This is a genomic window from Leisingera sp. F5 (assembly GCF_001593695.1).
The window spans coordinates 1-57,671 of the sequence record NZ_LUKH01000022.1; the positions used below are offsets into that span (position 1 = coordinate 1).

A 57,671-nucleotide genomic window follows, 5' to 3' on the forward strand; every position below is an offset into this window, starting at 1 on the left:
CGCCCTTGGTCTTAATCGTGATGTCTTCCCCATTGCTGATGGCAACATCCTTGATGACATAGGTTGAAAAGCCGCCATCATTCGACCCGCCGCCGTCTGAATCGGCATCCAGCCGGATTGCTTCGACCAGCTGACCATCCACTTTCAGCTTAACCGTGCTTTGGCCGTCGTTTTCATCCTGAACACGTATCTTTACGTCATAGACACCGGTTTTGCCCTCAAAGGTGGTGCACAGCGTGCCGTAGCAGCCTGCGTACGCCAGCTTGACAAGCTCGCCCCCGGACGCCTGGTTGCCGTCTACCGTCTTAAAGCCGCTCTTGTGCATATTTTCGGCTTCGATTGTGTAATCGCAACCGGGGATGGTGGTCACCTCCCCATTGATGCCGTCGCAATCCAAATCGCAGAAAACGGTGCCCGAAATGGATCCGGTTTCAATCTTGTCACCGGCGCCTAGGCATTTGTAATCAACCCAGTTGCCCTTGACTCCGCAGGTCTTGACCACAGTCAACTCAACCCCGGCCGGGGGAACATCATTATAGAAGGTGAAATAATCTTCGCCCTCACCCGGGGCGTCATGGCCTTCGATCTCGATTTCGATCAGGTAGTAGGTATTGCCGTCCGAGCCTTTCAGGACGTGATAGCTTTCGGCATACATCTTCCCGCCTGCCGGTTCGCCATCGACATAAGCGTTTTGGCCGTACCTGTCATCCGCGCGCTCGTTTCTGTAATGGTCACCTGACAAAAAATAATCGTTGTCTTTTGTAGACAGGCATACCGTGGCGCTTGCCGGCATGCTGAAGGTATCACCATACCCAAAGCTGGATCCATTTCCTCCTTGATCCAAAAGATCTGCTTCGGTGAATGCAGTCCATTCGTAATTCCGGTAATTGTAGGTCACTTTCACTTCCCCCGATCAGGCGCAACTCATTACAAACAAACGCCCCGGGGAAAGGTCCGATTCCCAGGCCGTTTAAACGCATTCCGCAACACAGAGAACCCGCAAAACCGGTTCGACAAAACCGGCTGCGGCCCTCACTGCGTAATGAAATTTGTTCATTTCGGCCAAGTACGGCTCGGTCTGTCCCCCGGCAGCGTGTTTTTCCAATTTTGAACCGTCTGAAACAACACCCCGTTTCAGACGGTCACCATACAAAACCTAAAGCTTATTTTTTTTTGTCAACTCCAGATCGTTTTCCGGCCAATAAGCGGCGCGAAAATCCAGCCGGTTTGAGCGCACCGGCGCCTTGGCCTGCCTGGATCAGTTGGAAGCCCGTTTCCGGAATGCTCTTTGAGGTATATTGCCCGGCTTTGCGCCTGGCGGCAGGTGTTTCCGCTACTCCTGAGGATGCAGGCATGAAGAGGCTGCCTGACGAGCAAGGCGCAGGTCAGGCGTTCTGAAACCCTGCGCCATACGGAGCGGTGACATTGCGCAGCTCGGGCAACACCGGCCTCCGGGCCGTGGAATTCACGCCTAACCGTGACGGCGCCAGGGGCCCGTTTTCTACACCGGAAACACATAGAGAAAACGGGCCCCGAAAGGGGCCCGTTTCCGTGAATTCATGCCTGCGCCAGCGGCGCAGTCAAAATCAGTTGGTGGTGGTGGTGGTGGTGGTGGTGCCGACTTCGTCGTCGTCGTTGGCAACCACGCCCAGCACGGCCAGGCCGGCCACGGCGCCAGCGATGGCGCCAGCGCTCAGGCCGCCGGCAGCACCGATGCCGCCGCCTGCGCCAGCGCCGCCGCCTGCGCCGGCTTCAGCGCCGTTCGGTGCGGGAGCGGTCTGGGCCGAAACGGCAGTGGCCGAGGCCAGGGCAGCCAGGGTCAGGGCGGTAAGAACGGTTTTCATTTTCAAACTCCTCTGGAGAACTGTGGAAACATGTGTTGAGGCGACCTTATGGGAGGCGGATTTTCTTTTCAACGTATGGAATAGCCGCAAAACTGTTGAAATCCGGTTTGCTCCGCGGATTTTTTCTGCCCGTTGCCGCAAAGCCGCGGGAAACAGGCGGTATCCGCGCGCCGGTCACAGCCGCAGCTGGCGGATCCGCACATATCCGGTCTCCGGTCCGGCCCATTGCCGCGACTGCCAGACCTGATTGCGGCCGGGGCGGGAATCAACCCAGTAATCATTGACCACCACGCCGCCGCTGCCCTCGCAGCGCTCCTGCAGGTGGCGGGCGGGATGGGTCACTTCGACAATCTCCACCGTTGCCGGGCCCAGATCCTGCAGGCTGCAGGCCATGCTGAGGCGGGCCTGGCCGTTGCCCTTGGCGCGCACCGTATAACGCCGCGCGCCGCCGCGCGCCGGGCCTGCCGCGCCGTCGGCAGCCGGCACCTGCGCCGACAACAGCCCGCCGCCAAGGCCGCGGGTGGCAATCACCATGCCGCTGCGCAAGGCCAGCGAGACATTGTCCTGGGTGCGCCAGACCTCGATCGTGCCGGGGCTGCTGTCGCGCCGCGTCAGGGCGCGGGTCAGATAGGCCTTGGCATCGCGGTTTTCGATGGTGACCTCGATATAGGCCTGGCTCTGCTTGTCCAGGAGCGCCCGGGTCAGCTGCACCGGCGGCGGTACGTTGCGGCGCCGGGTGAACTGCTCGCCTACCGCCTGCAGCACTTCCAGCTCCGCCGGGGTTTTCTCCGGACCTTTGGCGCAAGCCGCCAGCACCAGCGCCAGCCCGGCCAGGGCGGCAGTTTTCCTGATCATGCTCATTCCCAGAACCTCGCGCGCTGTTCTTCCAGGCTCTTGCGGTGGGCCTCGCGCACCGATCCATAGAGCCGGTCCGGCACCGCCACCCGCTGGCCGCCGTCGCGCTGGGTCGGGCGGATGGTCAGGCCAAAGCCCGACCGCGACGGTTTGCCCAAAAGCCAGTCGACGGGGATGCGGAAGCGGAAGCCCTTGTCAAAGGAGCCTTCGCCGAAATCCTCGGCCGAGACATTGGTCAGCGTAAAGAAGGCGCCGATCAGGAAGCCGTTGTTGAACTCGCGGTTGAGGCTGAAGGTGCCGCCGTAATCGCCCGCCAGGTAGCGGCCCGCGTCGACCTGCATCAGATAGCCCTTGCCCAGCTCCGCATAAGCCGAGGCATGGCCGGTGAAGACGCGGTAATCGCGGAACCCGAAGCGCTGGTCGAAATCGCGCTGCACCACGTAATTGCCTTCCACCCCCAGGCCGATGCGGCTGTTGACCGGTTTCCACAGCAGCTCGCCCGAGACACCGCCGTACATGCTCTCGAACAGGCCCGCGGTGGCGCGGGCATAAAGATTGCGGCCCGGCTTCCACAGGCGGCTGGCATAGAGGTTTTCCAGGGTGGTGCCGAACTGGGCATATTCGCGCTGGTCGGTGCGCACATGCGGCAGCACCGAATTGGAGGCGCGGCCGTTCTTCACATTGCCCGCCAGCCGCTGGCGGATGGTGCCGGCAATGCGCCAGCCCGGCGCCGGCGCATAAGAGGCGGCGAAATCAAGCCCGGCATCCAGCCGGAACGGCTGCGCCGGATCGAAATAAGCCGGTTTTGTATAGGGGCTGACCGAGGTGGCAAAGGCGGGATACAGCTCGCCCGAGAAAATCGCGTCGTCCGGCAGCGGCCCGGCATCGCGGACACCGGCGGCAGCACTCAGCGCATCCGATGCATCCGCATCGAATTCCAGCGCCTCCAGATCCGAGCGCCGCACCTCCAGCACCGCCAGGCCAAGGCCGCGGCGCACCGGCACCAGGCGGAAGGTCTCGACCGAGGGCGGCAGCGCCTGGGCCAGCGCGCGGGCAGCCCGGCCTGCGGCCTGCGCCGCCGACCGGTAGCGCGGGTTGCGGTAGCGCAGCTCGGCAGTGGTGCCGGTGAGGGTGATCGCCTCCAGCACCAGCCCGTCCGCTTTCAGCGTCTCGGCGGCCAGATCCCGGAACTGCCGTTTTTTGCTTTCGCTGGCCACCCAGCCCTGGTCCCAGTGGCTGGCTTCCGTAGCCCATTGCGTGCGCGGGATAATGGGGTGCGGCGCGGGCACCGCCATCGAGGTCGGCGGGTTGTTCGGGTTCAGCTGGATCTGCGCATTAAAGCCGATTTCCGAGCCGTAAAGGTAATAGGCGCCAAGCCGCAGCCGGTCGGAATACTGGTATTCCACCCCGTAGTTGACCGAGGATTTGCGCTCAAACACGTTTGAGACTTGGGTCTCGGTCACATAGGCGTCGGTGGAATATTCCGCCTTCAGGCTCCAGCGTTCATCCGGCTGCCATTCAAAGCCGCCAAAGGGCGCGAAATCGCCGCGGAACCACTGGTCGGTGGCCAGCTCGCCGCCGGTGCTGCCGCCCACGAAGGTCGGACGCACGCCGCCAATATTGCCAATGGCGCCGCTGCTGCCCAGCCGTCCCCAGCCCAGGCCCGCCGAAAGCTTCAGCCGCCCCGGCGTCTTGCCCCAGCCCAGGGCGGCGCCCTCAAACCGTTTGGTGGCGACAAAATACTCTGCCGCATAGACGCCGGTGCCGGCAAAATCCTGCAGCCCCATGGTGACTTCCGGCAGCCAGCCGCGCTCGCGCCACAGCCGGGCGCGCACGTCAAAGCCGCGGTCGTAATAGGTGTCAAAGCCAAACAGCCCCAGATTCTGGATGCCGTTGTAGCGGAACGAGGCGCTGAGCCAAGGCAGCGCCTGCACGGTGATGTTGTAGCGCGAGGTGCCGCCAAACCAGGAATAGGTGACCGCATACTGGCCGTCGGGCAGCATTTCGGAACTGGGCGTATCGATGATCCCCGGCGAGCCGTAAAAGTTGAGGCTCGGCGGCGGCAGCGGCTTCAGCCGCGGTGCGGCAGCTTCGGTTCCCGGGGCAGCCCCATGGCCTGCCCGGGTGATCTCCGGCCCCAGGGCCGAACCCGGCCCGGCCGCCAGGCACAGCAGCGCAGCCGGCGCGGCTCTGCACACAAGTGTCTTGATCGGGGTCACGGGAAAACCTGCCTTTTGGAACTGCCTCTGGCCGGGTCTCGCTGCCCGGGCTTGCCACCTGTTGCCCTGTTTAGAGCATGATTGGCAAGGCTCGATCAATTGCCGCAGCCCCGGCGGCGGCAGTTTCACCGCCACTGCAGCCCCAAGGCCGCACATGTGCCGCAGCTGCAGCGCATCCCCAGGCAGAATATGCGGGTCTGATACTGGGATTTTGTACTGGGATACTGCAGGATCAGGAGCTTTTGCGCTCCGGGGCCGGCGGCTGGCAATAGCCCTCGACCCAGCGCTTGATCACCTGCCGCGCCGCCACCTCGTCGCCGGAGGCCACCGCCTGGCGCAGGCTTCTGAGCAGCGCGGCCACTTCAATCTCCGACAGCACGGTTTCGCGGGCGCAGAAGATCTTCTGATGGCGGGTGTGGACCAGCTCCCCGGTCAGGGTCAGCTCTTCCTCCATCTTCTCGCCGGGGCGCATCCCGATGATCTCGATGGCGATATCGCCCTCCGGGTCGTCTGCGTCGCGCACCGAATGGCCGGCACTTTCGATCACCTGGCGGGCCAGCTGCAGGATCGGCACCGGCTCGCCCATGTCGAGCACAAACACCTCGCCGCCTTCGGCCATGTCACTGGCCTGCAAGACCAGCTGCACCGCCTCGCTGATGGTCATGAAGAAGCGGCGCACATTCGGGTCGGTGACAGTCACCGGACCGCCGCGGCTGATCTGCTCCTGAAACAGCGGCACCACCGAGCCGCTTGACCCCAGAACATTGCCGAAGCGCACCATGGTGAACACGGTTTTGCCGCCGAACCGGGTGGCCAGATCCTGCACAATCAGCTCTGCCATCCGTTTGGAGGCGCCCATCACATTGGCCGGGTTCACCGCCTTGTCCGAGGAGATCAGGATGAAGCGTTCGACCCCTGCGCGCGCGGCGGCGCGGGCCAGGGTCTGGGTGCCAAAGACATTGTTGGCCAGGCCCGGCAGCGGGTTCGCCTCGACCAGCGGCACATGTTTATAGGCCGCCGCATGCAGCAGCACCTGCACCGCATGGGCATTCAGCACCATCCGCACCTGGCGCGGATCGGTCACCGATCCCAGCACCGGCACCAGGTCGATGCCGGCAGCCTCCGCCAGCGGCCCAAGCTCCTGATGCACATTATAGAGCGCCAGTTCGCTGAGTTCGAACAGCACCAGCTTCGCAGGCCGGCAGGACAGCACCTGGCGGCACAGCTCCGATCCGATCGAGCCGCCCGCACCCGAGACCAGCACCGCCTTGCCCTGATAAGACCCTGCCGCCTCTTTCAGCGGCACGTTGCGGGCCGCGCGGCCCAGAAAGGCCTGCGGCGCCACCGGCGTCAGCTTGTCGACCAGGGCTTCCTCGCCGATCAGCTGGGCAAAAGAGGGCAGCGCCTGAACCTCCAGCCCCAGCTTCTGCAGCCGCTGGGTGATCTGCGCCTGGCGCGGCTGGCCCTGCGACGGCATCGCCAGCAGCACCCGGCGGATCCCCCGCGCCTGGACAATCTCGGCAATCCGCGACGGCGCAAACACCGGCAGCCCGACCAGGGTCAGCCCCTGCAGCGAGGAATTGTCATCGGCAAAGGCCACCGGATCGATGCCGTCATGGGCTTTCAGCGCCTGGGCCAGCTGGGTGCCGGTATTGCCGGCCCCGTAGATCAGCACCCGGCAGCGCGGCTGGGCGCGGCGGTAGACCATCAGCACCATCTGCAGCATCGCCGCGCGCGCCACCACCATGAACAGGAAATAGCAGATCGCAAACACCACATGGGTGCCGGGGCCAAGCGCCGGGCCAAAAGCGGCAGCCAGAAGCGCCAGCACCAGCGCGGTGCCGCCCGCCAACAGCGCGCTTTGCGCCGCAGCATGGCGTTCATAGGCGTTGAGCTGCACATGCGGCAGCCCCAGCCACAGCGCCAGCGCCGCCGCCGCGGACATCACATAAGGCAGCACCGGCAACAGCGACGCAAGCGTGGTAAGCGCCGGATCCGGCAGCGGCTGCACCTCCAGGGTGAACAGCAGCGCCAGCGGCAGCAGCGCCAGGTCAGCGGCCAGAAATACATAGGACTTCTGCCTGCGCGAAAGCGCACTGATCAGATTATACATGCCCGCCTGCCCTCAACTGCCATGTGCCAATGCCTGCACTTTATTATCCTGTTATCGCGGTAGTCCTGCCCCGGCGGCCGCTTGCGCAGCCGGGCAGCAGGGAAAATGGATTAATCAAAATAACGCTGCAGAACCACCTGCGGCGCGCGCTTTAAAACTCAAATCCTATCATAACCGGTTTTGCCTTTGATAACCGGTTTTGCTCAGCCGAAAAACCGCGGAACGGCGAAAAACCGCCGGTTTCTTCCTGCGATGACCCCTGTTCCGCCTCTGCCCTGCCCGAATCCCGGCGGTGCTGCCAAGCGGTCCCCGCCCGCAACGCCATCGCGGCACCCGGACAGGCAAGGCGGGAATCACCTGCGCTGCGCACTACCCCCGGCGGAAAATATTGCCAATGGTCTGAAACACCAGGTCGAAATCGTAGCACATGCTCTGATGGCGCTGGTAAATCAGGTCCAGCCGCGCCTTCATCGGCACGCAGGTCCGGGTATAGACCGCATCGGTGTCTTCAGCGCTGGTGCAGCGCGCCAGCAGCGCCGCCTCGTGGCGGTGATAGGTGATCGAGGCCAGGCCGGTGACGCCGGGGCGCGATTTCAGCACTTTGGCGTAAAGGCCGGGGTTTGCCTCGACATACTGGCGCAAGGGCGGCCGCGGCCCGACAAAGGAAATATCCCCCTTCAGAATGTTCCACAGCTGCGGGAACTCATCCAGCCGTTTCGAGCGCAGCCAGGCGCCGGTTCTGGTGATGCGGGCCGATTTGTCGCCGCCCGAGACCCCGGTGTCCGTCTCCACCACCGTCATCGTCCGCAGCTTCCATAAGGCAAAGGGCTGCCCCGGGCCCTTCATCCGCTCAGCCACATAAAACAAGGGCCGCCCTTCCTTCCACAGCAGCCAGGCCATCAAGAGCAGCAGGACAGGGCCCAGCAGCAGGATCAGCAGGCTGGCAAAGAAAAGGTCGAAAATCCGTTTGCGCCAGGTCATCGGCAGCTCTGCTCCTTGTTTGATATTCGGCTCTGATCAGGTGAAATACGGCTCTAAGGCGGCCCATTCCGCCGCCATCTGCGCCGGGTCCGCCGGGGCCAGGGCAAAAGGCAGCAGCGCCTGCAGCCGGGCGGTATCAAGGGCCACCTGCGCGATTGCAGCGGCCGGCGCGGGGCGGGTGCCAAAGGGCTTACCCGCCGCTTGCAGCAATGCCGCCATCTCCACCGCGCCGGGCTGCGCCGCATTCAGCACCGGGGGCAGGACGGGCTGCGCCAGCAGCGCCCCCAGCACCCGCGCCAGCGCCTGCACGCCGATATAGCTGCGCCGCGGGCTGCCCCCATCGGCGAAGCGGTCCAGGACAAACCCCTCCCGCCAGCCGCCAAGGATCGCGTCCAGCCCGGCGATATTGCCGATCCGCAAGGCGCAGACCGGCACCCCCAGGTCCGCCCCAAGCGCGGCACAGCGCCGCTCCATCTCTGCCTTGGCCGCGCCATAGGCATTGGCGGGCTGCAGCGGCGCCGCCTCATCCAAGAGACCGCCCTGGGCGCCGTAAACCGCCGCCGAGGAGGCCAGCAGCACCCGGCAGCCCGCCGCGGCGCCTGCCCGCACGGCGGCTTCACCCAGGCGGATGTGGTCTTCCATGTCTGCGGTTCCCCCCGCCGGCCCGCGTCCCGGGACCGGCCCCGCCAGGCACAGCAGCGCCTCCGCCCCTTCGGCCAGGCGGGCCAGCGCCTGCGGATCCGCCAGCGGATCCAGGCTATGCCAATCGCCGCCCGCCCGCACATGCCCGTCCTGCGGGCGCCGCGCCTGCAGGCGCAAATGCAACCCTTCAGGCGGGGCCAGCTGCATCAGCTGCCCGATCCGCCCTGTTGCGCCCAGAACCACTGCGGCGGGAATCCCCATGCTTGGCTGCCTGTTCCTGTTGACCCTCTCAACCAGCCCAGTATCCTTTGGCCGGACAAAAATCAAAGCGGTTCCCCCGGACACAGATCCGGGCGGCGCCCCGAGCGCTTCGAATGGCAGGCACCTCATGCTGAAACTTCTCCCCTGGCTGGCCGCTGCCGGCCTGATCCTTCTGCCCGCAGCCTGCAGCCGCCTGCCCGGCGGCGCCCCGGCCAGCGAGGAGATCCTGAAAGAATCGGGCGAGGTCGATGCCAATTTCGCGCTGTATCAGGTGAACCGGTCGCTGCTGCCCACGGTGGCGGCCTGGCCTTCGACCGGCAAGCAGGAACGGCTCAATTGGCTGCAGGGCCACCAGGGCGCCAAGACCCAGATCATCCAGCCCGGCGACCTGCTGTCCCTCAGCATCTGGGACAGCAACGACAATTCGCTGCTGACCGCCGCCGAGCAGAAGATGGTGCAGCTGCAGGGCATGAAAGTGGCCGCCAACGGCTCTATCTTCATGCCCTATGTGGGCGATGTGAACGTGCTGGGGCTGACCCCGGATCTGGCGCGCAAGAAGCTGCAAGAGGCGCTGGAGCCTGTTGTGCCTTCCGCCCAGGTGCAGCTGGCGATGGCCGAAGGGCGCAACAATTCGGTGGATCTGGTCTCCGGCGTGGCCCAGCCCGGCACCTTTCCGATGCCGGACCGCAACTACACGGTGATGGGGCTGATCTCGGCCGGCGGCGGCATCAGCGCCAATCTCAACAACCCTCAGATCCGTCTGGTGCGCGGCCGCAGCATCTATGGAACCTCGGTCGACAATCTGCTGAACAATCCGCGCCTCGATACCCTGTTGCGCGGCGGCGACCGGGTGTTTGTCGAGGAGGATGAGCGCTATTTCCTCTCCTTCGGCGCCACCGGCGAAGAAGACCTGCACATCTTCACCAAGGATGAGATGTCGGCAATGGATGCGATGTCCGTCGCGGGCGGCTTCCAGGACGGCAAGGCCGATCCCAAGGGCCTGCTGATCCTGCGCGAATACCCCGCCGGTGCAATTGCACCGGGCCAGCGCGGGCCGCGCCAGCAGCGGGTGGTGTTCTCGCTCGACCTCACCTCTGCCGACGGGCTGTTTTCGGCGCGCCAGTTCCGGGTCAATCCCGGCGATCTGGTGATGGCCACCGAATCCCCGATCAACGATGCGCTGACCATCTCCAACATCTTCGGCAACTTCTTCGGCGTCTTCAGCCGGGCCGGCGTGATCAACTGACCTCTGCGTCCGGGAGGGTGCAGACGCCTCCCGGACTTTTTCTGCGTGTTCCCATTTACGTTGTCTGCTCTTCTCTGCAGCCTGCGCTTGCATCCCGCCGCCTGGCCCGGCAAGCATGCACCCATGAAAATCCTGTTTGTGCATCAGAACATGCCCGGCCAGTACCGGGAGCTTGCGCCCTGGCTGGCGGCGCAAGGCGGCCATGAAATTGTGTTCCTCACCCAGCGCAAGGACGTGCAGTTGAAGGGGATCAGAACCGTCACCTACCAACCCTTCCGCAGCCCCGCCAAGGATGCCTTCGGCCTCTCCAAGGACTGGGAGGCGGCGGCCGGCGCAGGCCTGGGTGCGGCGCTGGCGGCGCGGCAGCTGAAAGAGGCGGGCTTCACCCCCGACATCATCCTTGGCCACACCGGCTGGGGCGAGCTTTTGTTCATCAAGGATGCCTATCCGGATGTGCCGGTGATCGGCTTTTTCGAGTATTTCTACCGCACCTCCGGCGGGCTGGTCGGGTTCGACCCGGAAAACCCGGCCAATGATCAGGCCTATTTCTTTGCCGAGGCGCGCAACACGGTGCCTTATGCCAGCATCGAACTGGTTGATCAGGGCCATGTGCCCACCGCCTGGCAGCGCGACCGCTTCCCGGCCAGTTTCCACGACCGCATGTATCTCTGCCATGACGGCATCCGCACCGACAAACTGGGGCCGGACCCGGAGGCCACGGTCGGGCTGGGCCGGCTCCCGCGCCCGCTCAGCCGCGAGGACGAGGTGGTGACCTATATTGCCCGCAACATGGAGCGCGCCCGCGGCTTTCACGTCATGATGCGCGCGCTGCCCCGGATCCAGGCGCAGCGGCCCAATGCGCGGGTGCTGATGATCGGCGGCAATGACACCTCTTATGGCGCTGAAAGCAAACACCCCGGCGGGCTGCGCGGCGAGATGGAGGATGAGCTGGGCGATAGCGTCGACTGGAGCCGGGTGCATTTCCTCGGCAAGGTGCCCTATGACGATCTTTGCCGGATCATCCAGATCAGCCGCTGCCATATCTATCTGACCATGCCCTTTGTGCTCAGCTGGTCGCTGCTGGAAGCGATGGCGATGCAGGCCACGGTGGTGGCGGCGGATGTGGCGCCGGTGCGCGAGGCGATTGCCCATAATGAGACCGGCCTGCTGGTGGATTTCTTCAGCCCGGAAAAACTCGCTGATCAGGTCGCCGACGTGCTGGCCAGCCCCGCGGATTACGCCCATATCGGCCCGGCGGCCCGCGCCCATGTGGTGGAGAAATACGACTTCCTGACCCGCTGCCTGCCGGAACATATCGCCCAAATCAATGCGCTCGTGCCGGAGGCACGGCAGATCAAACTGTAGCCGGAGGCACGGCAGATCAGGCTCTAACGCGGCCATTTCCGGACAGTTTGCTCACTCAAAGACTTTTGTGCGCCGTTTGAAACACCGGCCGGATGCGGCGGGCCCCGGCTCCGCCCGCATCCGGCAAGCGGCGTGATCCGGCCCCAAGGTCCTCAGGGGCCGGCACGCCTGTTGTGCACCGCAAGGCTGCCGTTGCCTTCTGCCGTCAGTGGCGGCGCAGATCCGGCGCTTGCGGCGGCAGCTGCTCGGAGGCCCAAAGCGCCGCCTGGGTGCGGTTCTTGGCGCCGATCTTGCGAAAGCAGGTGCGCAGATGCACTTTCACCGTGGCCTCGCAGATGCCCAGCTCATTGGCGATGCTCTTGTTGGTGGCGCCCTCGGTGAGCTTGGCCAGGATCAGCTGTTCGCGGTCCGACAGGCCATGCCCGTTATCAGACCCGTTCCGGTACCCGTTGCGCCGCGGCTGCACCGTCATCCGGGCGGCCGCCTCTCCCGCGGCTGCCCCGGGCAGCACAATCCGGTAGCCGTCCTGCACCACCTGCAGCGCCGCAATCAGCGCATCGGCCGATTTGCGTTCCGGGATCACCGCTTCGGCATATTGGCTCAGCTCCGCCTGGACCGCGGACGGGCATTGATCGCCGGTGATCAGGATCAGATAGGCCCCGCCCTTATGGGCCCGGAAGGCCCGCAGCTCCGCCTCCAGCGCCTCCCCGGCGCCATGGCTGTAGAACAGAACCAGGTCCTTTGCCGGCAGCGGCGGCAAATCCGCCAGGCTGCCGCAGCAGTGCCCGGTCTCATAGTCATGTGCTTCACAGATGGCCAGAAACATGTCCCTGAGAAGCCTGCTTTCCCCCACAATATGGACAGGCATCAATAAACTCCTTTACTCGTAACACCAGCCGGATCTTCATCCGGCCCCGTCCCTCCAGGCGCGCGCTGTTGCAGCCGCCTGCCCCGCAGACGGCCTTTATTGCAATGCGCTGCCGCTCCCTGGAACACAGTTCACCCGCCTGCCGCCGTCTTGGCCCCGGCAGCGCTGCGCACCGCCGTTTCCGGATCGTGATAAAAACAGAACATGCCCGGGAAAAACCTCTTGGGCCGGGCTGCGCAGACGGGCGTCCAAACACTTCTGATGCGCATTGCTGTGGATAAACCGTAGCGAATCCAGCCGATTTTGTTAAGAAACTTCCCCTCCCGGTGCAGTGCTTTCCGGCGGGCCTGCGCCGCTTGCGGGGGGCGCACACGCCTTACAGGTTTGTTTTTACACATGTTATGCAAAATCCGCCCTACGCCATTGGCAGTGTCCCCAATGGGGAAACGATGTGTTTCCAAGGTGGAATTCACAATTTAAAGAATTCTTTTTACACATTGAAACAACCCAGGATTATTTGATTCGATCTCCCCTGCGCCAAGCAGCTACCCCCTTGGTGGTATTCTGCAGCCGCCGCCCGGCCCTGCCCGCCATCGTTCCGGCCTTTGGCGTACCCCCTCTGCCCGGTTTGACACCGCGGCCGGCGTGCTACTTTCAAGACATTCATTATGTCATGCCGGGGGGCAACATGGTTATGTTGAGTGCGTCCGTTGCGCAAACGGGCAAGGTATTGTTTTCCAAGTCACTTCAAAGGCAAATCTCTTCTCTGGCACGGCTGGCCCTGGTGCAGCCGGGGCATCGCAGCGCCCCGGTTCTGACCAGCGCCGCAGGCCTGGGCGAGCCCTGCCCGGACACCGCTGCGGCGGCGCTGCGGCGCCAGCTGCAGCCGGGGGCCGCCAAAGACTTCCGGCCCCGGCGCGCAGCCGGACCCGCAGCACAGGCCCTGGCGGCGCGGCTGCCGGACCCGGAGCTGGCCGCAGATCTTGCCGCGGGCCGCGGCTGGACCCTGTTTTCCTGCCGTTTCGAGGACGGCAGCGAGGATCTGATCGCGCTGAAACTGGAAGGCGGCCCGCATGATGCCCATTGCGGCGACATCCTGCAGGCGATCTGGCCGGTGCTGCGCGAGGACAGTTTGCGCGAACTGGCGGGCGAAACCCAGGCGGCGGTGACCAGCGCGCTCTTGTGGACCATTTCCAAGAAAACCGACAGTGCGGTGCTGGTGCTGGACGGCGAGGGCACGCTGCTGCATTGCAATGAATCGGGGCGCGACATGCTGGATGGCGGCGCGCTGCTCAGCGACGGCGGCGGCCGCCTCAGCTGCGCCAGCCCGGGCGAGACCGCGGGGTTTTATGCGGCGGTGGCCGAATGCGCCCGCAGCCGCCGCGGCGGCGGGCCCGGGCGGCCGCTCGAACTGATCCTGTTCCTGGAGGAGCGCGACAGCGGCATGCGGCTGCCGGTGTCGCTGACCCGCTACCGCTGCGCCGGCGCCGGCATGCCGCTGGTGGTGGCGATCCTGCCGCGCCAGCCCGACCGCACCCGGATCGAAATGCTGGCCCAGAAAATGGGGCTGTCGCCCTCCGAGGCGCGGGTCGCGGCGCTGATCCAGCTGGGGCTCAGCAACCGCGAGGCGGCGCATATCGCAGGCCTTAAGGAGCAGACCTTCAACACCTATGCCAAGCGGGTGCTGGCCAAGCTGCAATCGGCGGGCCGCGCCGAGATGGCGCAGCGGCTGACCTGGCAGGCCTCATTGGGGAGAGCGTCATGAACAAGCTGACGCTGGATGCGCCGGTGCAGGGCCCGCCCGCCCCGGCCGGCAGCCCGCAGCCGGCGGCTGCAGCCCCGCAGGCCCCGTCTGGCCAGGACCTATCTGCCCGGACCCCCTCTGATCAGGACCGGCCCGCGCCGGACCAGGCTGCCGCGCAACAGACGGCCTCTGAGCCTGCTCAGGAGACTGGCAAGGCCCCGGAACCGCCTGAGGCCGAAGCCGACAAACCAGCCGCACCGGCGCAGCCGCCGCGGCTGAGTGCAGCGGTGCTGGCGCAGATCGCCGCCGCCCTGCGCCAGGGCGTGCCCGACGGCGCGCCGCTGGCCGCACAGGCGGATCTGGTGGCGCTGCACAAGCGCATTGCCGAAATGTTCACCACCCTCAACGAGGGGCTGGGCGCGCAAGCGGCGCAAAAGGCCGCCGCCGACCGCGCCGCCCTGAGCGCCCGCATTGATCAACTGGAGGATGCGGTGAACCGGATGGAGGGGGCGCTCAGGATCGAGTTCGAGCCGGTGCTGAAATCGGCGCTGGCCGAGGCGCTGGCGCAAGCCGCGCCGCAGCCGCGCCGCCGCTGGGGCGGCTGGCTGGCGGCAGCCCTTCTGGCGGCGGCGGCGCTGGCGGCCGGCGCCTGGTGGCACCTGCCGCTGCAAGAGGCCGCGGCAGCGGTGGCGCAGATCATGGACGGCTGGCTGGGGGGCGCGTTGGGCGGCTGGCTGGAAACGATCGGCTAAACCGCTGATTTTGTCCCCATTTGGGGGCATCGCAGAGCCTGGCTTTGCGATGCAATACACTCAGAAGGCAGCATCACGCCTTTCCCGCGCCGCCCCTGCTGCAGCCGCAGCAGACCCGGCGCAGGGGCACTGACCCAGGCAGCTGCTGCTGCCCTGCCCCGCATAGTTTTAATGAGGAGGACGTTTACCATGGGTATCGAAGACAGAACCCCCGACTGGGAAGTCTGCAATCCGGAATGCGACATCCGGTTCAGCGACAAGAAAACCGACCCGGACTACAATGACGGCACCACCGAAATCGGCGGCACCGACGGCAATGTGATCAACCTGAACGACCACGATGCCGGCGACAATGCCCGCGCCGGCGCCGGCGATGACGCGGTCTACGGCAATGAGCGCAACAACCGCATCGACGGCGAAAAAGGCCAGGATTATGTCGAAGGCCAGGATGGCGACGATCTGATCGAAGGCGGCACCGGCAATGACACCCTGTTCGGCGGCGATGCCGACGGCAAGGGCCATTACGTGCAGGTGATCACCGGCTATGAAACCCGGGTCAATCAGGACACCTGGGAAGAATACCAGGTGCCGATCTACGGCAAGAAATACATCGACGACGGCGACGACTGGATCGACGGCGAGGAAGGCTGCGATTACATCGACGGCGAAACCGGCAATGACACCCTGCTGGGCGGCGAGGAAAGCGACACCGTCTTCGGCGGCAAGGGCGACGACCACATCTTCGGCGACGATGCCGACGGCAACTACAGCTATGCCGACGGCGACCGCGGCGACTACCTCTATGGCGAACTCGGCGACGACTGCATGGACGGCGAAGGCGGCGACGACTGGATGTGGGGCGACATGGGCCAGTCCGGCGAAACCGCCAAGGATGGCCATGACACCATGTACGGTCGCGACGGCGACGACCGGATGAACGGCCAGGGCGGCCACGACCGCATGGCAGGCGGCCTCGGCGACGACCTGGTGATCGGCGGCTCCGGCAACGACGAAATGTTCGGCGACGAACGCCAGTCGCAGAACGACGACCTCGACTTCGGCGCCGACAACGGCACCGGCAACAAGGACGAGCAGGTCGATGGCGACGACTGCATGCTGGGCGGTGACGGCAACGACACCATGGACGGCCAGGGCGGCGACGACAGCATGTTCGGTGAAGACGACGACGACCTGATGCAGGGCGGCCGCGGCAACGACCTGATGGACGGCGGCGCAGGCCGCGATGACGTCAACGGCGGCGCAGGCCATGACACCATGCGCGGCGGCTCCAACAACGACGTGCTGGAAGGCGGCGCCCAAGGCGACCTGATCTTCGGCGACAGCGGCAAGAATCTCGGCGCCGATGTCAAAGGCTACAAGATCGACTGGGACTGCTGCGACGAGGACGAAGTGCCGACCCAGGCCTCGCAAGAGCATACGGAGATGGAAGACGGGCTGAAAGAAGTCGATTGCCCGGATTGCTACACCCCGAGAGACCGAGGTGAAGACGGCAATGACCGCATCCGCGGCGGCTCTGGCGACGACACCATGTTCGGTGAGGGCGGCGATGACGTCATCGTCGGCGGCCGCGGTGCCGACTACGGCTATGGCGGCGACGGCAATGACCGTCTCTATGGCGGCAAAGGCGGCGACCTGCTGCACGGCAATGACGGCGACGATTGCGTCCACGGCAATGATGGTCATGACCGGCTTTATGGTGATGACGGCAATGACACCATCCGCGGCGGCAATGATTCCGACAAAGCCTGGGGCGGCGACGGTGACGACAAAATCTTTGGCGATAGCGGCGACGACTTCCTTTATGGCAATGACGGCGACGACAAGATCTTTGGCGGCACCGGCAATGACGTGGCCCATGGCGGCGACGGCGATGACACCATCAAAGGCAACCATGGCGACGACTTCCTCGACGGCAACGACGGCAACGACAAGCTGTTCGGCGGCGGCGGCAAGGACGTGCTGCAGGGCGGCGAGGGCAAGGATGTCCTGAGCGGCGGCGGCGACCGCGACTGCCTCTATGGCGAAGCCGGCAACGATGCACTCAACGGCGGCAAGGGGGGCGACTTCCTGGATGGCGGGGAAGGCGATGACCGGCTGTTCGGCGGCAAGGGCAACTACAACGACTTCCTGAAAGGCGGCGCAGGCGATGACGACCTGATCGGCGGCGACGGCAAGGATGTCTTTATCATCGACCTGACCTGGGATGGCGCTACCTTTGCCTCCATGGATGGCACCGACACCATCCACGACTTCGACATCGACCAGGACCACGATGTGCTGCTGTTCCGTGTCACCAATGTGGGCGGCGGCCTCGGCACCTCGGCGCAGGATGCCTTCGGCGCCCTGGACGGCGGCGGCGCTACCGTCACCGACGACGGCACCGACACCAGCATCAGCGCTGGCGGCGCCACGGTGAACATCCTCGGCCTGACCGGCAACGAGGCGCCGTTCACCTCGCTGGGACAGGACGCCATCCCGATCGGCGGCGTCGGCATCAACGCGGTGACCACCGGCGATGCGGGTTCCTATGAAGCGATCCGGGTGCTGGCCTCTGACACCGGCTTTGACGACAGCTACGACAACATTTGGGGTCCCACAGCCGTCTGAGCCTTAGGAACGGCGGATCCGGGGGCAACCCCGGGCCCGCCCAGCCCTGGTTCAGGACAGCGATTTGGTCCCCGGCCAAGGATTGCATCCTTGGACCAGGGCGCTGTTCTCCAGATTTTATAGCTTCAATTCGTGCAGCCGGGGGGCTACGACAATGAAGATAAGACGGGTATTTGATGGTCAGCGGGGCGTGCTTGCCGCCATTTTCACGGCAAGCATTTTTGTAAACCTCCTTGTCCTGACAGCGCCGCTCTACATGCTGCAACTGTTTGCCCGGGTCATGGCCTCGGGCAGCATTCCAACCTTGATTGCTCTGACCACCGGCGCCGCGATTGCGCTGGTGTTCTTTTTTCTGTTCGACATGATCCGCCAGCGCCTGGTGGCGCGGCTGGGCTCCCGGCTTGAGGCGCGGCTCAGCCCGCTGGTGCTGGACGGCATGATCAGCGGCCGGATGCCGGCTGCGCTGCGGCAGGCGGAACCGATCCGCGACATCCAGGAGCTGCGCGGCTTTGTCACCAGCCCGGTGTTCCTGGCGCTGCTGGACGCGCCCTGGTCGGTGATTTTCCTGATGCTGATCTTCATGTTCAGCCCCATCCTGGGCCTGGTGGCGCTGATCGGCATCGCGCTGCTGTTCATCCTGGGCCTGCTCAGCGAGATGATGGCCCGCAAACCCTTGGAGGAAGCCGGCAAGCAGGCCTCTGAGACCAATGCCGCGGTGGGCGAGATGATGGCCAATGCCGGCCTCATCCACGCCATGGGCAAGACCGCGCCGCTGATCAAGCGCTGGCAGCTCAAGGCGTTCTCGGCGCTGGTGTTCAACACTTTGGCCACCGACCGGATGGCGCTGATGACCTCGCTGGCCAAGGCGGTGCGGATGGGGCTGCAGATCGCGGTTCTGGGCACCGGCGTGGTGCTGGTGATCAACAACCAGCTGACACCGGGGCTGATGATTGCCTCCTCGATCCTCTTGGGCCGCGCCGCGGCGCCGGTGGAACAGTCGATTGCCGGCTGGCGCGGCTTTCTGAAGGCGCGCAGCGCGCAAGGCAGGCTGAACATGTTCCTCGCCCATCTGGGCGCCGCGCCCGAGCGGCTGACCCTACCCGAACCCGAAGGCCGGCTGTCGGTGGAAAACGCCACCGTGGTGCTGCCGGGGCGGCCCGATCCGCTGCTTTTGGACATCACGCTGGAGCTGAAGCCGGGCCAATCGCTGGGCCTGATCGGCCCGTCGGGTGCCGGCAAGACCACATTAGCCCATGCATTGGCCGGGCTGCAGCCCTTGGTGCGCGGCCATATCCGCATCGACGATGCCGCCCTCACCGACTGGGATCCGGCGCAGATCGGCCAGCATATCGGCTTCCTGCCGCAGCGGGTCGAGCTGTTCCAGGGCACGGTGGCGGAAAACATCGCCCTCCTGGACCCTGAGGCCAGGCCTTCGGATGTGGTGGCGGCGGCCAAGCTGGCGCAGGTGCACGGGATGATCCTGGCCCTGCCCGGCGGCTACAACGCCGAAGTGGGGCCGCGCGGCGAGTTCCTGTCGGCAGGCCAGCGCCAGCGCATCGGCCTCGCGCGCGCCTTCTTCGGCGACCGCAAGCTGATCATCCTGGATGAGCCCAATGCCAATCTCGACCCCGAGGGCGAAGAGGCGCTGGCCACGGCCATCGAGGAAGCCTGCGCCCGCGGCGCTGCGGTGGTGGCGGTGACCCACCGGCTCAGCCTGCTGCGCCGGGTCAGCCATGCGGCGCTGCTGCAAGAGGGCCGCATCGCCCGCTTCGGCGAAGCCCGCCATGTGATCGAGGCAGCAGCCCAGCCGCTGGCCCGCGCCCAGGCCGCCCAGGCTCAGGACGACCCTAAGATCGCCCCCTTCCGCCACCGCAACGCCGAAGGCGGGCAGGCAAAGGGGGCAGACGGCCCCCGGAATGAAGGAGCAAGCGCATGAGCCTGGTGGAACATGAAGACCGCAGCCCGGCGCCGCAACCCGGCAGTGCTGCCGCCAAAAGCGGTTTCCGCGACCTGATGCCCGCCGGCAGCAGCCAGGATGTGCCGCTGCCGCAACGCCCGCCGACCCGGGTGCGGCGGCTGGTGCTGTGGATGGTGGTCTGCGGTTTCGGGCTGTTCGGCGGGCTGGTGTTCTGGGCCGCCAAGGCGGAACTGACCAGCGCGGTGGTGGCCTCCGGCGCCTTCAACGTGGCCGGCGACCGGCTGGCGGTGCAGCACCTGGAGGGCGGCATTTTGCGCGAACTGAATGTGGCCGAGGGCACCCGGGTGGCCAAGGGCCAGGTGGTGGCCCGGCTTGACGGCCGCCGGATCCAGGCGCAACTGGCGATCCTGAACGGCCAGCTGGCCAGCCTCTTGGCGCAGCAGGCGCGTCTGCAGGCGGAACGCAAGGACAGCGACGTGCTGCAGCCGGGGCCGGAGCTGGCCCGGCTCACCGCCCAGGCGCCCGAGCTGGCGCAGCTGGTGGCGCTGCAGCAGGATCTGCTCACCTCCAACCGGGCGCTGTATCAGGGCCAGATGGACATCCTCGAAGGCCGCGTCAGCCAGCTGGAGGATCAGCTGGGGGGCCGCGATGCCCGCATCCGCGCCACCGAAGAGCAGCTGGCGCTGGTGCAGGGCGAGCTGGCCGATCTGGCCGGATTGTTCGAAAAAGGCCTGGTGCCGAAAACCCGCATCAGCCAGCGGCAGATGCAGCAGAGCGGCCTGCTGGGCACCCTCGGCGCGCTGGAAAGCGACCGCGGCAATGTGCTGGAACGGATCGGCGAGACCGAAGAGCGGCGGCTGCAGGCCGGGCGCGACCGGACGGCGCGGCTGGCGGCGCAAAGCCAGGACGTGCAGGAGCAGCTCCTGGACCTGCGCCAGCGCCTCGACGCCGCTTGGGACGTGGCCGAGCGCCAGATCATCCGCGCGCCGCGCGATGGCCGGGTGGTGGGGCTTTCCATCAACACCCTGGGCCAGGTGGTTGATCCCGGCCAGACCATCCTGGAGCTGATGCCCGAGGATGCCGGCCTGCTGGTGGAAACACGGGTGGCAGTGGCGGATATCGACGAGGTCTCGATGGGCAGCCAGGCGCGGGTGCAATTGACCGCCTACAGCTTCCGCAGCACGCCGCCGGTCCAGGGCGAGGTGGTGATGGTGGCGGCGGGCAGCAGCACCGACCGGGCCACCGGCGAATCCTACTACCCGGTGCATATCCGCATCAAGGACGCGGATCTGGCCGCCCTGCCCAATGTGAAGGCCCTGCCCGGCATGCCGGCCCAGGCGATGATCGAAACCGGCCGCCAGACGCTGGCCGACTACCTGATCAGCCCGGTGCTCTCCAGCATGTCGCAGGCCTTGAAGGAAGGCAGCGGCTAGCGCCGCGCCGCAAGGACGGAAGGCCGCGGCCCCGGGGGGAGGACCGCAGCCTGTCCGGGCCCGCTTCAGCCGCCAGGCTGAGGCGGGCCTGTTAACTTGACCGCCTGCCCCGTTTCGTCCTGCTCCTGCCCCGCTTCCCGGCCCCGCGCTCTGCCGTCCTCCCCCAGGGGGCCAGCCGGCCTGACCCATGGCAGGCCGGGGATACCCCTCCGCACCCCGCGCCTATCCTTTGGTGCAGCCGGCAACCGCCTCTCCCCATGCTAGAAAAGTTTCAACGCAAACACAGACGACCCAACACAGACCGCCCCCGGACGCACCGCCCCGGAATGCACCGCAAGGAGACAGCCCATGACCCTGATCAGCACCCTCACCGGCCTCACCGCAAGCCTGGCAGCCGTGGCCGCAGGTTTCCTCCTGGGCCTTCCGCTGCTGGTCCTGGCCATTCTCTATCCGGTTGCCGGCGTGATGGGCTGCATCGCCAGCCAATGGGCGCTGGAACAGCGCGAGCGCCTGGCAGCCGCCGTCCCGCAGCTGCCCTATTACAGCCCCCAGGCCTATTTCGGATAATCCGCGCGGCTGATGCGCCGCCCCGGCCGGTCCCGGCCGGATCTGCCCTCCCCCGGCCGGACCTGCCCTCCCCCGGTTGGGCCCGGCCTGCCGCTCCCCCGGTTTCAGGTTTCACCTCCCCCTCCCCCCTCCGCTGAGGCCTGAACCCGGGGTTTTCTCTGCCGCAGCTTCTGCAAGCCCCCCTGCAAACACGCCTCCTGGAAATAGGTCCGATTCGGACCAAATGTTTCGCGCGCGAAACATTTGGTCAATCATGCTGACCTTTTTTGGAGAGGACGGAGTTCCGCCTTTCCACGGAAAGGCGGAGGCCTGCGGCGCGGGTATTGAGGACCAGAAAGAAGCGGCAGGACCAGCAAAGCCGACCTGCTTCTTTCTGGTTTCAAATACCCGGATTCCCCGGCAGCCCCGGGGGCGCGGCACTGGCTACTGCGCGGCGCGTTTGCGGACCCAGCCCAGAAACGCCGCATCCGGCACTCTGAGCCGCGGCGCACCGGAGCGCAGCCACATGGCGCGCCACTCCGCCTCCAGCGCATAGGCGTCGGCGCCGGGGATCAGGGCGCGGGCCTGCTCCAGCGTCTGCGGCTTCAGGCTGGGCGCATTCAGCACCGCCTCAGTCACCGCCCCCTTCTGGGAGAAGCGGATCAGATCGCCCTCCAGCTCCTCCAGCGCGTAATCCGGCAACGGCTGCGCCTCAATCATGTCGCGGATCATCTTGCGGAACACCCGGCGCGGTGACGCCGAGCCGGATTTCTTCAAGAGGGTTTCCACCGAGACCTGCCAGCTGTTCTGCCGTCCGCAATGCTTGCGCGCCAGCTCATAGATCCGCCGCTCCAGCGGTTTCCTGAGCCGGAAATAATCGCGGCTGAGCGTCAGCACCGATTTCGACAGCACCGCCCGGTACAGCCAGTCGCTGAGCGTCACCGCCACATTGACCATCTTTCCCCCGCGGGCTTTCCTCACGATCTCCCATTTCTCGATCAGCCCGAACCCGGTGGTGACCTCCTGGCCGCCGGTGACGATATTGGTGGTGATGCGGGTGCCGGCCAGCCGCTCAAACGCCTCGCGCAGGCGGCGGTAGGCATCGCCGGAGGTTTCCCGGTTGGTCGCCAGCAAGAGGTCATGCGCTTTCAGATGCAGGGTCCGGCTCACCTGGCGGCCGGCATTCAGCGCCGCCATCAGCTGGCTGATGCAGAAGATCAGGATGTCCTTGTCGTGGATCGTCGCCAGCCCTTTGACGGAGGGCGTCACGGTGATCTCAGCGCCATTGTGCTGGTAGTTCAGAATGCGCCGGTCCGGCCGGGTGCCCAGCGAGAACAGCGGATGCTCCATCGACGCCAGATCGTTTTTGGGGATCGCCCCGAAGATATCGCAGAGGAAAAAATCCCCCTGCCCTTCTGGCGGAATTCCCGCCGCTGTCAGCTCTGCTGCCATCTGCCTGCCCGTAATCTGCTCTGCCGGCCGCCGGATTTCTGCGAATCCTGTGCGGCTGTTTTATCGTGGTTTTGATTACGCTCACCCTAGGGTTATCCACAAGCCGCGGCAACGGGGGTTCGGAATCGCATTGTCGGGGGTTCGGAGTCGTTTGATCGGGGTTTCAGAGTCACTGCCCCGGAAAAATACTGCCCGATCGCCAATGAAAAAAGGGCTTTGCGCAGGCCCCTCGCTCTCTATAACTAATAAATAACTCATAATTAACAGGGCAGATTTTTTTGACCGCCCTGAACAGCCGCCGCTGAACCTGCCGCAACTGTTGAATTTGCTTAGAAAAATCAGGGGAGATGCGCATTCTGCTTCCATGTGCGGTGTTTTCTGATATCCTGCCAAAAAGGCAGCACATCAGGCTGCAGGGCAGCAAACAGCAGCATTCCACACCGGCAGGGCCGCAAGGCTCACACACAGCAGGCAGATCTTCATGGCGCGAGATATCCACAGGAAAGACCTTCCCCGGGCAAGCAGCAGCCTGCCCCCCTATTTCAGCATCGATCCCGATGCCGCCCTGGCGGATCTCGATGCCCCTGCCAGCACCGCGGGCTTTGCCGAGATCGCTGCCGCCTGTGCGCAGGGGCGCGCCGATCTGGCCAGCCGCGGCATGAACGAGGAGGGGCGCAAAGAGCTGCGGCTGTTCTCCACCTGGGAAATCACCCGCTATCTGATCCCGGTCGCCCAGGCCCATTTCCGCCGGGTGCTGAAGGCCAATCCCGATCTGCCCCAGGGCCGTTCGGAAACCGAAGGCGGCGCCAAGTGGTTTACCCTGGACGAGGTGCTGCGCTTGCGGGCGCATTTCGGAAGCCAGGGATCGAAAGCCAAGGAATACATCCCCTACCGCCCCGAAGGGCTGCCCGCAAAAATGGTCGCGGTGGCCAACTTCAAGGGCGGCGTCGGCAAGACCTCCACCGCGGCGCATCTGGCGATGTCGGCCGCGCTGGATGGCTACAAGGTGCTGGTGATTGATCTCGACAGCCAGGGCTCGATGACCTCGATCTTCGGCGGCCGGGTTGAAGACGAATGGCAAACCGCCTTCCCGCTCCTGGCGCGCCACTACGGCGAGCATCTGCGCATGGAGAACCAGCGCCGCCTGGACCGCGGCGATGCCCCCCAGCCGCTGGACGAAGCGCTGGATGCGGCGATGGAGATGACCGCTAGGGACGTGATCCAGGACACCCACTGGCCGAACATCGACCTGATCGGCGCGCAGCTCAATCTGTATTGGGCGGAATTCCAGATCCCGGTCTGGCGGATGGCGGCGCGCTCGTGGAAGTTGTGGGATGCGCTGACCGAGCGGCTGGAGGCGGACGGGGTGCTGGAGCAATACGATGTGATCTTCATCGACACGCCGCCCGCCCTTGGCTACCTCACCATCAACGGGCTGTCGGCGGCCGACATCCTCTTGGTGCCGATGGGCGCGTCTTTCCTTGAGTTCGACTCGACGGGCCGTTTCTTTGACATGCTGCATTCGACCTTTGCCTCGATCGAAGAGGGCGAGAACCTCGCTGCCCGCGCCCTGGGCCGGCCCGGTCTCAGCTTTGAGTGGGATGCGGTGCGCACCGTGATCACCCGCTACGACAGCGCCCAGCAGGGCGAGCTGGCGGCACTCATGCAGGCCTATATGGGCCGGGTACTGTCCCCCCACAAACAGGATTACACCGCGCTGATCGGTCAGGCCGGCGAACAGGTCAGTGGCATCTACGAGGCCGACTACCGCGACTTCAACCGCGAGACCTATGCCCGCGGGCGCGAAACCTTCGATGAAACCTACGCCGCCTTCAAGAAGCTCTTGATCGGGATCTGGCGGCGCGAGGCGTTGCAGGATGCGCAGGATCAGCGCGCGGCGGGCTAAGGCCCTAACAAGGAATTTCCGGCAGGATAGCAGCCCGGGGACAGGAAGACAGGTCAGGACAGGACATGGCAAAACGCAAACGGCTTTCCCCGGCGCAGACCGGCTACCTGACGGCGGCGCCCGCGGGCAAACCCGTCCTTGGCACCGCGTCCAGTGTGGGGGCCGCCCCGATTGCGCAGGTCGCCTCGGATGCTTCGGCTCAGGCGGCGCTGCAGGAGCTGTCCGGAGTGCTGGAAAACGCCCGTGCCAAGGGGCTGATGATCGAAGAGCTGCCGCTGGAGCGGATCGACGAAAACCACCTGGTGCGCGACCGCATCGAACAGGACGAGGAAGAGCTGCAGGCGCTGATGGCATCGCTGCGCGCCCGCGGCCAGCAGACCCCGGCGGAAGTGGTGCCGCTGGAAGATACATTCGGCGGGCGCACCCACGGCCTGATCTCCGGCTGGCGCCGCCTGACGGCCCTGCGCAGGCTCTACGCCGAGACTTCAGACCCTAAATTCGCTACGATCAAGGCGCTTGTGATCAAGCCCGACAGCGCCGAAGCGTCTTATGTGGCGATGGTCGAGGAAAACGAGATCCGGGTGAACCTCTCCCATTATGAGCGCGCCCGCATCGCTGTGCGCGCCTGTAAGGAGGGCGTCTTCACCCGCCGCAAATACGCGCTGCAGGCGCTGTTCGGCAATGCCACCCGCACCAAGCGCTCCAAGATCGGCAGCTTCGTCACCCTGGTCGAGGCGCTGGACGCGGTGCTGTTCTACCCGACGGCGATCAGCGAAAAACTGGGCCTGGCGCTGGTGCGCGAGATCGAAGCGGACGAAGGCTTTGCCACCCGCGCCACCCAGGCGCTGCAGGCTGCGGACCGCTCCAGTCCCGAGGCAGAGCTAGCGGTGCTGACCCGTCTTGCGGAGGGCAATACGGCCATTCCACCCAAGTTAGTGTCTGATACCCCCCCTGCCCCGGCTTATGACGCGGCTCCCAAACCGCCATCTCCGCCGGTGCCGCCGCTGGTCAGCCGCCCGCGGGTGCGCGATGTCTATGACTGGGACGCCGCCCAGCCCGGCGAGCGGATCTCGCTGCCGGCTCCGGGTGGTGTGAAACTGGGCTATACCCCCAGCGAACAACGTATCGAGATCAGCGGCCCCGGCGTCAACACCGCCCTGGTCGAGGCTTTGCAGGCCTGGCTGAAAAATCTCTGATCAGCGCCTGCCAGGCTTTCATCTTTCCCCAAATACTCCCGCCGGAGGCCACGGGCTTTTCCTCGGAAAAGCCCTTTTCAGTCTCTGATACCCGCCAGGAGCGCGACTCTGAATAAGGTCAGCATGGTTGACCAAATGTTTCGCGCGCGAAACATTTGGTCCGAACCGGACTTATTTTACGGCACCGTTCATCTGCCCCCGGCCCACCGCCACATAGCTCTCGAAACCTGCCTGTTTGGCGGATTTGGGCGAGTAAATATTGCGCAGGTCCGCCATCCGCGGCACCTCCATCTTGCGCGCCAGCTTCTTCAGATCCAGGGCGCGGAACTCGTTCCATTCGGTCAGCAGCACCACCAAATCGGCGTTCTGCGCCGCCTTATAGGGGTCCTCCTCCCATTTGACGCCGGGCAAAAGCGCCTCGCCCTCGGCCTTTCCTTGCGGGTCTACCACCCGCACCTTGGCGCCGCCGCCGACCAGGGCCGGCACGATGGTCAGGCTGGGCGCATCGCGCATGTCATCGGTATTGGGTTTGAAAGTGACGCCCAGCACCGCCACGGTCTTGCCGTTGAAGGACCCGCCGCAGGCATCGCGCAGCTTCTCCACCATCCGTGCCTTCACCTCGTCATTGACCCGCATCACCGTCTCGGTGATGCGCATCGGAAAGCCATGGTCCTGGCCGATCCGCGCCAGGGCGGCAGTATCTTTCGGAAAACACGAACCGCCATAGCCGGGACCGGCGTGCAGGAACTTATTGCCGATGCGGCCGTCGAAACCGATGCCGCGGGAGACCTCCTTGACGTCCGCGCCGACCCGCTCGCAGAGGCCCGCCACCTCGTTGATGAAGGTGATCTTGGCCGCCAGGAACGCATTGGCGGCGTATTTGATCATTTCGGCGCTTTCCAGATCGGTGGACAGGACCGGGTAGTCGCGCAGATAAAGCGGGCGGTAGATTTCTGCCATCACCTCGGCGGCGCGGTCGTTCTGCACACCAACCACCACCCGGTCGGGTTTCATGAAATCCTCGATCGCGGCGCCTTCGCGCAGGAACTCGGGGTTGGAGGCAACATCAAACTCGGCCTGCGGATTGGCCTTGGCGATCACCTGTTTCACCTGCCGGTTGGTGCCCACCGGCACGGTGGATTTGGTCACCACCACCGCATAGCCGGTGAGGGCTGCGGCGATCTCTTCGGCGGCGGCCATCACGTAAGTCAGATCCGCATGGCCGTCGCCGCGCCGGGTCGGGGTGCCGACGGCGATGAACACCGCCTCGGCGCCGTCAACCGCTGCCGCCAGATCGGAGGTGAAGCTGAGCCGCCCGGCGGCCACGTTCTTCTCCATCAGCTGGTCCAGCCCCGGCTCATAGATTGGCACCTCGCCCGCCTGCAGGCGGGCAATCTTGCCGTCGTCCTTGTCGACGCAGATCACGTCATGGCCGAAATCCGAAAAACAAACGCCGGACACCAACCCGACATAGCCGGTGCCAATCATTGCAATGCGCATGGAATGCCCTTTCCCCAAGCCCGTTCCGGCGGCTTGGCTGCCGCCATTGTTATGAGTTTAGAGGAATATACAGCGCCGGACAGGGCGCAAGCCGGTTTTTGTGCCGCCGCTGCAGAAGACGAAAATTAGGTCCGGTTCGGACCAAATGTTTCGCGCGCGAAACATTTGGTCAATCATGCTGACCTATTTGGCAAAGATGAATTCCGCCTTCCAAGGAAAGGCGGAGGCCTGCGGCGCGCGTATTTTGAAAAAGATGAAGGGGCGGGGAGGGCGGGGCACTCAGGCGCGGTAATAGTCCCGGTACCAGGCGGCGAAACGGGCGACACCTTCCTGGACGCTGACCAGGGGCTGATAGCCGGTCAGCTGGGTCAGAAGGCTGGTATCGGCCCAGGTGGCGGGCACATCGCCGGCCTGCATCTCCATCATGTTTTTCTGCGCTTCAATGCCAAGGGCCGCCTCAAGTGCCGCGATATACTCCATTAGCGGCGTGGGCTGGCTGGCACCGATATTGACCACCCTGAAAGGCGCCACCGGGCTGAGGCTGTCCTGCTCTGAGACCGGCTCCTCGCTCGGCACCGCCGCGATCAGCCCGGTGATGCCGGTGACCAGATCGTCGATATAGGTGAAGTCGCGGCTCATGCGGCCATGGTTGTAGACGTCGATCGGCTGGCCTGACAGCATCGCCTTGGTGAATTTGAACAGCGCCATGTCGGGCCGGCCCCAGGGGCCGTAGACGGTGAAAAACCTGAACATGGTGACGGGCAGGGCGTAAAGATGGGCATAGGAATGCGCCATCGATTCATTCGCCTTTTTGGTGGCGGCATAAAACGACATCTGGTGGTCGGCCTGCTGGCGTTCTTCAAACGGCATTTGCGTATTGGCGCCGTAAGCCGAGGAGGTGGAGGCCATCAAGAGATGCGCAGGCGGACGGGCGCGGGCGGCTTCCAGAAGTTCAAAGACACCGATCAGATTGGCCTCAAGATAGTCGCGCGGCGCGTCAATGGAATGGCGCACCCCGGCCTGGGCCGCCAGGTGGATCACCGCATCCGGTTTGTGGTCCTCAAACAGGCCCATCAGCCGGCCGGGGTCTTCCAGCCTGCCGATGACGGGGGTGAAGCCCGGGGTCTGCGCCAGCATCGCATGGCGGCGCTGCTTCAGCGTCACGTCGTAATAGGGCGACAGGCAATCCAGCCCGATGACCCGCCAGCCTGCCGCCAGCAGCTGTGCTGCCAGGTGATATCCGATGAAGCCGGCCGAACCGGTGATGAGAGCTGTTTGCATGGGTCTTAGGTGGCGGCTTCCTGCCGGTCTGTCAAACGCTTTGGCAGGCGGAAAGAGAGCGGAAAGGCGGGCAGGGGAAGGCGAACAGGGGTAAAGGATTTGACAGCGGCGGGGATTTATGAGCTTTCGGACCCGCATATTCGGCCTCAGTTATCAGCGGCCTCAACGACCATCAGTCAGGCAAGGAGCCCCCGGTGAATACAGCACAGGCAATCGGCACAGTTGCAGCGGAACCGGCGGGAACCGGGAGCGGGCAGGGCGCTGAGCGTGGGGCCGGGCGGCTGGTGGCGGTGGTGGTGACTCACAACCGGCTGGACAAGCTCAAGGCGACGGTGGCGCGGCTGTTGGACAGCCCGGGCCATGAGCTGGCGGCGCTGGTGGTGGCCGACAATGCCTCGACCGACGGCACTTCTGAGTGGCTGGCGGCGCAGGAGGATCCCAGGCTGGATATCTGCACCAGCACTGAAAACCGCGGCGGCGCCGGCGGCTTTGAGATGGGCATGCGCCGGGCGATGGAGCAGCACGCGGCGGATTGGCTGGTGGTGATGGATGATGATGCCTGTCCTGCACCCGGCGCCCTTGCGGCCTTTCATGCCCGGCCCCGGCCGCTGGACACGGCGCTGGCGGCGGCGGTCTATTTCCCTGACGGGCAGATCTGCGAGATGAACCGGCCCTCGGTGAACCCGTTCTGGAACCCCTCGGTCTTTCTGCGCACGCTGCTGAAAGCGCGGAACGGCTATCACATTCCCTATACGGCGTATGAGGCTCCGGCCCCGATGCCCATCGATCTCACCTCCTTTGTCGGGCTGTTCCTGCCGCGGCGGATGGTGGAAGCGGCCGGCTATCCGGATCCGGGGCTGTTTCTGTACGGCGACGATGTGATTTACACGCTGGGACTGCGGCGGCGCGGCGAGACGATCCTGTTCGACCCGGCGCTGCGGTTCGAGCATGACTGCTCGACCTTTCAGAATGACCGGCACCGGGTGTTCCGCCCGTTATGGAAAGTCTATTACGCCTACCGCAACGGGCTGATGATGTACCGCAGGGCGGCGGGCCTGCTGTTCTGGCCGCTGCTTTTGGTGGTGCTGCTGAAATGGCGGCTGACCGCGCGCCGCTATGGCACGGGGCAGCGGGCCGCCTATCTGCGGCTGCTGCGCCACGCGGCCTGGGACGGGGTGCGGGGCAGGACCGGGCGCTCCCATGCCCGGGTGCTGGAGCTGGCGGGCGAAGACTGATCTTCGCCCTTGCCTCCTGCCTCTTGCCGCCGGCCTCAGCGGTTCAGGATATCTCGGTGAAAGCGGCCCATCAGGATCAGCCCCAGTGCAAACAGGATCAGGCTGGCGGCCAGCACATAGGTCACGCTGACGTAAGCGGCGGTATAGCTGGGGTAAAACCCGCTGCGCATCAGCCCAGTGATATGCATCAGCGGGTTGAACCACAGGATGTCCTGCGCCAGCGGCGGCAGATCCTCATAAAGAAACAGCACGCCTGAGGCCAGGAACAGCGGCCGGGTGATCACCGACCAGGCCACGTCCCACAGCGGGTAGAGCCCCATCAGCACGCAGTTCACCGTGCCGACCCCCAGCCCCAGCAGAAGCGAGAGCACCATAGCCAGCACTGCGGGCGGCAGATCCAGCACCGCGCGGCTGTCGGTCACCGCATAGACGCCGCCGATCAGCAGGAAGGTGATCAGGATACCGGTCAGGCTGTTCAGCAGGAACCGGGCCAGCACCGCGTCCAGCCAGGTGACAGCCGGAAATTTCAGCAGCGGCTTGGAATAGGCAATCGCCCGGCCGGTGGTGGCTGAAATGCTTTGGTAGAGATTGAAGGGCAGAAAGCCGGTAGCGTAGAACAGCAGGAAGCTGGTGCCCAGCGACGGAGTGCGGATCACCAGAGAAAAGCCGATCGCCAGGAACAGAATGGCCGCCATCGGTTCGAGAATAGCCCAGAGATAGCCGCCGGGGGTGCGCCCGTAGCGGGTCGACATCTCCCGCAGCACCAGAGCGGCCACCGTGCGCAAGGTGGCAAAGCGCCGGGCGCGCCCGGCGAGGGGCGGTTGGGCCGGGTACTGGGCAGGAGACTGGGCCGGGGGCAGGGCAGGGGCCGCTGCAGGCGTGGTTCTGGTCATGAATACCCATTGTGAATATGCGCTGTGCAGGCGATAATATGAAAGAAAGACGAGGCAATTACAAACGGCTGCAGGCCGGGGTAAGCAGATTATGACACAGGATCACCCGGCGGCGCGGCAAAAGGCTGCCGCCCAGTTCCGTACTGGCCGGAAAGCCGCAGACAGGGACGCCCCGGCCGCAGCGGTGCCCGGCGGCACGGAACAGGCCCGGCCCGCTGCAGAGGCCGGCCCCGCAGAACAGCTGTCCGGAGCGCCCAGCCGCAAGAGCCGCGGCAAAGGCGGCAAGCTCAAGCGGCTGCGCCGCAAGGTCCAGGACGCCGAAAGAGCCCAGGCGCTGCTGGCGCAGAAAGCCGACAGCCTGGAGGCGCAGATTGCTGAAACCCCGGCCTACCCGGTGGCGCGGCCTGCCCATGTCAAGACCCGCCACCGCGGCGTGATCGCCAGCTTTGCGGCATTGGTGCTGCTGCCGCTGGCAGCGGCGGTGCTTTATCTGTTTGCGGTGGCCGAGGATCAATATGCCTCCACTGCCGGTTTCACCGTGCGCAGCCAGGAAAGCTCCGGTGCCAATGAGCTGTTGGGCGGGCTGGCCAGTTTTGCCGGCAATACCACGGCCTCGGATAGCGACATTCTCTATGAATTCATCCAAAGCCAGGAAATGGCCGAAGCGGTCAATGCCCGGGTGGACCTGCGCGGCCATTACAGCCAGTACTGGCCGGCCGACTGGGTCTTTTCAATCTGGCCCGATGCAACGCTGGAGGAGCTGGTCTGGTTCTGGCACCGGGTGGTGCGCATTTCCTATGACAGCGGCTCGGGCCTGACCGAAGTGCGGGTCACCGCCTTTGACCGGGACACTGCCCGGGCGGTCAGCCGCGCCATCGTCGACGAAAGCCAGATCCGCATCAATGCGCTGAACGAGCAGGCGCGCGCTGATGCGATGCGCTATGCCGAGGCCGATCTGATGGAGGCGGTGGAGCGGCTGAAGCTGGCGCGCGAAGAGCTGACCCGGTTCCGCACCCGCACCCGCATCGTCGACCCCGAGGCCGATATCCAGGGCCGCATGGGGGTGATGAACAACCTGCAGCAGCAGCTGGCCGAAGCGCTGATTGAATACGACCTGCTGGCAGGCACCGTCAGCCCGGGCGATGTGCGCCTCAAACAGGGGCAGCAGCAGATCGAGGTGATCCGCGACCGCATCAATATCGAACGCCAGACCTTTGCCTCCAGCAATACCGACACCGGCGGCGTCGGCGAGGATTACCCCTCGCTGATCTCGGAGTTCGAGCGCCTCACGGTGGACCGGGAGTTTGCCGAGGAGACCTACCGCGCGGCGCTGACCGCGCTGGAGGTGGCGCGCGACGATGCCGCCCGCCAGAGCCTGTACCTTGCGACCTATATCACCCCGACCCTGGCCGAGGAGCCGGAATACCCGCGCCGCTATGTGCTGAGCGCATTGGCCGGGCTGTTTTTGCTGCTGGGCTGGTCGATCGGGGTGCTGATCTATTATTCGATCCGCGACCGCAGCTGAGAGGCCGCATATGATCCGCTTCGAAAACCTGACCAAGAGCTTCCGGCTCAAGGGCGAGCGCAAGGTGGTGATCGACAACCTGAACCTGACGCTGCCGCCGGGGAAATCCCTGGCGCTGCTGGGCCGCAACGGGGCCGGAAAGTCGACGCTGCTGCAGATCATTGCCGGCACCATGCGGCCCGACCACGGCCGGGTGGTGTCAGAGGGCAGCATCTCCTGGCCGGTGGGGCTGGGCGGCTCGTTCCACCGCGATCTGACCGGCGCCGAGAATGTCCGTTTCATCGCCCGCATCTACGGGGTGGACACCCGCGATCTGGTCAATTTTGTCGGCGAGTTTGCCGAGCTGGGCAAATTCTACCACATGCCGATGCGCAGCTATTCCTCCGGCATGCGTTCGCGGCTGACCTTCGGCGCCTCGATGGGGATCCGCTTCGACACCTATCTGGTCGATGAGGTGACGGCCGTGGGCGACCGCTCGTTCAAGCGCAAGAGCCGGGCGGTCTTTGCCGACCGGATGAAGCATTCCAGCGCCATCATGGTCAATCACTCGATGGCGCAGATCCGCCAGTTCTGCAATGCCGGGCTGGTGCTGGAGGCCGGGCGGATCCGCTATTACGACGATCTGGACGCGGCGATTGCCGCGCATGAGGCGATGCTGGACTGATCCGGCATCGCCTCATGGCGCCTCAGGCCTTTGCCGGGTCCGGGACCGGGCTGGGGATCGGGCCTGGGACCGGGTCGGCGGCCAGGGTTTTCTCCCAATAGGGTTTGCTGGCCATCTCCGCATAGCCGCTGCGGTAGACCGCTTTCAGGCGGCTGTGATCGCGGCGGAAGGCGGCCAGGGTTTTGGCCATGCGCCAGGCCAGGCTGAAGAAGCGCCGCTTTGAGTGGGTGACGGTATAGCCCTTGCTGCCATCGGTGTTGAGATAGGTGAGCCGGGCGCCGCCGAAGGCCGGGAACACCAGGCCGCGCTCGCCGATATTCAGCACCATCCGGTCGCCGATCGTCTTCCAGAACGGCACCAGATGGCCATTCAGGGTGAACAGGCCCAGATAATGCCGCAGGCGGCGCGGCAGGCGGCTGAAGCGGCGGCGCTCAGCGGTGCTGAGGGTCTCTGCCGGCTGCCAGGCTTCGTCTTTGATCAGCGCCTTGATGTCGGCGCGGCGCGCACTCATGTCGATGTTCTCGTCAAAGAACTGCGGCCCCTGCATCACATCCTGCCAGGCCAGAAGCTGTGCTTCGGCGCTGTCGTATTTGCAGCGCAACAGCGAGCGCAGCATGAAGCGGAGGGCGATTTTGGCGGTGCCGAGCGGGCTGCGCTCCAGCTCTTCGAACACCAGATGGTGGATCAGGTGGTTGCGCAGATCCAGATACAGCGTCTGGGCGCTTTCCTTTTCGGTGAAATCATCCTGGAAGGAGACCACCCCGTTCAGGGTGAAGATGTTGAAATCATTGGCCAGCGAAAAACTGATGTCATCGCCGCGCACAAAGAACGGGAACGGGTGGCGGGCGGCCTGGGCGATGGGGAAGGCGAAGAACCACCAGCCGCCGTAAAGGGTGCTGGGGGCAGAGCGGGCGGAGCTGAATTCCATATCGATGACCTGGCCCGGGTTGCGCAGGTCGAGCCCGTTGTAGAGCGGGCGGCAGGAGCCGTCGAACCAGGCACCGTTTTCCCACATGCACCATTTGTGGGTGTTATTGATCATCGCGCCTGCCAGCGCGGCCTTGGGGTCCCGCGCCAGCGCCAGGAAAGTATAGGCGCGGGCGATGTTTTCCATGTGGAAGGAGGCATCGTCATCCATGAACAGGCAATGGCTGCAGCCGCGTTTGCCGGCCTCCAGAAGCCCGCGGGCAAAGCCGCCTGCACCGCCGAGGTTGCGGTTCGGGTAGGGGGTGACTTTGTCGCTGGCAGCGATGCCGGCGCTCTGGCCGTTGTCGACCACCTGCACGTGGATATTGGCGCTGTGCTCGAATTCTTCCAGGAAATGTTCGAGCCGGGCCACGGTTGTCTGCACCTCCTGCTCGCGCTGGAAGGTGGTGATGGAGACCGCAAGCTGCGGCAGGGCGTCCGGCACGGCGGCGGTGGCAAAGCGGCCGCCGGTCAGGGTGACCTCGTCCCCCAGCGCCAGCACCTCGGCATAGAGCACGCCCTCGATGCCGGGGCCTGCAAATTCCGACAGGTCGATCTGATAGGGGGCGCCTTCCGTCAGGTCGGCGATGTCGCAATAAACCACTTCCCAGGACCGGCTGGGCTGGGCCAGGGTGATTTTGATTTCGGCTTTGCCGCTGCCGGTCAGCTCGGCAAACAGCGTGTCGAACGCGCAGCCGCTGTTCCATTTTCCAAGGCTGAACAGGTTGAAATAGGTGTCAAACCTGACACAGGCCCCGCGGGACAGGGTGTAATGCCCGGTGCTCTGGGAAAAACCGGCCGGGCCTTGAACATGGCAATAAAGATCCTGTTCGGTGCAGATGCCTGGCTCGGGGGTGATGAAATTCTGCAGAGTGATCATGCGGGGGATTCCTTGGGGCCCGGAAACCGGGGTGCGGGCGTATAAACGGTTACTGGCACAAGTCTTGCTGCAGATCTGTGACAAAGCTTTGCAGCGCCGGCGAGGGCAGCTGGGCGGGGTCCAGGCTTTCCAGCAGGCGGATGGCCGCCTGGCGTTCGGGCACCGGGCGGGTTTCGCGCATCCCGTCGAGGGCCGGGAAAAAGGCCGCCTGGCCGGTGAGGCTGCTGAGGTAGCTGTGCACCGGGGCAAAGGCCTCGGCAAGCTGGCTGCGCAGGCTGCTGCCGAACAGTTCCACATCGCGGTTGGGCACCGGCAACTCGCCGGCGGGAAGCTTCAGGAAGACCTCCCGCAGCGCTTTTGCCTCCTCGGGCGGCAGGCGGTGATTGCCCCGGCGGATGATCTCATAGGCGGCGCGCGGCAGCCCGTGGTTGGACGGGCCCTTGTGCGGCAGATTTTCCGGGAAGGCACAGCCAATTTGAGCGGTGAAATCCTGCACCGAGCCGCCGGCCGCCAGGATGCTGTCGTAGTTGCGGATATGCAGCCGGGCATTGCTGAAGATACGGGTCCAGGGCTCCACCATCTTGCGGTAATCGAAATGGATGGTTTTGGTGCTTGCCAATGCCGCGCCGCCGTCCAGGGGTTTCAGTTTGTGGCCGAAGCGCAGCCGCTGGCTGAACCAGGAGGCCATGTATTCATCGGGCCGCCGCAGGGCGCAATACAGTTCCTGTTCGGCATCGGGAAACAGATCGCGCAGCTTACTTATCAGCTCTTCGTGCTTGGCGCCGAAGTTGGCAAAAACCTCGGAGCACAGGATGACGGTGTGCGGCTGCAGCACGCTGACCTGGTTGCGGATTGTGCTCAGCATCGCGGGCAGGCCGGGCAGGGCGCCGTGCCAGGGCGGGGTGCCGCCGCCATGCTTGCTGGCCAGCATCCGGAAGCCAAGCGCATTATGCGGCTCGCGCAGGTTCATGCAGCCAAGGTCCGGCGCGTCCTGGCGGCCAAGCGCCTGGGCCAGAAGATGCGACATGCCCTCGCTTTCCACCGCAGGGTAAAGAATGCCATGCCGCAGCAGCTCCAGGGTGTTGCGGGCCAGATAGGCCTGCAGCGCAGTGGAGCCGACCTTGTGGTGGCCGAAATAGATAATGACTTTCATACCGGACCCGATAACTGAGGTGCTCTGGTTCGCCTATTCGGCAGCGGAGGCAGGCTGCAGGGCGTCTTCGGCATCGCGGACCCGCTTGCCATGCAGGAAGGCGGGCCAATTGACCTCTCCGGCGTCCAGCAGCCCGCTGATCATCCCGGCCATGAGGGTCAGCCCGTGCAATTCGGACGGCGGCAGGTGATCGGCCGGGACGGCGGACTGCGGTTTGGCGATGGCTTTTTTCACGGCCGTGTGCAGCTCGTTCTGCATCAGCGGTTCGCCGCTAAAAAACATGCGGTCCATATTGCGGGCATCCTCCAGGTAGCTGTCGCGAAGAGTCTTCGCCAGAGCGCGGTGCAGCTGCAGCCTGGTGCGCGCAGGGGCCGGCGGCAGATGCCCTGCCAGGCGGGAAAACTCCCAGCCGACCTTGAGCCTGAGGTCTTTGGGCTGGTGCAGCAGCGCCTTCTGCAGCACCTTCAGACGCATCAGATCCTCCAGGCAGAGCGATTCATTGGCCTGGCTTTCGCCGCTGATGGTGAAGGCAAGGCCGCCAAAGGCGTGATGAATGAAATCGCTGACCACGTCGCCCTGATAGAGCTGGCTGCGGATCATCGGGCGCAGGGTGAACCGGTCTGCGAAATGTTCCCGCCAGGCGGCAAACCGCGGCAGGTAGATGAATTCTCCGACCTCCTTGCGCCGGGCCGCAAAGTTGTCCAGATCCGAGCGCAGGGCGCGTGGGGTGCCGACCTTGATGCGTTCGGCAAAACTGGACAGGATGCGGGCCGCATGAGGGCGCACATAGCCGATGATGCGGATCTCATCGGCAGCGTCGGCAAAGAAGGTGCCGGCAATCTCGTGAAACAGTGCTGCCGGGACGGTTTCCAGGGCCTCAGCCGAGACAAGCGCGAAATCGGCCTTTGATGTCTGGATCTGCGCGGCCAGCTTCTTGAAGGGCCTGGCGGCAGCCTGCCGGGCTTCCGGGGTCTCCGCCTTGCCGTAGGCCCGGCACTGCGCCCCCAGGGTATTGCTGGCCAGCCGGGCCGGATAAAAGACGCTGTGCCCGTCCAGCGTCAGCTGGCCTTTGGCAAAGGCCAGCTGAACCGAGGTGGAGCCGGTTTTGTGATCGCCGATGTGAAAAATCAGGGTCTTGCGGCGGGGACGTTCTGAGGCAGGCATATGAGTGCCGGATCCTGTGTTTGGTGCGGGTTTCAAGGCTGTGGTGTAGGGGATTTCCGGGCTATAGACAATCGCCGTCCCGGTTGTGCTTGCGGCCGCAAGCGTATTTGCGCGCCAAGCTGCCGGGCGGGCTGCGCGCCGGGTTGCGCTGAGCGGGAAAACTGTGCAGAGAACCGCAGGTTGCATCAGGCGGTTTGGCGGCCCCGGCAATTTGACAGCGGCATTTCAGGTGATTTGATTATGGCATTGCAATTCTTAAGGGCCGGCCTGCGCGCCCTGGCAGAGAGACGGCGGCGGCAAACCGGGCCGAAGGATACCAGGGTGGAAAACACCAGGGCTGAAAATACCGGGCCTGAACACTCTGGGCCTGAGGCTGACGGGCCTGAATACGCCGGGCCGGCGCCGCGGCTATATGTCTTCGGATCCTCTTCGTCAGAGGTTTTCGATTACATCTTCGGCGCCAGCCGGCGCTACCGCAGCTATTGGGCCGGCGGCTGGTCTGCCCGGGGGCTGCGGAAGGACGCGAACCGGGGCTATGTGCTGAACTGCCTGCGGCGGGCCCGGCCGCAGGACATCATCTTCCTGCACTACGGCGTGGTGGATGCAGCCTTCAGTTCGGGCTACCGCATGGACCGCGGGGATTTCCTTGATCCCGAAAGCTTTTGCCGGGAGGCCGCCGACGGGGTGCGGATGCTGGTGCAGGACCTGCGTGCGGCGGGCTTCAGCAATATCTATACGGTGGCCGTCGGCGCCCCCTGCCGGGTGCCGGAGCGGTATTTCCGCAAACGGTTCAAGCTGCTCGGGCTGCCGCCGCGCTATCAGGCACAGCTTTTGAACCGGATCAACCAATTGATCAGCGGGTTTTGCGACCGGCGGGATCTGACACCGGTTCTGGGGGATGAGCACGGGGTGCTGAAGCGGGAATACCACCGGGCCAAGCCGAATCACCATGCCGATTATGTCAGGATCCAGGAACTGGTCTGGGAGGGGATCCGGGATATTCCCGGTCTGCCGCCGCGCCGCGCGGATTGGCGCACGGCGCTTTATAAAAGCGGTGTGCGCGGCGGGGTCGGCAAGAAAATCAGAGCGGAAAACTACCGGGCGGCCAATCTGAAGCGGTTCGAGCCCGCAGCGGCCTTGCCGCGGGAGAAAGCCCTGGCCGAGGACGCATAAGGCGGGATTGCGGAAAACTGCCGGTCTGCCGGGCGGATACGCAGGCAGCCGGGTTGCCACAGGGGCGGGCAGTCCGTTAGCAGTGGGCGCGAAATGCAGAGATGGGGTCATGGCCCGGCAGCCTTGGACAAAACGTTGATTGGTATGATTGCAGCCCGGTTCAGAAAACACCTCCGCGCCCGTTTGAGTTCGGCCTTGCTGGCGCTTCGTGCGGGCAGGGTGCGGGCCTGCCGGCCGCAGGCTGCGGCTGAGGCCCGGCTTTATGCATTTGGATCCTCGTCCTGCGAACTGTTTGACTACATCTTCGGAACCAGCAGCCGCTACCGCTCCCATTGGGCCAGCGGCTGGTCGGCCCGCGGTTTCCTGAAGGCGGAGAACCGCAACTACGTGCTGGCCTGCCTGCAAGGCGCCAGCAGCGATGACATCATCTTTTTGCAATACGGCAATGTGGATGTGCAGTTCAATGCGGCGCACCGGATGCGGCTGGGCGATTTTCTGGATCCGGCGGGGTTTTGCGCCGAGGCGGCGGAGGGGCTGCTGAAGATGGCAGCGGATCTGCGGGCGGCAGGGTTCAGCAGGGTCTATTGCATCTATGCCGGGCCGCCGGTGCCGCTGCCGGGCTGCTATTACCGCAAAGGCTTCGGCCTGCCCGCGGTCCCGGCCCGGTTTCAGGCGCAGATGTTCCGCGAGATCAACCGCTTGCTGGCAGGCCGGGTTGCACTGGTGGATATGAGCGATGTGCTGGCTGATGAGCACGGCCTTCTGAAAGAGCCGTTCCGCCGTCCGTTCCCGGATCACCACGCGGATTACACCCGCATCCAGGAGCCGGTTTGGGCGCGCATCCGGGACATTCCGGGGATGCCGCCGCGCCGGGCCGAGTGGCGCAGCCAGCTGTATCCGCATTGCCCGCGCGGGATCAGCAGACTGATCAGCAGGGCCGATCTGCGGCCGGCCGATATCGCCGCGCGCGAGGCGCTGGGGCTGCACCCGAAGCTGCGCGGACGCTGCCGGCCGGATGCGGCAGAACGTGAAATGACAGGGGCGCCGGCTTGAGGCCCCCAGGGAATATGAGAGGACAGGACTAATGGCGGCAGGTAATTTTCTGATGGTGGGCGCAGGGCTTTCGGGGGCCGTGATCGGGCGGCATCTGGCCGAGGCCGGGCACCGGATCACCGTGATCGACAGCCGCCCGCATGCCGGCGGCAACTGCCACACCGAGCGCGATGCGGACACCGGCGTGATGGTGCATGTCTACGGGCCGCATATCTTCCACACCGATGACGCTGAAGTCTGGGACTATGTGAACAGTTTCGAGAGCTTCATGCCCTATAAGAACCGGGTGAAATCCACCACCCGCGGGCTGTCGGGGCAGCAGGAAGTGTTCTCGCTGCCGGTGAACCTGCACACCATCAACCAGTTCTTCCGCAAGACCCTGCGGCCCGAAGAAGCGCATGATTTCATCGTCAACGAACAGGCCGATACCTCGATTGAAAACCCCGAGACCTTCGAAGAGCAGGCGATGCGCTTTGTCGGCAAGGATCTCTATGAGGCGTTTTTCAAGGGCTACACCATCAAGCAATGGGGCATGCACCCTTCCGAGCTGCCGGCAAGCATCCTGAAGCGGCTGCCGGTGCGCTTCAACTATGATGACAATTACTTCTTCCACCAGTTCCAGGGCATGCCGGAGAACGGCTATACCGCGATGATCGAGAAGATCCTCGATCATGACAACATCACCGTTCAGCTGGAGACCGCGTTCACCGCTGAAATGGGCGAAGGCTTTGACCACGTGTTCTATTCCGGGCCGCTGGACGGCTATTTCGGTTATGAGCTGGGACGCCTCGGCTACCGCACCCTGGATTTTGAGCGCTTCACCCATCAGGGCGACTACCAGGGCTGTGCGGTGATGAACTACGGCGAGGAAGAGGTGCCTTTCACCCGCATCACCGAGCACAAGCATTTCAGCCCCTGGGAGGATCACGAAGGATCGGTTCTCTACCGTGAGTTCTCGCGGCTGGCGGAGCCCGGCGACATTCCCTATTACCCGGTGCGCCAGGTGAAGGAGAAGGAACTGCTGGCCGCTTATGTGAAGCTGGCGGAGGAAACCCGCGGCGTCACCTTTGTGGGCCGCCTGGCCACTTACCGCTACCTGGACATGGATGTGACCATCCGCGAAGCCCTGGACGCCGCCCGCGGCTTTGCCGCCTGCCTGGAGCGGGGCGAAGCCGCGCCGGCCTTCTTTACCGCGCCGTTGTGAGGTCTGCGTTGCGGGCCACAAAGGCCCGCAGTTGTGCCCGGTCCTCTGCATCCAGAAGGCTGGTGCGGGCCCAGCCTTCCGGCCCGGCACCAGTGCGGATTTCACAGAGTCCTTCGGTGCCGGTGGAAAATATCTGCTGCAGTTCCGCGCGCTCGCTTTCGATGTGCCGGGTGATGGCCGCAGCGGTGTCCGCGCTGATATGCAAGCTGGTGCCGCGGCGGTTTGATGTTTCCGGCGCGCGGCAAAAATCCGTGTCCAGCAGCTGCGGGCGCAGCCGGGCGTAGCTGTCCTGATCTGTCAGGGTCTGCACATATTCCAGCTCTGCAAGCTTGCGGTTGCTGACCCGGCGGTTGCGCCGTCCTGCGGCCTCCGGAGCCGACAGGCCCAGCAGGCTGCAGAAATCCCCCAGCATATCCGGCTGCGCGAGATCCAGCGGTTCGATCGACCGCAGCATCAGAACCTCAGGCGGGAAATGCGCCATCAGCATCCGGGCATAGCGCAGATTGGAATAGAGCGGAAACCCCCGGCTGTCTTCGAAACAGCTGAGGAATTTTTCGATCGAGGGCGCGCCATCGGCGTAGAATCTGTGCCGGTTGATCTGGAACAGCCCGGCCCGGATATATTGCGCGTAGCAGGATTCCGCAAAATCATAAGGATTGCGGAAATAGGCCACAATACGGACCTGCCAGCCCGGCATCTGCGCCTGCAGGGCCTTGTAAAGCGGCAGCAGGTTGCTGCCGGGAAAGGCATTGGCCCAATGTTCGCAGGACAGCACTATGCGGCTGCAGTCCTGGTCAAGAGCTTCGGCGGTGATCCGGGCCAGCGCTTGGGGCAGCATCTTTGGCGGCAGCTTTGCCAGCGGCAGATGGTTGCGGTAGCCATCCGTGCTGCGCCAGGCCTGGGGGTAGCAGACGCCGTGAGCCTGATGAACGGTCCCGGCCGCTGCCATGTGCCGCTGGATGGTTGTCGAGCCGCATTTGGGCAGGCCGATGTGCAGCCAGGTCTGGCGCGCGGACGGATCGCTGCGGACCGCAGGTGCCGCATCCGGAACGGCTGCCGGGGGAGGTGCGGCCTGCTGCTGGGCGGCGGCAAGGAGGTCGCTTTCACACTGGGCGAGAAAGGCCATAACCGGTGGCGGCGCTTCGGCGGCAAAGAAGGCCTGGGCTTGGCGGGCGAGTTCGGGGCGCAGCTCTGGCTGGATGAAACGGCCGATCCATGCCAGCAGCCCGGCTGTAAAGCTGTAAAAGGGGAGGGCAAAGATGCTGAGATTCCCACGGTTGCGCAGTTCTGCGGACACGCGGGACAGGGCAGTAAAAACCTGCAGCCGCTCCGGGCCGTTGCGGTTGGTCAGCCGGTCCTGGCCTGGCGCAACGTAATGCATCACCCCGACCCGGTCGCTGGCCAAGATGGTCTTGGCGTTGAGAAAGCTGCGCCAATGCAGCTCTACGTCATTGTGGACCGCGATTTCGGTGCAGCGGATGGCGTGTTCCCGCAGGAAGCCGGTGTGGTAGATTTTGTTCCAGGGGTAATTCGCCGTCTGGCACAGGCTGGCGGCGGCGGCGGGGGACACCTCTGACAGGGCGCCTACATCCGTTCCGGCAGTGCGCCACAGGGCCTGGTCTGCGGGCATTTGCCCCCAGTAGCCATCGGCGCCGCGGCGGCTGTCGTGGTGCTGGAATATACAGAAGTCAAACTCCCGGCCGTCCAAATCCCGCAGCAGATCCGGCAGTTCGCGCAGCGGCAGATCATCGGCATCAAGGAACAGCACATGATCCGTGGCCGCATGCGGGAGCGCCAGGTTGCGGGCCGCCCCGGCGCCGCGCGGGCAGTCCTGGCGCAGCAATGTGATGCGCTCCGGCGGCAGGCCGGCTGCAGCGGGCAACGGATCAAAGGCAATCGCAGGCTCTGAGCCGTCGTCAGCGATGATGACATGGCTGGCGAACTCCAGCTGCCGGATATGCTGCAGCAGGCGGTGCAGGGGAGCTTCGTCATTATGTACAGGGATAATGACAGTCAGATTCATACGATGAACAGGCGCAGGTCGTGCAGATCCAGGCGGAAGCTGTGTGCGGGCAGGAACAGAATCAGCTCGCGCCAGGGGGCTTCTGGCGGCAGGTCCGGCTGCAGGCTGATTTGCAGGGCGTCCAGGTGGCTGGAGGCCTCGGGGTGGGCCAGAATGCGTTTGGTGAAGAAGCAATCGTCAAAGCCGCCTTCGCTGCGGCCCGAGCGGATGCAGGCGCGGATCGCCTCGATCGATGGTGCGGTGCTGCGGCAGGCAATGCCGAGGAGACCAGCCTGGGACATGCTGATGCCGCCGAGGTCCATATGCAGCCCGAACCAGCTGCCCTCGCTGCCGGCGGTGACCTCCAGTTCCAGCAACCGCCCGGCCGGGGAGCGCCACTGGCCGCGTGCTTTGAGCGCGGGATCGGCGTGCAGGGTGATTCCCGGCTGGATCTCACTATGCTCGGCAATATCTCCGCTGGCCTGGCTATCTCGCAGAATCTGCAGGGCGTAATTCAAATTTGCTTCTGGTCCGGCCGCAATATTATCGGTCATTACTGGTGCCTCAGATATCTACCCGTCGAACACTTGTAGTGCCGCGTCCGCTTTGGTTTGTCCATCTGGAAAAGAGGGCGTAAAGCAGGGCGGCCTGGTGCGCGCGCGGACTGCGGTTGAACAGGGGAAGCCAATGCAAAAAGAACTCGGGTTGCTGCAAGGCTGTATATCGGCGGCACGGGCCCTGGCCGGGCAGCAGCCGGAATACGAGGCCGGCGCGGTTTTGCACCGGGCGCTGGAGCAGGCGCAGGAACAGGGCGAGGTCCTGGAGCTGGCGGCCGCGGCGCTGGACCTGGCCGAGCCTGACTGCGCTGCTGCGGCGCTGGCGCGGCTGCCGCAGGCGGCGCCCAGGCAGGCGCTGCAGCGGCGGGCAGAGCGGATGTTCTCCCTGGCCAAGCTGTCGCAGCCGGTGCCGCCAAGGGGCTGGGCGCCGGTGCCTGGGCGTGTGGCCTATGTGCTCTATAGCAGCCTGCCCTGGATCTCGACGGGGTATGCGGTACGGTCGCAGCGGCTGGCGCAGGCACTGCGCGGGGCCGGAGCGGATCTCCATTGCCTGACCCGCCCAGGGTTTCCCTGGGATGAGGATCCGGCCGCGCTGTCGGCTGATATGCCGCTGGACAGATCTTTTGACGAAGAGATCGCAGAGGTGCCTTACCTGCGCAGTCCTGAGCCGCAGTTCGGCAGTTGGCAGAGTTACCCGGCCTATGTGCGCGGCAGCGCCGAGGCGCTGACGGCGCGCTTCCTGGATTTGCGGCCGGCGGTTGTGATGGCGGCGTCAAATCATGCCTGCGCGCTGCCCGCGCAGATCGCTGCCCGGCGCCTGGGGTTGCCCATGGTCTATGACATGCGCGGCTTTTGGGAGCTGAGCCGGGCCGCCCGGGAGCCGGGGTTCCTTGGCGCGCCGCAGTACCGTTATGAGCGCTGGCTGGAAACCCAGGCGGCGCGGCAGGCGGATCACGTATTTGCCTTGTCGCAGCCGATGCGCCAGGCTTTGATCCGCCGCGGGGCAGCGGCGGAGCGGGTCACCTTCTTGCCGAACGGCTGCAATCCGGACAGTTTTGGCCCGGCGGGCCGGGGGCAAAGGCTGGCGGCAGAATTAGAGTTGCCGGAAGGGGTTCCGGTCATCGGCTATGCGGGCAGTTTTCCGGCCTATGAGGGGCTGGAGGATCTGCTGGCAGCCGCTGCCGGGCTGAAGGCCGGAGGCCATCATTTCCGGCTCTTGCTGGTGGGGGATGAGAACGGCACCGGGCTGCGGGGCACGCCGGTGACGCAGGCCCTGCGCCGTCAGGCTGCGAAGCTGGGGTTGGGAGACTGGCTGATCCTGCCGGGCCGGGTGCCTTTTGAGCAGGTACCGGACTGGCTGGATCTGTTCGACATCTGCGTCTTTCCCCGCCGCCCGCTCTTGGTGACCGAGATGGTTGCGCCATTGAAGCCGGTGGAGGCGATGGCGGCCGGCAAGGCCATTGTGCTGTCCTCGGTCGGGGGGATGCAGGGGCTGTTGAAGGATGGCGAGAGCGGGCTGGTCTTTGCCAAGGGGGATACCCCGGGCCTGCAGCGCCAGTTGGCCAGCCTGCTGGAGGACCCGGAGCTGCGCATCCGGCTGGGAGCTGCCGCGCGTTCTCGGGCGCGCCGTCAGTACTCCTGGAGCAGCATTGCTGGCATCATGAGAGATAAGCTGGAAGGCTTGGCTGGCGGAGCCAAGCTATAAAGTACTGGTGGAAGGGGGGCGTTTCAGCGCGCAGGGAATGCAGCCAAAGAAGGCCGGTCAGTGATATTGCAAACCTTATACATGCTGGCATGCACGGCCAGCCACGGTATTGGGGCCGCAGCTCATCCTGAATTTTAGTATCCACTCATAGGAGCAAACCCTCCGGTTTCCAGCCGAAACCGCTTTAGCGTGAAAGAATCCGGTTATGGCCTTACCCTTGGAATATGATACCGGCAAACACTGCGTTTTCTACTACCGCTATCATATCGTGCGGTCCACCAAATACCGCTACAAGGTGCTGCGCGGGGCGTTGCGTCTGCGGGTGCGCGACATTTGCCGCCAGGTCTGTACTGAGAACGGTGTCAGCATCTTGCACGGGGTGCTGTCGGGCGACCACGTGCATATGCTCGTCTCCGTGCCGCCCAAGCTCGCCATTTCGGATCTGGTGCGTAAGATGAAGGGCCGTTCGTCTTACCAGGCGCAGCGGGAATTTCCTGCGATCCGCAGACGCTATTGGGGCTGCCGGTTCTGGGGGCGGGGGTATTTTTCAACCACCAACGGAGCGATCACTGAAGACATGTACTTCAGTACCTGGAAAACCATATCGCCGATCCCACCGGCGCCAGCCGGTAGTCGTTCCGTCAAGCACGCTTAAGCTTCTGCGAGGCTTGACGTAAAGGCGCAGTCACTTTCCAGGATGTGCTATGCTCCAGTGCTTGCACCCGTTCCGCAAATTGGTCGCGTTGATGTGTTGCCGCGCTTAGCTGTTCCTTCAGCAAAGCTATCTCTTTCTGGGTCGCCTCGCGTTCCGCACGCAGCGTGTCAGTTTCCTTTGTTATGGCTTGAATTTCAAGGCCGAGAGTTGCGATGTCGGTGTAACGTTCGCTTAGGGTTTCTTCCTGCTCCAAGAGTAGTTTACGGAGGTCTATGGTCTCTTTTTCCAGGGCTGGAAGGCGATGTCTGAGGCTCTTCAATTCTTCATGCAGCAGATCGTTTTCCTGCCGCGCTTCCGTGAGGTCTCTGTGCAGCTTGGGCAGCGTCTCGTCCTGATCTGCCCGGGTTTTCAGTTTCGCTTGTGTCTTTTGCAGTTCCGCAGTGCTAAGTGCTGCGCTTTGACGCGCCTGGATCAGCTCGGAGGCGGTATGCTCTAGTTCGGCGGTTTTGCTGTGCAGCTCACCCAAGTGCCTGAAGATTGTGCTTGCAGCCATAAAACCAGAGTGCCCGGGTTGGAGTTGCACTAGTCTTAGCAGCCGTTCGGAATGATTGCTGCCGTGCAGGACGATACTGGCGCTCCCGTGCTGCCAGAGCGTGAAATCCTCATCTTCTGCTGCGAAGGCAGCGTGAAAGGCCTCAGCGGCGTCGGCTTCCGGGGCATGCAAAAACAAGATTACGCCGCGCGCTGATAGCTGAGGTAGCCAAGCGTTGCGCAACGCATCTATCAATGCCTTCGACGCTGGTTTGTTGATGACAATCAGGTCGGCTTTGCTGCTGTGGGGCAGAAAGTTAGGAGTTTCTCCTGATGCCTTAACGAAATCCGAAAAGTCTACGTAGTTCCGTTTGTTAAAGTTGACGGTTTCATCGCTGACAGAAACGGGTTCTACGCCGAAGCACAGGCTGTCCAACCCAAGTTTGTCCACGGCCTGGCAGAGCGCAAAGTGAGGCACTGCATCCGCCACTCCCAAAGTGACCGCAATGCGCGGCCGGGCGGCTTCGGTCAGCCAGAACAGCAGCGGAATGTGGCAGAGGACGGGAGAGGTTTCCAGATAGCGCGCGCGCCAGAACAGGGAGCGGCTGGCCAGCGGTGTGAGGATATCCGTTCCTAGCTGCTGGACGCTGTTCGCGTGGGAAGCCTTCAGGCTGTGCGTTATGTCCTGGTGCAATTCGGACTTATCGGCGGATCTCATCGGCGGACCTGTTCAATAGTTATCTGGAGGGCGCTTGCTGTTTATGGGGAGAGCTTGAGAGGAGCAAGGGAAAAGGCGCGTTTTACGTGTGGTCCGGAGGTGCGGCACAGCTTGCTTGGCTTTCATCCCGTGAACCGCTACCCCCTGAGCTGGATTGGCGTTTGAAATGGATTCGGCATGCCCCTTGCAATTGTTGTCCTGGCCGCGGGCCGCGGAACCCGGATGGTCTCTTCCAAACCAAAGGTTTTGCACCCCATTGCAGGCTTGCCGATGCTGTTTCACGCCATGCGCCCGGCCTCCGAACTGCACCCGGACCGCTGTGCCGTGGTCGCGGGGTTTGGCGCGGAACAGGTTTCCCAGGCGCTTGGAAAACATGCGCCTCATGCTGAAATTGCGGTTCAAAAAGAACAGCTTGGCACCGCCCATGCGGTGGATCAGGCGCGCGGGATGCTGGCGGATTTCGACGGGGATGTGATTGTTCTGTTCGGCGACACCCCCTTTATCAGGACAGAGACGCTGCAGGCGATGCTGGAGGCGCGCCGCGCCGGGGCGGATGTGGTGGTTCTGGGCTTCGAGCCCGCCGATCCGGCCCGTTACGGCCGCCTGGTGCTGGCGGACGGGCGGCTGCAGCGGATCGTGGAAGCCAAGGATGCGTCGCCGCAGGAGCTGCAGATCGGATTGTGCAACTCCGGGGTGATTTGCTGCGGCAGAAAAAATCTGTTCGATCTGATCAGCCGGATCGGCTGCGGCAATGCTGCCCAGGAATATTACCTCACGGAAATTGTGGAAAAAGCCAATGATGCAGGGCTGGCCTGCTCGGTGGTGACCTGCGGCGAAGAGGAGACGCTGGGCATCAATTCCCGGTCGGAACTGGCGCGGGCGGAGGCAATCTTTCAGAACCGGGCCCGTCAGGCTGCGATGGCCGGCGGCGTGACGCTGGTGGCGCCGGAAACCGTCTTTTTTGCGCCGGATACCCGGTTGGACCGGGATGTCCTGGTGGAGCCGCATGTGGTGTTCGGGCCCGGCGTGCAGATCGGGGAAGGGGCGGTTGTGCGCGCCTTCTCGCATCTGGAGGGCTGCCAGGTCGGCCGCGCGGCGGTGATCGGCCCCTATGCCCGCCTGCGGCCGGGCAGCTGCATTGGCGAAGGCGCCAAGGTGGGCAATTTCGTCGAGACCAAGAATGCCACGCTGGAGGCCGGCGCCAAGGCCAATCACCTGAGCTACCTGGGCGATGCCCGTATCGGCGCGGCGGCCAATATCGGGGCGGGCACGATCACCTGCAACTATGACGGGGTGATGAAGCACCGCACCGAAGTGGGGGCAGGGGCCTTCATCGGCAGCAACAGTGCTTTGGTGGCGCCGGTTTCTGTCGGCGCGGGTGCCATTGTGGCGGCAGGATCCGTGATCACCCGTGAGGTGTCGGCGGATGCCCTGGCCCTGGGCCGGGCAGAACAGGACAACAAGGACGGCGCCGCAGAGCGTTTGCGGCAGCGGGTCCGCAAGACCGCGGCGGAATAAACGTCAAAGACAATTCAGAGGTTAAGAGTATGTGCGGAATCGTCGGGGTTTTGGGGCAGCATCAGGCGGCACCGGTTCTGATTGAAGGGCTGAAGCGACTGGAATACCGCGGCTATGACAGCGCGGGCATCGCCACCGTGAACGGCGGCCGCCTTGGCCGCCGCCGGGCGGTGGGCAAGCTGGCCAACCTGAACGATCTCCTGGTGCATGAGCCGCTGGCAGGCACCGCGGGCATCGGCCATACCCGCTGGGCCACCCATGGCGCCCCGTCCCTGCAGAACGCCCATCCCCATGCCCGCGAGCGGGTGGCGGTGGTCCATAACGGCATTATCGAGAACTACCGCGATCTGCGCGCCTTCCTGGCGGAGCATGGGCTGAAGGCGGAAACCGAGACCGATACCGAAACCCTGGCGATGCTGTGCGATTATTACCTGCATCAGGGGCTGGAACCGGCGGAAGCGGGCCGCAGGACCATCTCCCGGCTGGAAGGCGCCTATGCGCTGTGCTTCCTGTTCGAGGGCGAGGAGGACCTGATCGTCGCCGCCCGCCAGGGCAGTCCGCTGGCGATCGGCTGGGGCGAGGGCGAGATGTTCATCGGCTCGGATGCGCTGGCGCTGGCGCCGATGACCGCGCAGGTCACCTACCTGGAGGAGGGCGACATGGCGGTGGTGACCCGGGCGGGCTGCGCCATCGAGGATGCCGGCGGCACCCCGGTGGAGCGCCCCCGCAGCGAGATCGCGCGGTCGGTGGCAGCCGTGGGCAAGGATGGCCACCGCCATTTCATGTCCAAGGAGATCGCCGAGCAGCCCGCGGTTCTGGGCGCCGCCCTCAAATATTACCTGGACGGCGGCGAGGGGCAGCGGGCCCTGGAGCAGATCGACTTCAGCCGCTTTGACCGGGTGGTGATGGTGGCCTGCGGCACGGCCTCGCTGGCCTGCCTGACCGCCAAATACTGGTTCGAGCAGATCGCCCGGCTGCCGGTCGAGGTCGATATCGCCTCGGAGTTCCGCTACCGCGAGCCGCCGGTCTCGGACCGCACTCTGGCGCTGTTCGTGTCGCAATCGGGGGAGACCGCCGACACCTTGGCGGCGCTGCGCTACTGCGCGGGCAAGGCCGGCATGATCCTGTCGGTGGTCAATGTGCCCGAAAGCTCAATCGCGCGGGAGAGCGGCCTGGCGCTGCAGATCCATGCCGGGCCGGAAATCGGCGTGGCCTCCACCAAGGCCTTCACCTGCCAGCTGGCGGTGCTGGCGGCGCTGGCGCTGGAGGCGGCGCGCCAGACCGGGGCGCAGCCGCAGGGGTTGCTGCAGGACTACGCGGCGCAGCTGCGCCACATGCCCAGCCAGGTGGCCGAAGCCCTGGGCTGCGAGGCGGAGGTGCGCGCGGTGGCAGCGCAGCTGTCACGGTTCAGCCATGCGCTGTTCCTGGGCCGCGGCGCGCTGTATCCGCTGGCCTTGGAAGGCGCGTTGAAGCTGAAGGAAATCAGCTATATCCATGCCGAGGGCTATGCCAGCGGAGAGCTGAAGCACGGCCCCATCGCGCTGATCGACGAGGAGATGCCGGTGGTGGTGCTGGCGCCGCATGATGAGCTGTTCGGCAAGGCCGTCTCGAACATGCAGGAGGTGATGGCGCGCGGCGGCAAGATCGTGATGGTGAGCGATGCCAGGGGGCTGGAAGAGGCCGGCGAGGGCATCTGGCAGCCGGTCCGCATGGCGCCGGTGCTGGGGCCTTTTGCGGCCATCGCCTATGCGGTGCCGTTGCAGCTCTTGGCCTATCACACCGCACTCGAGAAGGGCACCGACGTGGACCAGCCCCGCAACCTGGCGAAATCGGTGACGGTGGAGTAGGGGGCAGGCAGCCCCGTCAATTTAGGCCGCAGCCTGTGCTTAAAAGGGAACATGAGGAATGTGTGGTATTGCTGGGTTCCTGGGGAGACAGGCAGAGGCATCATTTAACATCCGGGAAATGCTTCGAAGCATGTCTGCGCGCGGCCCGGATGCGGCAGGCGTGTTTCAGGACGGCCGGCTGACACTCGGGCATGCCAGACTGAGTATCCAGGATGTAAGTGCTGCTGCAAATCAGCCGATGCAAACATCTGATGGCGGTTTTGTTCTTGTTTTCAATGGGGAAATCTACAATTGGCGCCAGTTGCGGGGAGAACTGGAGAAACGCTACCCGTTCAGGACGGAGCGATCCGATGCCGAGGTGCTGCTGGTCGGCTATGCGCTGGAAGGGAAATCGTTTTTCTCCCGCTTGGAAGGCATGTTTGCCTTTGCAATCTATGACCGGCGGCAAGGCTCGCTGATCCTGGTCCGGGACCGGATTGGCGAAAAGCCATTGTACTACACGCGGCTGCCAGGCGGGCAGATTGCATTTGCGTCAGAGGCCCGGGTATTGACAGGGGCCGGTGCAGGCCGCCAGGCGGTGGATCAGCAGGCCTTGTATCACTATCTCACGATGCTTTCGCCACCGCCGGGAATGTCCCTGTTCAAGGGCGTGCAGAAACTGAAGCCTGGTTGCTTGCTTGAAATCAGGCTGGAGCGGCCGGAAACGGCCGTTGAAGAAAGCTACTGGGACATTGCGGACATCCTGAACCGTGTGGAAGATCTTTCCTACGAAGACATACTGGAGCGGGGGGAGGCTGCCCTGGCAGAGAGTATTTCCCTGCAAAGCCAGTCAGACACGCCGCTTGCAGTGGCCTTGAGCGGCGGTCTCGATTCTTCCTTGAACCTGGCCTTTGCCGAACAGATCAGGCGGCAGGGCACCGGGGGGGGCTCTAGGCGCCTGTGTGCGGTCAATGTCACCCGGGCGGGCACCCGGGCCTCCGGCGACGAAGCCGTGATCGCAAGAGCATTCAGCAGGAATCTCGGCGTGGACCTGCTCAATGTCAGTTTGCAGGATGAGGATTTCTGGGATGAGTTCGAAGGGCTGAGCTCCGCAGTCCAGGATACACCTGTCTCCTGGCCGGATATGGTGCTGATCTCGGCCATGTCACGCCATGTCCGGGAACAGAGCGGCAGCAAGGTTCTGCTGGTTGGCGAAGGCGGGGACGAGTTGGGCGCCTACAACAGCTACTTCGATGCGATGGACGAGTTTCAGGCGTTTGAGACGGACGGGCCGCATGGGCAGACGTGGGTGCATTCGCTGGTCGATGGCGACCGTCTGATCCCCCGGCGGCTGTGTTTCGGGTTCTACGAGGTAAACAAGGACAAGTTTTGGCGCGGTGAGGCGCCGGAGCGGACGACCTATGACATCTTCCATGACGTGATGCAGGACATCCGCGTGCCTGGAAGCGAAGGCCATGCGCGGAAGATTCTGAACCTGGAGTACAAGCTGCGGCTGCCGGAACTCCTGCTGCCACGGCTCGATTATGGCTCAATGGCACAATCGGTCGAGGCGCGGGCGCCGTTCTTGAGCCGCGCTCTTCTGGAGGCCGTGCTGAGCAGTCGCTTTGAGACCCGTAACCGCGGCCGCCAGGCAAAAGCATGGATTTACGATCTGGCCCGCCGGCATCTGCCTGCTTACATCACCGAGCGGCCGAAATTCGGCTTCGGGCACGAGTTCAAAACGCTGTACAATACGGCCCTGAAGGACCGGTTCGAACGGGAGGTGCTGGGGGACCCGGAGGCGCCGCTATTCGACTATGTCGATAGGGCTTATGCTGCAAATTACTTTGAACGCCTTCGCGATCCGGCGCTGTCGGGAACGCGTATTTGGATTCTGTACTCAGTGAACCAATGGTTGAAGAAGTTCTGAGGACCATGCGAAGAAAAACGGGTAAGGTAGTGTGAAGACATCCATCGGTCAGATAAGAATATGCAGTGGCGTCTGCGACCTGATGTATTGGAGACAAAAGCTGTATCTAGGTGTGCGGTTAGTCACTCGTTGATTCCATGTCAAACGGACGAGATCCGAAAAATATAGAATAAAGTCGCTGGAAGTTATAAATGCTGAACATATCCATATTGGGAAGTCACGTTCTTAAGGGGGCAGTATATTACTTGGGGGATGGGTCATTCTCTCAAAAGGTGTATGCGCCTAAGATTTCTCTAGCCTCGGCAACTGGACCCAAGGTGAAAATGGGGAGAAGTGCATTGGAATTTTCTGCTCTGGATAGTTTTTCAAGAAAAGTTCTGGCTAGAGATTTCAACAAAACGCTGATGGAGGAGCTGGTCTCCGCGGAAACAGACATTCTTCTTGTAGACTTTTTTGATGAAGTTTTTGATTATAAGAAGAATATTGAGAGTAGAGCATGCCTTACGGCATCAAACTATCTCGCGCGCCTAAATCAGGATGCGCTATTTAATGAGGAGTGGTGTGTGATCACTCAAGATTCCTCTGATGCATGGAAGATCTGGGAGGATGGGTGTGTCAACTTTTTGGAAAAACTGCCCGTCAGAATTCGGCTGGTATTGGTAGAGTTATATATTCCCGATAACTTTTTAGATGAGGCAGGGCGCCTCCAAGAATATTCGAAGGAAAAGAAAGAGGGAATAAATAAAAAAAATGAACTTATACGGGAGTGCTACAGAAGGTTTAAAAGATTATCTAACTGCCTGTCTGTGGAGATAGACAGAGAGAGGATTGCCTCCCAAACTCCAGAAAATATGGGGGTCAACCCTACTAATGTTTCAGAAGACGTTTATGCTTACATCGCTTCGCAGTTGGCGGCTGCATTGCACTTGGCAGAACCTACAAAGCAGACGCTTGAGGCTAGGGTTGAAAACCTAATTTCCATATTCGATCCGATTATAGGCTCTCAGGAGGTACCAACAATAGCCGAGCTTCACAAAGCTGGAGTCAAGTACGCTCGGAAGAAGGACGTATTAAAGGCAAAGCAGTGTGAGAGGCTTATAAGTTTAATTAGGAATTCATCTGTTCCAAACAGTGTTGAAATGGGTGCCTGCACTTTTGGTTACGGAGGGATAGGCGTAATTATCAATGCAAATTGCAAAATTGGGGATTTTGTCAATATAGGATCTAACGTTACTCTCGGCGGCGGCAGGGCAGTCAAGGACGATTTTGGGAATGTTAGAGTGGCGCCGTATATTGAGGATCGCGTCTATATTGCGACAGGGGCAAAAGTCCTTGGGGGAATTGCCGTGGGTCATCATTCTATTATTGGCGCCAACGCTGTCGTAACAAATAACATCCCACCTTTCAGTGTCGTTGGGGGAATTCCCGGCAAGGTAATTGCTACAATAAGCAGAGAGAATCTTAATAAATACTCCTCTTACCTGTACAAAGGGGTCCCGCTGGAGGAGTGCGCTAGGTATATGTTTGGAGACTAGAGGGAGCATCTGGACCTGTCGTAGTTTGATGCCGCTCTAAAATCTCATTTATGCGGCCTGGGCCTCGAAGGCCAAGGGGCTTTTCCAGCCTAAAGCTGAGTATCTGCGGCGTGGATTATAGAAACCGTTGATGTGTTCGAAGATAGCGAGTTCGGCGGCGCGGCGTGTTGGCCCCGATAGGTGAAGCGCGGGTCGGCCGCCGGGCAGAACCGGGAATGGGTGTCGACCACCGTCAAGATGCGCAACCCCCTGCCCAGGGCAAGCTGGTCGTGGACGAAGCCCCTGCCGGCAGATTGCGCTTCCGCAATCGCGTTTCGGGCAAGGCATGGCCCAGACGTCGTTCGGGCCCACGGCTTCTTTGCGGTCCTCACGCAGCTTGGCCTTTACCGGCCGCTTCGGGTGCTTGTTGCGGAGCTGAAGCCCCAACCCATTGTAAATCCTGCGGGCCTTCTTCATGTGATCACCCAGCCTTCCCGTCTCAGAAGAACGTGGACGCGGCGGTAGCCATAACGCACGCGGGTCTCTGCGATCTCCTTGATCCGCCGCTCGACGGCAGCCTGGTCCCCTCTCGGGACATCGCTGCGTGATGTCCTGCCGGGCAGTGGTTCGCCGGGACTGGGACTATCCTGAATTTTGTGCCTTGGCGTGGTAGCTCAATTTTGAGGAGACCCACGTATGAGCATAGACAAAGACCTGTTGGACCGGCTGATGGAAGGGCGCTCGCCCGGCGACCTTTTCGGCAAGGAGGGCATTCTTTCCGAACTGACCAAGGCGCTTGCGGAACGTGCGCTGAGCACCGAGTTGGACGAACATCTCAGCGTAGAGCGCGCGCAGGAGCCGCCTGAAGGCCAGAACCAGCCCGCCAATCGACGCAACCACTGCCCGGCAGGAGAGGGGCAGCAGCCAGAAGATTGTGGCCACGGACGCCGGCAAGGTGGTATTGGACATTCCGCGCGACCGGAACGGGACCTTTGACCCGGTTCTGATCGCCAAGTATCAGCGCCGCTTTCCGGAGTTCGACACCAAGATCATCAGCATGTACGCCCGCGGCATGACGACCCGGGAGATCCAAGGCCACATCGAGGAGATCTACGGCTTTGAAGCGTCACCCAGCCTGATCTCGGCCATCACCGACACCGTGATGCAGGAGGTGACGGCCTGGCAGAACCGCCCGCTTGAGCCCTGCTATCCGTTCACCGGGAAAACAGCGCCCCACGCTGTTTTCTGACCCGCTTCACTGTTCATGGATGCGATCCGGGTCAACATCCGCAGCGACGGCGCGGTCTCGAACAAGGCGGTCTTCGTGGCCCTGGCGATCCTGCCGCCCTCTCGGCAGATTTGCCATGCAAATCGCCTGCCGGGTGACAGACGGCACAAGGGACGTTCTGGGCTTGTGGCTCCAGGCCAATGAGGGGGCCAAATTCTGGGCCAAGGTGCTGAGCGATCTGCGCAACCGCGGCGTTCAGGACATCCTGATCGCTGTCGTGGACGGCCTCAAGGGCTTCCCCCAGGCCATCGAGGCGGCCTTCCCCCGAACCCATGTCCAGACCTGTATTGTCCATCTGCTGCGCCATTCCATGAGCTTTGCCAGCTACAAGGACCGCAAGGCCGTCGCCGCGGCTCTGAAGGCGGTCTACACGGCCGATGATGTCGCGCTCGCCGGACTGCTCCCGTCTCGGCGTCAACCCGACCCATGGCCCAACATCCTTCGAGGAGCGGAAACGCTCCGGATCGTCGATGGCCGACTTGACCGTGAGCGCCACGACAGCGCCAACACCGGGCATGGTCATCATCAAGCGGCAGACCGGGTCGGATCCGGCATGATCCCGGGTCAGTTTTTTCAGTCCGGCCAATTCGCTTCTCAATGCCGCCCGCGCTCTCAGGATCGGGTCTGCGGCGGCCTCCAGCATCGGGTTGCCTACGGTCAGTTCCCGGACCCGGGCCTCGAAACGGCCCTTGGCGACCTTGCCCATCTTCAGTCCGAAGTTGCGCAGAACGCCCCGTACCGACTGCTCGAGATTAAGGCAGGCCTGCTGGATCGATTTGCGCGACGTCAGCACCGCCCGCATTTCTTGGGCGGACACTGATTTGCAATGCACCGGGCGGAACCAGCCCACCTGCAGAAGCCGGGCGATGCCAAGCGCGTCTCGGCGATCCGTCTTGATCGGCATTGCCTTCAGCGCACCTTTCACCTGCCGGGTTTCCATCAGCACGATTTCGAAGCCGGCCTCCGTCAGGTGCTTGTGCAGCCATTGTGAAAGCGGCCCGGCTTCCAAACCTACCGTGATCACGCTGCCGCAAAGATCGCGAAGAAACCCCGCCAACGCCTCCGGCTCACTTGCCACTGTCGTCTCTTTCATCACCTTCCCATGCACGTTCAGAACGCAGATCGCGGTGCTTGCCAGCGAGACGTCGAGTCCGATAAACAGATCCATGTCGTTGCCCTTTCATTCTGTGTTCAGGATTGGGGCGCGCCTCACGGCAAGACCCCGTAGGCACGCATTGCGTGCCAAGGGCAACGACACCTCACCTCCACAGTTACGACAAGCCAAAACAGTGACGACTCGGGGCAGGCCCCATTACGGCATCTCAGTGCGCGAATGGCATGCGGTGAAAAGCCAGCTCGCCATCATGTTCGAGGAACGCTTCCCATTGGCGTAAGAAAAGGCGCCAGGGCACAAAATTCCGCACAGTCTCCCGGGACTTGTAGTGGTAGGTGGAGGTGTCAAAGCAGATGGCCCCACAGGCCTTCCGGATCGACACGCCTCAGTCGACGCACATCCCGGTAACGATCTCGCGCAAACGGCCAGGCTTCAGAGCTTTCGGCGAATGATGTCCTGCAACATTTCACGATCAAGCGTCAGGTCGGCGACGGTTGTCCGGGGCAAACATTCCCCCGGACTGTTTGCGTCTCCCTCCAACTCTTCAGCCGGGTGTTCTCATCCTTGAGCGCTTTCAGTCGGCGTATCTCTTCCGGCAGCAGCCCGCCGTATTTCTTCTTCCAATTGAAGTAGGTGGCCTGGCTGATCCCCGCCTTGCGGCAGATCTCCGCAACCGGCGCGCCTTGCTCGCCCTGCTTCAGGATGAACGCCTTCTGCACTTCCGCGAACTTTGATGCTTTCATGTGAGTCCGCTCCTCTCCCAGCCAGGAAAACTTAGCGGGAAACTCCAGATCCGCACGATCCAGTTTTCAGGGGGCAGAGCAACCGCAAACTGCTCATCCGTTCACCGCTTTGATCCGCCACTGGGCTGTCTCTTGGCCGCCTAGGTCGATGATCAGCGTGTCGGTCTCGGCGTGGGTCACGAAATGATGCCCGACCAGGCCGGCCATCGGCGTGCTGTCCTGATCGCCGCGGGCGATGCGGGCGGGCAGGCCTTCAAACTCGATGATCAGCGAAAACGCCGAGCCAGGGTGTGTGAGCACAGCCTGGCTGTCTTCCAGCCGGGCCGTGACATGCTCTCCGCAGTGGAAGCGCAGCTGCGCGGTCTTCTGGGGCTGCGAAATCCCGTCCTTACCAGTGAAGTCCAGCTGGGTCAGCCGCCCGCTCACGCTCCGCGCCAGGCTCAGCCCCGCGTAAGCCTCGTGCGCGCCTTCGGCGGTGCAGATGCCGTCTTCGCTGCGGCCCTCCAGATGCGCCAGGCCGGGGTCGATCGAATAGCTGTGATCCGGCAGGCAGACGCAATTGTGGGCCGCTGCCGAGCGCAGGTAGGCGGGCAGGGGCTTAGTGTATTCATGCGAATAGAAGCTGTTGTCGATCAGCCATTCCACCCCGTCGAAATAGAGCGAGACAGCCAGATTGTCCTCATGCTTGTGGGTGCGCGACAGTGAGGTGGCCAGCATCGTCAGCATGAAGGGGCGGTCCTGGTGGTTGCCCTGCCATATGGCGTAGCCGGCCTTTGGCAGCACTGTGAAACCGGGCTTGCCGTAGGCTATCTGGCCGCGCGGGTTGGCCTCGGCCTGGTTGGGCAAGCGAAAGGTGTCGCCTTGACTGAGGGTGCGGCGGCTGTCGGGGTAGCGGAAGAAATCCGAGAAT

General features: G+C 63.8%; 41 protein-coding genes and 6 pseudogenes (1 of these 47 running past the window's edge). 23 read left to right on the forward strand and 24 right to left on the reverse strand.

Translation table 11 applies throughout. The annotated features are described in order from the left end of the window. From A2I95_RS15715 to A2I95_RS15750, 8 genes are all read right to left on the reverse strand, one after another. A partial coding sequence (locus tag A2I95_RS15715; protein WP_291730850.1) for a hypothetical protein occupies positions 1 to 898 on the reverse strand: 898 nt, incomplete at its 3' end. A gap of 265 nt (positions 899 to 1,163) precedes the next feature. Further along, positions 1,164 to 1,355, reverse strand: coding sequence for a hypothetical protein (locus A2I95_RS15720; RefSeq protein WP_291730851.1), 192 nt, complete (start codon positions 1,353 to 1,355; stop codon positions 1,164 to 1,166). 231 nt (positions 1,356 to 1,586) lie between these two features. Then, positions 1,587 to 1,844 carry a hypothetical protein gene (locus A2I95_RS15725; RefSeq protein WP_291730852.1) on the reverse strand — a complete coding sequence of 86 codons (258 nt, stop codon included), beginning with the start codon at positions 1,842 to 1,844 and terminating at the stop codon, positions 1,587 to 1,589. 174 nt (positions 1,845 to 2,018) lie between these two features. Then, positions 2,019 to 2,699, reverse strand: coding sequence for a YjbF family lipoprotein (locus A2I95_RS15730; RefSeq protein WP_291730853.1), 681 nt, complete (start codon positions 2,697 to 2,699; stop codon positions 2,019 to 2,021). A gap of 2 nt (positions 2,700 to 2,701) precedes the next feature. After that, positions 2,702 to 4,918, reverse strand: coding sequence for a YjbH domain-containing protein (locus A2I95_RS15735; RefSeq protein WP_291730854.1), 2,217 nt, complete (start codon positions 4,916 to 4,918; stop codon positions 2,702 to 2,704). Positions 4,919 to 5,150: 232 nt separating this feature from the next. Further along, complete coding sequence (locus A2I95_RS15740) at positions 5,151 to 7,031, reverse strand: nucleoside-diphosphate sugar epimerase/dehydratase (RefSeq protein WP_291730855.1); 1,881 nt, start codon at positions 7,029 to 7,031, stop codon at positions 5,151 to 5,153. Between the two features lie 369 nt (positions 7,032 to 7,400). After that, entirely contained in the window at positions 7,401 to 8,012 is a 612-nt protein-coding gene (locus A2I95_RS15745) for a sugar transferase (protein ID WP_291730856.1), read from the reverse strand. Between the two features lie 36 nt (positions 8,013 to 8,048). After that, on the reverse strand, positions 8,049 to 8,915 hold the full coding sequence (locus A2I95_RS15750) for an NAD(P)-dependent oxidoreductase (RefSeq protein ID WP_291730857.1): 867 nt from the start codon (positions 8,913 to 8,915) through the stop codon (positions 8,049 to 8,051). 127 nt (positions 8,916 to 9,042) lie between these two features. Between A2I95_RS15750 and A2I95_RS15755 the strand changes: the two genes are divergently transcribed. After that, complete coding sequence (locus tag A2I95_RS15755) at positions 9,043 to 10,161, forward strand: polysaccharide biosynthesis/export family protein (RefSeq protein ID WP_291730859.1); 1,119 nt, start codon at positions 9,043 to 9,045, stop codon at positions 10,159 to 10,161. Positions 10,162 to 10,284: 123 nt separating this feature from the next. Beyond that, complete coding sequence (locus A2I95_RS15760; RefSeq protein ID WP_291730861.1) at positions 10,285 to 11,526, forward strand: glycosyltransferase family 4 protein; 1,242 nt, start codon at positions 10,285 to 10,287, stop codon at positions 11,524 to 11,526. Between the two features lie 205 nt (positions 11,527 to 11,731). On the opposite strand, the gene A2I95_RS15765 is transcribed toward A2I95_RS15760, so the two are convergent. Beyond that, complete coding sequence (locus A2I95_RS15765) at positions 11,732 to 12,394, reverse strand: response regulator transcription factor (RefSeq protein ID WP_291730863.1); 663 nt, start codon at positions 12,392 to 12,394, stop codon at positions 11,732 to 11,734. Between the two features lie 688 nt (positions 12,395 to 13,082). Here A2I95_RS15765 and A2I95_RS15770 point away from each other — a divergent pair. The 6 genes from A2I95_RS15770 to A2I95_RS15795 all read left to right on the forward strand — a co-directional run bounded on the left by A2I95_RS15770 (position 13,083) and on the right by A2I95_RS15795 (position 21,436). Continuing rightward, positions 13,083 to 14,159, forward strand: coding sequence for a helix-turn-helix transcriptional regulator (locus A2I95_RS15770; protein WP_291730865.1), 1,077 nt, complete (start codon positions 13,083 to 13,085; stop codon positions 14,157 to 14,159). After that, positions 14,156 to 14,890, forward strand: coding sequence for a hypothetical protein (locus tag A2I95_RS15775; RefSeq protein ID WP_291730867.1), 735 nt, complete (start codon positions 14,156 to 14,158; stop codon positions 14,888 to 14,890). Before A2I95_RS15770 ends, A2I95_RS15775 begins: the two co-directional genes overlap by 4 nt. Before the next feature lie 189 nt (positions 14,891 to 15,079). Beyond that, entirely contained in the window at positions 15,080 to 17,518 is a 2,439-nt protein-coding gene (locus A2I95_RS15780) for a calcium-binding protein (protein WP_291730869.1), read from the forward strand. A gap of 154 nt (positions 17,519 to 17,672) precedes the next feature. Then, complete coding sequence (locus A2I95_RS15785) at positions 17,673 to 19,454, forward strand: type I secretion system permease/ATPase (protein WP_291730871.1); 1,782 nt, start codon at positions 17,673 to 17,675, stop codon at positions 19,452 to 19,454. Next, the gene (locus tag A2I95_RS15790; RefSeq protein WP_291730873.1) at positions 19,451 to 20,869 is read left to right on the forward strand and encodes an HlyD family type I secretion periplasmic adaptor subunit; all 1,419 of its coding nucleotides are present in this window, start codon (positions 19,451 to 19,453) and stop codon (positions 20,867 to 20,869) included. The genes A2I95_RS15785 and A2I95_RS15790 overlap by 4 nt, the downstream gene beginning before the upstream one ends. Before the next feature lie 348 nt (positions 20,870 to 21,217). Next, positions 21,218 to 21,436 (forward strand): hypothetical protein, encoded by a 219-nt coding sequence (locus tag A2I95_RS15795; protein ID WP_291730874.1) that lies wholly within the window; start codon positions 21,218 to 21,220, stop codon positions 21,434 to 21,436. A 423-nt stretch (positions 21,437 to 21,859) separates the two neighbouring features. Here the strand turns inward: A2I95_RS15795 and A2I95_RS15800 are convergent, their stop codons facing one another. Beyond that, positions 21,860 to 22,867 (reverse strand): replication initiator protein A, encoded by a 1,008-nt coding sequence (locus A2I95_RS15800; protein WP_291730876.1) that lies wholly within the window; start codon positions 22,865 to 22,867, stop codon positions 21,860 to 21,862. Positions 22,868 to 23,348: 481 nt separating this feature from the next. On the opposite strand from A2I95_RS15800, the gene A2I95_RS15805 reads away from it, so the two are divergent. Continuing rightward, entirely contained in the window at positions 23,349 to 24,773 is a 1,425-nt protein-coding gene (locus A2I95_RS15805; RefSeq protein ID WP_291730878.1) for an AAA family ATPase, read from the forward strand. A gap of 65 nt (positions 24,774 to 24,838) precedes the next feature. Further along, positions 24,839 to 25,969, forward strand: a complete 1,131-nt coding sequence (locus A2I95_RS15810; RefSeq protein ID WP_291730881.1) for a ParB N-terminal domain-containing protein — start codon at positions 24,839 to 24,841, stop codon at positions 25,967 to 25,969. A 171-nt stretch (positions 25,970 to 26,140) separates the two neighbouring features. Here A2I95_RS15810 and A2I95_RS15815 read toward each other — a convergent pair whose 3' ends face one another. Further along, positions 26,141 to 27,469, reverse strand: a complete 1,329-nt coding sequence (locus tag A2I95_RS15815; protein ID WP_291730883.1) for a UDP-glucose/GDP-mannose dehydrogenase family protein — start codon at positions 27,467 to 27,469, stop codon at positions 26,141 to 26,143. A gap of 279 nt (positions 27,470 to 27,748) precedes the next feature. Next, complete coding sequence (locus tag A2I95_RS15820) at positions 27,749 to 28,750, reverse strand: NAD-dependent epimerase/dehydratase family protein (RefSeq protein ID WP_291730885.1); 1,002 nt, start codon at positions 28,748 to 28,750, stop codon at positions 27,749 to 27,751. A gap of 194 nt (positions 28,751 to 28,944) precedes the next feature. Between A2I95_RS15820 and A2I95_RS15825 the strand changes: the two genes are divergently transcribed. Next, complete coding sequence (locus tag A2I95_RS15825) at positions 28,945 to 29,985, forward strand: glycosyltransferase (protein ID WP_291730887.1); 1,041 nt, start codon at positions 28,945 to 28,947, stop codon at positions 29,983 to 29,985. 35 nt (positions 29,986 to 30,020) lie between these two features. Here A2I95_RS15825 and A2I95_RS15830 read toward each other — a convergent pair whose 3' ends face one another. After that, positions 30,021 to 30,878, reverse strand: a complete 858-nt coding sequence (locus A2I95_RS15830) for an ABC transporter permease (RefSeq protein ID WP_291730889.1) — start codon at positions 30,876 to 30,878, stop codon at positions 30,021 to 30,023. 91 nt (positions 30,879 to 30,969) lie between these two features. On the opposite strand from A2I95_RS15830, the gene A2I95_RS15835 reads away from it, so the two are divergent. Next, positions 30,970 to 32,403, forward strand: a complete 1,434-nt coding sequence (locus A2I95_RS15835) for a sugar transporter (RefSeq protein WP_291730891.1) — start codon at positions 30,970 to 30,972, stop codon at positions 32,401 to 32,403. A gap of 10 nt (positions 32,404 to 32,413) precedes the next feature. Continuing rightward, positions 32,414 to 33,067 (forward strand): ABC transporter ATP-binding protein, encoded by a 654-nt coding sequence (locus tag A2I95_RS15840; protein WP_291730893.1) that lies wholly within the window; start codon positions 32,414 to 32,416, stop codon positions 33,065 to 33,067. A gap of 22 nt (positions 33,068 to 33,089) precedes the next feature. Here A2I95_RS15840 and A2I95_RS15845 read toward each other — a convergent pair whose 3' ends face one another. The 3 genes from A2I95_RS15845 to A2I95_RS15855 are packed head-to-tail and all read right to left on the reverse strand — an operon-like array spanning position 33,090 to position 37,230. Continuing rightward, entirely contained in the window at positions 33,090 to 34,913 is a 1,824-nt protein-coding gene (locus tag A2I95_RS15845) for a hypothetical protein (protein WP_291730895.1), read from the reverse strand. Positions 34,914 to 34,962: 49 nt separating this feature from the next. Then, positions 34,963 to 36,066 (reverse strand): hypothetical protein, encoded by a 1,104-nt coding sequence (locus A2I95_RS15850; RefSeq protein WP_291730897.1) that lies wholly within the window; start codon positions 36,064 to 36,066, stop codon positions 34,963 to 34,965. A gap of 33 nt (positions 36,067 to 36,099) precedes the next feature. After that, positions 36,100 to 37,230: a hypothetical protein gene (locus A2I95_RS15855; RefSeq protein WP_291730899.1), complete on the reverse strand. Its 1,131-nt coding sequence runs from the start codon at positions 37,228 to 37,230 to the stop codon at positions 36,100 to 36,102. Between the two features lie 321 nt (positions 37,231 to 37,551). Between A2I95_RS15855 and A2I95_RS15860 the strand changes: the two genes are divergently transcribed. From A2I95_RS15860 to glf, 3 genes are all read left to right on the forward strand, one after another. After that, positions 37,552 to 38,403 (forward strand): hypothetical protein, encoded by an 852-nt coding sequence (locus A2I95_RS15860; RefSeq protein ID WP_291730901.1) that lies wholly within the window; start codon positions 37,552 to 37,554, stop codon positions 38,401 to 38,403. 195 nt (positions 38,404 to 38,598) lie between these two features. Beyond that, positions 38,599 to 39,456, forward strand: a complete 858-nt coding sequence (locus A2I95_RS15865) for a hypothetical protein (RefSeq protein ID WP_291730902.1) — start codon at positions 38,599 to 38,601, stop codon at positions 39,454 to 39,456. 31 nt (positions 39,457 to 39,487) lie between these two features. Continuing rightward, entirely contained in the window at positions 39,488 to 40,660 is a 1,173-nt protein-coding gene (glf, locus tag A2I95_RS15870) for a UDP-galactopyranose mutase (protein ID WP_291730904.1), read from the forward strand. On the opposite strand, the gene A2I95_RS15875 is transcribed toward glf, so the two are convergent. Next, positions 40,644 to 42,683, reverse strand: a complete 2,040-nt coding sequence (locus A2I95_RS15875) for a glycosyltransferase family 2 protein (RefSeq protein WP_291730906.1) — start codon at positions 42,681 to 42,683, stop codon at positions 40,644 to 40,646. The genes glf and A2I95_RS15875 overlap by 17 nt on opposite strands. Next, positions 42,680 to 43,216, reverse strand: a complete 537-nt coding sequence (locus A2I95_RS15880) for a hypothetical protein (RefSeq protein WP_291730908.1) — start codon at positions 43,214 to 43,216, stop codon at positions 42,680 to 42,682. The genes A2I95_RS15875 and A2I95_RS15880 overlap by 4 nt, the downstream gene beginning before the upstream one ends. Positions 43,217 to 43,349: 133 nt before the next feature. Between A2I95_RS15880 and A2I95_RS15885 the strand changes: the two genes are divergently transcribed. Both A2I95_RS15885 and tnpA read left to right on the forward strand, forming a co-directional pair. After that, entirely contained in the window at positions 43,350 to 44,924 is a 1,575-nt protein-coding gene (locus tag A2I95_RS15885; protein WP_291730910.1) for a glycosyltransferase, read from the forward strand. A 217-nt stretch (positions 44,925 to 45,141) separates the two neighbouring features. Further along, positions 45,142 to 45,557 (forward strand): annotated as a pseudogene (gene tnpA, locus A2I95_RS15890) (IS200/IS605 family transposase). A gap of 8 nt (positions 45,558 to 45,565) precedes the next feature. Here the strand turns inward: tnpA and A2I95_RS15895 are convergent. Next, positions 45,566 to 46,828 carry a hypothetical protein gene (locus A2I95_RS15895; protein WP_291730912.1) on the reverse strand — a complete coding sequence of 421 codons (1,263 nt, stop codon included), beginning with the start codon at positions 46,826 to 46,828 and terminating at the stop codon, positions 45,566 to 45,568. 177 nt (positions 46,829 to 47,005) lie between these two features. On the opposite strand from A2I95_RS15895, the gene glmU reads away from it, so the two are divergent. The 4 genes from glmU (at position 47,006) to A2I95_RS15915 (ending at position 53,637) form a co-directional block, all read left to right on the forward strand. Next, positions 47,006 to 48,346: a bifunctional UDP-N-acetylglucosamine diphosphorylase/glucosamine-1-phosphate N-acetyltransferase GlmU gene (glmU, locus tag A2I95_RS15900; RefSeq protein WP_291730915.1), complete on the forward strand. Its 1,341-nt coding sequence runs from the start codon at positions 47,006 to 47,008 to the stop codon at positions 48,344 to 48,346. 29 nt (positions 48,347 to 48,375) lie between these two features. Then, positions 48,376 to 50,193, forward strand: a complete 1,818-nt coding sequence (glmS, locus tag A2I95_RS15905; RefSeq protein WP_291730917.1) for a glutamine--fructose-6-phosphate transaminase (isomerizing) — start codon at positions 48,376 to 48,378, stop codon at positions 50,191 to 50,193. Positions 50,194 to 50,251: 58 nt separating this feature from the next. Then, complete coding sequence (gene asnB / locus A2I95_RS15910) at positions 50,252 to 52,102, forward strand: asparagine synthase (glutamine-hydrolyzing) (protein WP_291730919.1); 1,851 nt, start codon at positions 50,252 to 50,254, stop codon at positions 52,100 to 52,102. 191 nt (positions 52,103 to 52,293) lie between these two features. Further along, entirely contained in the window at positions 52,294 to 53,637 is a 1,344-nt protein-coding gene (locus tag A2I95_RS15915) for a DUF6270 domain-containing protein (RefSeq protein WP_291730921.1), read from the forward strand. A gap of 48 nt (positions 53,638 to 53,685) precedes the next feature. Here the strand turns inward: A2I95_RS15915 and A2I95_RS15920 are convergent. Both A2I95_RS15920 and A2I95_RS15925 read right to left on the reverse strand, forming a co-directional pair. Further along, positions 53,686 to 53,805 (reverse strand): annotated as a pseudogene (locus A2I95_RS15920) (IS3 family transposase); the annotation flags it as partial. After that, positions 53,805 to 54,206, reverse strand: a pseudogene (locus tag A2I95_RS15925) (hypothetical protein); the annotation flags it as partial. The pseudogenes A2I95_RS15925 and A2I95_RS15920, both read right to left, overlap by 1 nt. A gap of 106 nt (positions 54,207 to 54,312) precedes the next feature. Here A2I95_RS15925 and A2I95_RS15930 point away from each other — a divergent pair. Beyond that, positions 54,313 to 55,304, forward strand: a pseudogene (locus tag A2I95_RS15930) (IS256 family transposase); the annotation flags it as partial. Here A2I95_RS15930 and A2I95_RS15935 read toward each other — a convergent pair. The 3 genes and pseudogenes from A2I95_RS15935 to A2I95_RS15945 all read right to left on the reverse strand — a co-directional run. Then, positions 55,266 to 56,072 (reverse strand): annotated as a pseudogene (locus tag A2I95_RS15935) (IS110 family transposase); the annotation flags it as partial. The pseudogenes A2I95_RS15930 and A2I95_RS15935 overlap by 39 nt on opposite strands. Before the next feature lie 262 nt (positions 56,073 to 56,334). Then, positions 56,335 to 56,761 (reverse strand): annotated as a pseudogene (locus tag A2I95_RS15940) (transposase); the annotation flags it as partial. Between the two features lie 93 nt (positions 56,762 to 56,854). Further along, positions 56,855 to 57,671, reverse strand: partial view of a heparinase II/III family protein gene (locus tag A2I95_RS15945; protein ID WP_291730923.1) — the 3' end only. 1,286 nt of this gene lie beyond the right edge of the window; 817 of the gene's 2,103 nt are visible here — the last part of the coding sequence; its start codon lies beyond the right edge, outside the window; it ends in the stop codon at positions 56,855 to 56,857.

Coding starts and splice junctions, on each gene's coding strand:
- A2I95_RS15720 (WP_291730851.1), bottom strand. CDS start 1,355: ATGCCTGCATCCTCAGGAGTAGCGGAAACACCTGCCGCCAGGCGCAAA.
- A2I95_RS15725 (WP_291730852.1), bottom strand. CDS start 1,844: ATGAAAACCGTTCTTACCGCCCTGACCCTGGCTGCCCTGGCCTCGGCC.
- A2I95_RS15730 (WP_291730853.1), bottom strand. CDS start 2,699: ATGATCAGGAAAACTGCCGCCCTGGCCGGGCTGGCGCTGGTGCTGGCG.
- A2I95_RS15740 (WP_291730855.1), bottom strand. CDS start 7,031: ATGTATAATCTGATCAGTGCGCTTTCGCGCAGGCAGAAGTCCTATGTA.
- A2I95_RS15745 (WP_291730856.1), bottom strand. CDS start 8,012: ATGACCTGGCGCAAACGGATTTTCGACCTTTTCTTTGCCAGCCTGCTG.
- A2I95_RS15750 (WP_291730857.1), bottom strand. CDS start 8,915: ATGGGGATTCCCGCCGCAGTGGTTCTGGGCGCAACAGGGCGGATCGGG.
- A2I95_RS15755 (WP_291730859.1), top strand. CDS start 9,043: ATGCTGAAACTTCTCCCCTGGCTGGCCGCTGCCGGCCTGATCCTTCTG.
- A2I95_RS15760 (WP_291730861.1), top strand. CDS start 10,285: ATGAAAATCCTGTTTGTGCATCAGAACATGCCCGGCCAGTACCGGGAG.
- A2I95_RS15765 (WP_291730863.1), bottom strand. CDS start 12,394: ATGCCTGTCCATATTGTGGGGGAAAGCAGGCTTCTCAGGGACATGTTT.
- A2I95_RS15770 (WP_291730865.1), top strand. CDS start 13,083: ATGGTTATGTTGAGTGCGTCCGTTGCGCAAACGGGCAAGGTATTGTTT.
- A2I95_RS15775 (WP_291730867.1), top strand. CDS start 14,156: ATGAACAAGCTGACGCTGGATGCGCCGGTGCAGGGCCCGCCCGCCCCG.
- A2I95_RS15780 (WP_291730869.1), top strand. CDS start 15,080: ATGGGTATCGAAGACAGAACCCCCGACTGGGAAGTCTGCAATCCGGAA.
- A2I95_RS15785 (WP_291730871.1), top strand. CDS start 17,673: ATGAAGATAAGACGGGTATTTGATGGTCAGCGGGGCGTGCTTGCCGCC.
- A2I95_RS15790 (WP_291730873.1), top strand. CDS start 19,451: ATGAGCCTGGTGGAACATGAAGACCGCAGCCCGGCGCCGCAACCCGGC.
- A2I95_RS15795 (WP_291730874.1), top strand. CDS start 21,218: ATGACCCTGATCAGCACCCTCACCGGCCTCACCGCAAGCCTGGCAGCC.
- A2I95_RS15800 (WP_291730876.1), bottom strand. CDS start 22,867: ATGGCAGCAGAGCTGACAGCGGCGGGAATTCCGCCAGAAGGGCAGGGG.
- A2I95_RS15805 (WP_291730878.1), top strand. CDS start 23,349: ATGGCGCGAGATATCCACAGGAAAGACCTTCCCCGGGCAAGCAGCAGC.
- A2I95_RS15810 (WP_291730881.1), top strand. CDS start 24,839: ATGGCAAAACGCAAACGGCTTTCCCCGGCGCAGACCGGCTACCTGACG.
- A2I95_RS15815 (WP_291730883.1), bottom strand. CDS start 27,469: ATGCGCATTGCAATGATTGGCACCGGCTATGTCGGGTTGGTGTCCGGC.
- A2I95_RS15820 (WP_291730885.1), bottom strand. CDS start 28,750: ATGCAAACAGCTCTCATCACCGGTTCGGCCGGCTTCATCGGATATCAC.
- A2I95_RS15830 (WP_291730889.1), bottom strand. CDS start 30,878: ATGACCAGAACCACGCCTGCAGCGGCCCCTGCCCTGCCCCCGGCCCAG.
- A2I95_RS15835 (WP_291730891.1), top strand. CDS start 30,970: ATGACACAGGATCACCCGGCGGCGCGGCAAAAGGCTGCCGCCCAGTTC.
- A2I95_RS15840 (WP_291730893.1), top strand. CDS start 32,414: ATGATCCGCTTCGAAAACCTGACCAAGAGCTTCCGGCTCAAGGGCGAG.
- A2I95_RS15845 (WP_291730895.1), bottom strand. CDS start 34,913: ATGATCACTCTGCAGAATTTCATCACCCCCGAGCCAGGCATCTGCACC.
- A2I95_RS15850 (WP_291730897.1), bottom strand. CDS start 36,066: ATGAAAGTCATTATCTATTTCGGCCACCACAAGGTCGGCTCCACTGCG.
- A2I95_RS15855 (WP_291730899.1), bottom strand. CDS start 37,230: ATGCCTGCCTCAGAACGTCCCCGCCGCAAGACCCTGATTTTTCACATC.
- glf (WP_291730904.1), top strand. CDS start 39,488: ATGGCGGCAGGTAATTTTCTGATGGTGGGCGCAGGGCTTTCGGGGGCC.
- A2I95_RS15875 (WP_291730906.1), bottom strand. CDS start 42,683: ATGAATCTGACTGTCATTATCCCTGTACATAATGACGAAGCTCCCCTG.
- A2I95_RS15880 (WP_291730908.1), bottom strand. CDS start 43,216: ATGACCGATAATATTGCGGCCGGACCAGAAGCAAATTTGAATTACGCC.
- A2I95_RS15885 (WP_291730910.1), top strand. CDS start 43,350: ATGCAAAAAGAACTCGGGTTGCTGCAAGGCTGTATATCGGCGGCACGG.
- A2I95_RS15895 (WP_291730912.1), bottom strand. CDS start 46,828: ATGAGATCCGCCGATAAGTCCGAATTGCACCAGGACATAACGCACAGC.
- glmU (WP_291730915.1), top strand. CDS start 47,006: ATGCCCCTTGCAATTGTTGTCCTGGCCGCGGGCCGCGGAACCCGGATG.
- glmS (WP_291730917.1), top strand. CDS start 48,376: ATGTGCGGAATCGTCGGGGTTTTGGGGCAGCATCAGGCGGCACCGGTT.
- asnB (WP_291730919.1), top strand. CDS start 50,252: ATGTGTGGTATTGCTGGGTTCCTGGGGAGACAGGCAGAGGCATCATTT.
- A2I95_RS15915 (WP_291730921.1), top strand. CDS start 52,294: ATGCTGAACATATCCATATTGGGAAGTCACGTTCTTAAGGGGGCAGTA.